Raw genomic sequence first — 45,276 nt, 5'->3', positions numbered from 1 at the left:
AAGATCAGACATGTTCACCGCTCGTTTTTGAGCCGTGAATCACGCCACCAAGCGGAAATCAATAGGTCCTGACCCTAGTGCTATTGACTTCGATCACCCCCCTCCGACGCCACGTTCCCTTTGACCCCCGCCCGCCTCCGCGCAACGCTAGCGCCCAGGAGGACCGCCCCATGATGACCGACCCCGAAGCCACCGGCCGCCGTATCCTGGCCGCGCAGCCCTTCAACGCGCTGCTGGGGACCGAGCTGCTGTCGATGGGCGACGGACGGGTGGAGTTCCGCCTTCCCCTGACCGACCAGCTGACCCAGCACCACGGGTTTGCCCATGGCGGCCTGCTGGCCTATCTCGCCGACATGGCGCTGTCCTATGCCGGCGGGCAGGACTTGGGCGATTGCGTCACGGTCGAGTTCAAGATCAACTACCTGCGCCCCGGCAAGGGAAAGGCGCTGATCGCGCGCGGCGAGACGCTGAGCGCCGGCCGCAGCCAGTCCGTCGCGCGGGCCGAGATCTTTGCCGTCTCGGGCGATGTCACAAAGCTGGTGGCGGCGGCGCAGGGGACGCTTGCCAGGGTCTGACCCGTGGCGGCGCGGCCGCAGTATACCGTTGCATTCATCCAACTTATTGAAAACATATCGCATTTCCGTGCGGCTGCCGTTAACGTAACAAGCGGCACGATGAGGAGCCGCGCATGACCCAGATCAAGGACCATTCTGAACGCTATCGGCTGTCGAACGAGCTGCACGCGCGGCCGTTCCCGTCGCTCAGCGCGCCCTGCCGCGCGGTCTTCCTGGCCGTCAAGCAGGCCGAGGCGGCGGTGGCCCGCGACCGGGCGGCGGATCTTGCGCATCTCATCGACCTGCTCGACCGCTTCGGCGCGCCGCATCCGCAGCCCGGGGCGACCCATTGGCACGGGGGCCTCGGCAAGCACCACATGAAATGGGAAAGCCACACGGAATTCGTGACCTATACGGTGTTCCTCGACGGGCTCGGGGAACGCCCCTTCGACGCCGCGGATTTCGAGGTCTTCCCGGCCGACTGGCGCGCGGCCATGCCGGGCGAGCGGGTCACCTCGGCCCTGATCCGGGTCGAGCCGCGCCCGGCCGAGCCCGAGGTGCTGGACCGGCTGGATGCCTGGTTCGTGCCCGAAAGCCTCGCCTCGTCGCGGGTGCTGGACGATGCCGCCGTGGTGGCGGGCGACTTCCGCATCGACAGCCACGGCCACATGCGCTTTGCCGTCTTCCCGACCGAAGGGACCGGCCAGCGCCGGGTGGGGCGCGTCGTGCAGCGGCTCTGCGAGATCGAGACCTACAAGACGATGTCGATGCTGGGCTTTGCCCGCGCCAAGTCGCTGGGCAAGCGCCTGGCCGAGATCGACCATGCCCTGAACTCGCTGGTCGGCAGCATGAGCGACGCCGAGAAGCCCGCCGAGGAGACGCTGCGCGAGCTCTTGCAGGTCTCGGCCGAGCTCGAGGATATCTCGGCCCAGGCGTCGTTTCGGTTTGGCGCAACGGAGGCTTACGAGGCCATCGTGCTGCAGCGCGTCCAGGTGATGCGCGAGGAACGCCTCGCGGGGCGGCAGACCTTCCACGAGTTCATGATGCGCCGCTATGACCCGGCCATGCGGACCGTGAAATCGACCCAGGGCCGCCTGGCCGGCATGTCCGACCGTGCCATGCGGGCCAGCGACCTGTTGCGCACGCGGGTGGACGTGGAACGCAGCGCGCAGAACCAGGCATTGCTGGAAAGCATGGACAAGCGCGCCGACCTGCAATTGCGCCTGCAGACCACGGTCGAAGGCCTGTCTGTTGTTGCGATCAGCTATTACGCGGTGTCGCTGGGCGGTTACCTCGCGGGGCCGCTGGCCTATCCGCTGGGGCTCGACAAGGTTGAGCTGATGGCGGCGATCACCCTGCCGGTGGTGCTGGCGGTGTGGTGGATCATCCGCCGCATCCGCCATGCGTACCACTAGGACAGTTCGGCCTCGTCCTCGACCATGTTCAGCCGATCGAGCAACTTGCGGATATAGACCCCGTCCGGCCGGGCGCGGCTGGCCATCTCCATCAGGTGGATCGCCTCGGCCCGGGTGATCCGCGCCCCGGTCTCGTGCTTCAGCGCCACGTCGCGCAGCACGATCCCGTCGGCGGGCGCAAGCTCCGGTCCGGCGGATGTCGCCGACTGCTGCGCCACCAGGTGGTAGTAAAGCCGGTGCAGCATCTGCGGGGGGGCGCGGAATGGCGTGTCGACGCCCGCCGCCTCGAGCGTGGCGCGCAGCGGGGTCGGGTCGATATCGTCAAGCGTCTCGAGATAGGGCGCCACGGGCGGGGCCTTGCCCGGCACGGGCAGGGTCAGGCCGAAGGTATCCTTCAGCCAGGCCATGTCGCTGACATCCGCCATGGCGGCAAAGCGGGCGGGGTCCAGCCGTTCGGCCCTGCGATAGGCGCGGGCGACGGTCGAGACCAGCGCCTGCCGGGCCCGGAACAGGGCGGGATCGCCCAGGCTCAGCGGGCAGGTCCGGTTGAAATGCAGGATCAGCCGCGTGGCCGGCAGGCTGAGCTTGTCATTGGCGCGGGTGTCGGTGAGGCGCGCCGCATCCGCACCGATCCGGACGGCGAAATCCTGCACCACGCTGCCGCCGGGAAAGGCTGCGCGGTCATAGGCCACGGCTTCGACCGCCTCGCGCCCCAGCGCCTCGAGAAAGACCCCCATCCGGGCCCGGTAACGCGGCCGGCTTTTCGCCGGGACCTTGTCCAGCCCAGCTTTCACCCGCTGCTGAAAGCTGGAACAGGCAAAGCTGGCCGGGTCGCGCAGGTAGCAGATGACGCGGATGGTGCGGACCCGTTCGCGCAGGAAGGCGATAAGGGCGGCCTGTCCCGCGGGGTCGATCATGCCGATATCCTCGCCCGAGATCAGCACGGTCTCGCGGTCCGGGCGCGTCAGCTCGGCCTCGAGCGTGGCCCGGTCCGCGGTGCGGTGGGCGTCGATCTCGGCCGCGGGCGTGCCTTTGTTGGTCCAGATGTGATAGGCGCGATGATCGGTCAGAAAGGCTGTCGAGACCGGGATCGAATGGTTCGGCTCGGACAACCGCGCGGTAAAGAGCTGCCCGTCGTCATAGCCGGCAAAGCTGGCCTGGATCGCGGTCGTGCCGGTCTTGTGCATGCCGATGTGCAGGATCGCCGTCTCAACCATGGCTCGGGCCCTTTTCAAATGCCCGGCGATCCTTGCCCGAAACGGCAGGCGGCGCCAGCCCCGGAAGGGCCCGCGCCTTCGTTAGTTTGCGCGCGTTTACTCGGCCGGTTGCGCCAGGCCCGCGCGGGCGCCGCTGAGCGCCGCGTTGGCCGCAAGGCCCCCGGCGGCGATGGCGCCGAGCGCCAGGATCGCGGCTAGCGACAGGGTGGGCACGCCGGCCAGGCCCGCGCCCACGGTGCAGCCGCCAGCCAGCACGCCGCCCAGGCCCATCAGCGCCGCGCCTGCCGCGTAGCGGCCGGTCTCGCGGGGCGAGGAAAAGCTTTGCCAGGCAAAGCTGCCGAAGATGAGCGAGGCGACAAGCGCGCCGATCAGCACGCCGCCGATCAGCCCGGTGCCAAAGCCTGCCGGGATCGCGGTCGAGGCGACGGTGAAGAACAGCGCTTCGGTCGCGGGGGCGGTGAAGGACAGGCTCTCCATCGCGATGGGGTCGAAGTCGTCGTAAAGGACATAGCCCGTGCCGACCCAGGCCAGCGGGACCAGCAGGCCCAGCAGCGCGGCCAGCACCAGCGTGCCGGGCCGCGCGCCCGAACGCAGCGCGATGGCCAGCCCGGCCAGTGCGATCAGCCCGGCCCAGACCGGCGCGCCGCCGGGCAGGGCGGCAAGGCTGACGCTGTCGCCAAGCGGCAGCGTGACCGAGCCGATGGCGGTGCGCACCGGCGCCAGCACGCCCTTGAGCGTGGCATGGGCGACGACGGCAAAGACCAGGATCACGGTCAGCGCGCGCAGGTTTCCGCTCGCGCCCAGCACGGTCAGCCGCGAGACGCAGCCGCGCGTCAGCACCATGCCGGCGCCGAACATCAGCCCGCCCAGCACGATGGCGAGCCAGGGCAGGTCCCCGGTCATGAAGCGGTGATCGTCGAAGGTGATGAGGCCAGCGGCCACGGCGACCTGCGTGCCGATGACGGCCAGCGCGAGGGCCATGAACCAGACGCCGGCCGCCTGCCGGCGATCCTCTCCCACCAGCGCGCGGCGGAAACAGAAGCGCGTGCGTTCGGCCAGCAGGCCGAACAGGGCCCCGACGATCAGGGCGAACCAGACGGCCGCCTGCGGCGCGGTCAGGGTTTCGAAGCCGAACGATTCGAACATGGAAGCCTCCGAAATGCGAATATCGTTCCGGATGCGACGAATTTTTGCGCCGATCAAGGGGAAGGACACGGCGACGGGCCGGCTTTGGCGGGAAAGCGTTCCGATGGGCCGCGCGTGGGCCGGAACCTTGGTCCGTAGCGCCGCGGCGCGTGCAAACGGTGGGCTTGCGGGCAGGGCGGGCACCGGGCAAACCGGTCTTTTTTGCGGATCGGGCCGGGATCGCGCCCCGGGTCGGTCCGGACGGAGAGGCCGTGCCGAGCCGAGGCGCAGACGGTCTACCCCAGTGACCGTGCGGGTCCGGGGCAGGCCGCGGGCCTGAGAGGGGCCTCGAGGCCCGGTCAGCCTGCCACCGGTTCCCAGACTCCGACCTTGGTCGGAATCGGGAAACGATAGTAAACACTTTGTTAACAAGGCGAGTGCAGTTCAACCCACAAGGGCGCAGTCGCGGGAAACACTCGGATCCCCCCACCGAAACAATCGTCCACGAAAAACGCGCGGGACTGCTGCCCCGCGCGTTCTGTCTGTCCGTCAAGATGGGCTCAGACGCCGCCCCAGATCTCCTCGGCGGTCTTCACGACCAGTTCCAGCTTGCGGCGCTGGTCGTCCTCGGTCACGGCATTGCCTTCCTCGGTCGAGGCGAACCCGCATTGCGGCGCGATGCCCAGCTGGTTGATGTCCACGTATTTCGACGCCTCGTCGAACTTGGACTTGAGCCAGTCCATGTCCTCGAGCTCGGGCGTCTTGGTGGTGATGAAGCCGGGCAGGATGATCTGCTTGCCCTTGGGCAGCAGGCCCAGCGGCTCGAGCCCGCCGGCGCGGTCGGTGTCGTATTCCATGAAGAACACGTCCACGCCGGTCGAAAAGATCGCCTCGGCCGCCATGTCGTAGGCGCCGGTGGCGGCATGGGTCGAGCGGAAGTTGCCGCGGCACATATGCATGCCGATGGTCATGTCGGCGGGGCGGTTCTTGATCGCCTCGCGCAGCATCCAGGAATAACGCTCGATCAGCCAGTCGGGGTCGAGCCCCTCGGCCTGCTTGTCGGCGCGGTGCTTGGGGTCGCAGAGGTAGGCAAAAAAGATGTCGTCCATCTGCAGGTAGCGGCAGCCGGCCTCGTAGAACTTGTCGACCGCCTTGGCGTAGGTCTTGACCAGGTCGTCAAAGATCGCCTGCGGGTCGTCCTTGTAGGCGTCCACGTGGATGTCGGCCTTGGCGGTGCGGAAGTGGCAGCAGGACGGCCCGGGGATCGAGATCTTGGGCACAACGCTGGTGTTGTCCTTCACGAAGCGGAAGTGGTCCAGCATCGGGTGATCGTCGGGAAAATCAAGCCGCTGGCTGAAGGTCGGGAAGATCGGCCGCAGCTTGACCCCGGCGAATTGCACGCCCTCGTCGCGTTCGACCAGGTCGAGGCCGGTCAGCATGCCCATGAAATCGTAGTGCCAGAAGCTGCGCCGCGCCTCGCCGTCGGTGACGGCTTTCAGGCCGACCTCTTCCTGCATCTTGATCAGCGCGGGGATCTCGGCGTCTTCGACGGCCTTCAACTCGTCGGCCGAGATGGATTTTTCCTCGTAGTGCTTCTTGCGTGCGGCCTGGATGGCCTTGGGGCGCAGCAGGCTGCCTACGTGATCCGCGCGGAAGGGCGGGGTCAGGTCGGTCATTTTCGTCTCCCTCGAGATTGTTCGAGAGCAGACCTACCGGCCCCGGATGCGGGGATCAAGCGCATCGCGCAGCCCGTCGCCCAGGTAGTTGACCGACAGCACGGTGAGAGAGATCAGCATGCCCGGCCAGATCACCCGTTCGGGGTAGAGCGTCATGCGGTCCACGCTGTCATTCAGCAGCCGCCCCCAGGTCGGGAAGTCGGGCGGGAAGCCGAAGCCGAGGAACGACAGCGAGCTTTCCGTGATGATCGCGATGGCGATGCCCAGGGTGGCCGAGACCATGATGGGCGAGACCACGTTGGGCAGAAGGTGCCGCAGGATCAGGTTGCGCGGAGAGGTGCCGATGGACTGCGCGGCCAGGATGAACTCGCGCTCCTTCAGTGCCAGCACGTCGCCGCGCACGATCCGTGCGGTCTGCATCCATGACGTGATGCCGATCAGGGCGACGACGAGGATGAACACCCCGCCCTCGGGGCCGAAGGTGGCCGCGAGCGCCTCGCGGAACATCAGCGAGGCGACAAGGATCAGCGGCAGCAGCGGCAGGGCAAGGAAGAGGTCGGTGAGGCGCATCAGCGGGCCGTCCAGCTTCTTGACGTAGCCGGCCATGACGCCGATCAGCGTGCCCAGCAGGATCGACAGCGCCATGGCCGTCAGGCCCACGGCGATCGACACGCGGCCGCCGAACATCAGCCGGGCCAGGTTGTCGCGCGCCAGGTTGTCGGTGCCCAGGGGATGCGCCCAGGACGTCTTGGCCCCGCTGTCCCAGAGCAGCGTGTAGATGGGCCGCATGTCGCGGTTCTTGATCATGTCGACCACGGGCGGGATGTCGGTGGGGCTTGCCGACCAGATCCAGGGGCCGATGGCCACGCCCAGCACGATGAAGACGAACAGCGCAAGCCCGGCCATCGCGCCCTTGTGGCTGCGGAACTGGCGCCACACGTCCTGCCACTGGCTGCGCGGCGGCCTGGTCGGCATCGGGTCGGGCAGGGCGCCGGCGTTCAGCGGCGCAGCGGGGGCCTTGTCAGTCATAGCGGATCCTCGGGTCGAGCAGCCCGTAAAGGACGTCTGCGATGAGGTTGAAGAGCACGATGAGCACCGCGAAGATGAAGGTCAGCGTCTGCACCATGGGCAGGTCGTTCGCCTGGATCGCGGTGATCAGAAGCTGGCCGATGCCGTTCACCTTGAACACCTGTTCGGTGATGATGGCGCCGCCAAAGATCGACGGCACGCCAAGCGCGATCACCGTCACGACCGGGATCATCGAATTGCGCACCACGTGGACCATGACCACCATCGTCTCGCCCAGGCCCTTGGCGCGGGCGGTGCGCACGTAGTCCTGGTGCAGGTTGTCCAGCATCGCGGCCCGCATGAAGCGGCTGATCTGCGCGGTGATCTGGGTGGCCAGCACCATCACGGGCAGGAACATCTGGTGCAGCTGCTCCTTGAAGCTGGCCCAGTCCACCACCTTGTGCGTGGTGTCGTAAAGCGACGGGAACCAGCCCATCTGCACGGCAAAGATCATGATGACCAGCGGTCCGGTAAAGAACGGCGGGACCGAGTAGCCGACCATGGTGACGAAGGTCCCCGCCTGGTCGAAGATCGAATATTGCCTGTAGGCCGAGTAGATGCCGATCGGGATCGCGATCAGGATGCCGACCACATAGGCCACGCCCACGACCCACAGGGTCTGCGGCATGCGCTGGATCACGGTGTCCATGACCGGAGAGCGGGTCTGCCAGGACACGACGCGCGGATCGCCGGCCGAGAACGAGGTGCCGAAGATGTGGTCGATCAGCACCTGCGGTTCGATCCAGAAGAACTGCACGCACCATTTCCAGAACCGGACGGGCCAGGGCTGGTCCAGCCCCAGCGCCACGCGCATCTGCTCGCGCACCTCGGGCGGGATGGTCAGGGGCATCTGCGCCATCGGGTCGCCGGGGGCGAGCTCGAGCAGCAGGAAGATCACGAGACTGATGAACAGAAGCGTCGGGACAGCCAGGGTCAGGCGACGAATGGTGAATGTCAGCATGGGCGGCGCCTCGGCACGTCAGTCATTTTCCGGTATGGGAAAGCGGGTCGGGGCCCGGCGCGGGTGGCCGGGCCCCTCGAGGCCAGTGGATTACTCGTCCATGCGGTACCAGTCCGCCACGTTCCACAGTTCGCTGTCCCAGACGTTCAGGACGACGCCGCCAAGGGTCGTGGCGCGGGCCGACAGGCGGCCGCGCTGGACCAGCGGGATCATGCCGCCGTTCATGACGAACATGTCGTTCAGCTCGCGGCCGATGCGGGCGCGTTCGGCCATGTCGGCCGTGCTGCGCAGCTGGGCGTGGAGCGCGTCGTATTCTTCCATGCAGAAGCGGCTGACGTTCTCGCCCTGCCACTGGTTCGCCGGCGACGGCGCCTTGTCGCAAAGACCGTTCCCGAGATAGGACTGCGGGTCCGTGCCGTTGAAGGTGTTGGCGTACATCTCGACGTCGGCATAGAACTTCTGGAAGGTGTCGGGCGAGCCCGGGTCACCGCCGAAGAACACCGAGGCGTTGATGTTGCGCAGTTCCGCGTCGATGCCGATTTCCGACCACCACTGCTTGATCAGCGCCTGGAAGTCCTGGCGGACGGCGTTGGTCGAGGTCTGGAAGCTGATCCGCATCGGCACGCCGTTGGCCTCGCGCACGCCGTCGCCATCGCTGTCGACAAAGCCCGCGTCATCCAGCAGCTTGTTGGCGCCCGCGATGTCCTGGGTGTCGCAGCTCATGCTGTCCGAGTTGAACGCATCGGGTGCGGGGACCCAGTTGCAGGTCACGCGGCCGGCTTGGCCATAGCCCACTTCGACCAGCAGCGGCTGGTCGATGGCCATCTTCATGGCCTGGTAGACCGCGGGTTCCTGCAGGAACGGGTGCGGGCGCACGACCGACCGTTCGTCCGGGCCAAGCGCCGGGTCGGGGTTGGTGTGGTTCAGGTGGATGCGTTCCAGCAGCGGGCCGAAGGCCACGACCGGCACGCCCTTGCCGCCCTGTTCCATCTGGCTGATCACATCGGGGGCCAGCTGCAGGTTCCAGGCATAGTCGAACTCGCCCGTCTCCATCACCGCGCGGCCCGCCGCCGCCGCGTCGCCGCCGCCCTTGAAGGTCACTTCGCCAAAGGCAGGCTTGGCCGGGTCACGGTAATAGTCGTTCGCGACCAGGGTGATCACGTCGTTGGGGCGGAATTCGGTCACCACGAAGGGGCCGGTGCCGATCGGGCCAAAGTTCTGATCGGTGCATTCGGGCGCGCGGGCGCCCATGCAATCGGCGAACTGGGCCTTCTGGATGATCGGGCTCTCGCCGCCGACGAAGGGGCCGTAGGGGAAGGGCGTGGGCCCGTCGAAATTCACCACCACGGTCAGCGGGTCGGGCGTGTCGACCGACCCCACGCCTTCGAACTTGGTCGACTGCGCGCAGCCGCCCTCGGGGTGGGTGCAGTATTCCCAAGAGAACTTCACGTCTTCCGAGGTGAAATCGGTTCCGTCAGACCACTTGAGACCGGGCATGATCTTCCAGGTGATCGTGGTCAGATCCTCGCTGACGCCGCCGTTGGCGACGGTCGGGATCTCTTCGACCAGCCACGGCACCAGCTCGCCCTTCTCGTTGTAGCGGGCCAGCGGTTCGACGATCAACGACGCCGATTCCACGTCCTTGGTGCCGCCCGACAGGAACGGGTTCAGGATCGAGGGCGCCTGCCAGTAGAGGATCTTCACCTCTCCGTCCGCGCCCCGCTCGGCCATCGCCCCAGGGGCGAAGGCAACTGCGGCGGCAGCTCCCAGCAGCAGGGATTTCACTGTCATATCGACACTCCTTGTTGGACCGGGGTTGCGCCCGGCTTTGTGGCGACCCGCTTGGCGCGAGCTCTGTGGCTGTTCGAATGGGGTAAGGGCGGCAAGAACCGCGCGACCCCAGACAACTGCGCCTATCGAAACAGCATTTGCCGAAAAAGCAAGCCCTTCCGGCTTTACGTTGCTGCCCGTCGCCGCGCCGGTTGGCATCTGCCCGTCCAAGGGGCGGGTTCCGCAGCGGCGAGTCCCAAGGGGGTTTGACGCGCGCGCGGGCCTTGCCTACCGTCGCTCAAAGACCCGACAAACGGAGAGCCCCATGCTCGACCAGGCCCCCGAGGCAAAGCCCGTCGCCCGCATCGAAAACCTGCGGGTCGAGTTCCAGACCAAGGACGGCACCGTCGCGGGCGTGCAGGACGTGTCCTTCGAGGTCTACCCGGGCGAAACGGTCTGCATCGTCGGCGAATCCGGGTCGGGCAAGTCCGTGTCCTCGCTGTCGCTTATGCGGCTGATCGAGTTCGGCGGCGGCACGCTGGCAAACGGCAGGCTGATCTTCGACCGCAAAAAGGGTGGCGAGACCGACCTTGCCAAGACGCCGCAAAGCCTGATGCGCACGATCCGTGGCAACGAGATCGGCATGATCTTCCAGGAGCCGATGACGGCGCTGAACCCGGTCTTCACCGTGGGCCGCCAGCTGACCGAGGGGCTGCGCCTGCACAAGGGCATGACCCGGCGCCAGGCCGAGGCGCGCGCGCTCGAGCTCTTGCGCCAGGTGCGCATCCCCGAGCCCGAGCGGCGCCTGCGCCAGTATCCGCACGAGCTGTCGGGCGGCATGCGCCAGCGGGTCGTGATCGCCATGGCGCTGGCCTGCGAGCCGCGCCTGCTGATCGCGGACGAGCCGACCACCGCGCTTGACGTCACCATCCAGGCCGAGATCCTGGCCCTGGTAGACCGGCTCAAGCGCGAGACCGGCACGGCGGTGATGTTCATCACCCACGACATGGCCGTAGTGGCGCAGATGGCCGACCGCGTTGTAGTCATGTTCCGCGGCAACAAGGTCGAGGAAGGCACGGTCGAGGAGATCTTCGAGCGGCCGCAGCATCCCTATACCCAGGCGCTGCTGGCCGCTGTGCCCAAGCTGGGCGAGATGCGCGGCAAGGCCTATCCCGAGCCGATGAAGCTGTTCGGCGTGGACGACCAGAAGATCGAGCCGATCACCGGCGAGGACAAGGTCCTGCTGAAGGTCGAGCATCTGACCACGCGCTTTCCCGTCAAGGGCGGGTTCTTCCGCCGCACCATCGCCAATGTCCACGCGGTCGAGGACGTGTCGTTCTCGATCAACAAGGGCCAGACGCTCAGTCTCGTGGGCGAGTCGGGCTGCGGCAAGTCCTCGGCCGGGCGGTCGATCCTGCGGTTGGTGCAGCCGCAATCGGGCACGATCAACCTCGACGGGGTGGACGTGATGGCGCTGGGGCCGGAAAAGCTGCGCCAGGCGCGGCGCGACATGCAGATGATCTTCCAGGACCCCTTCGCGTCGCTCAACCCGCAGATGCAACTGTCGGACCAGGTCGCCGAGCCGATGAAGAACTACGGCACCCTCGGCGGCGCCGAGATCCGCAAGCGGATCGAGATGCTGTTCGACCGGGTCGAGCTGCCGCGCAGCTTCATGCGCCGCTACCCGCACGAGCTGTCGGGCGGCCAGCGCCAGCGCGTCGCCATTGCCCGGGCGCTTGCGCTGAACCCCAAGCTGATCGTGGCGGACGAGGCGGTCAGCGCGCTCGACGTCAGCGTGCAGGCGCAGGTGGTGAACCTGATGATGGAGCTGCAGGCAGACATGGGCCTCAGCTATCTCTTCATCAGCCACGACATGGCCGTCGTCGAGCGGGTCAGCCACCAGGTCGGCGTCATGTACCTGGGCCGGATCGTCGAACTTGGCCCCCGCGCCCGGGTCTTCGAGAACCCGCAGCATCCCTATACCCAGGCGCTGATGAAGGCCGTCCCCATCGCCGACCCGCATCTGCGCAAGACGGAGAAGGACCTGAACTTCAAGCCGATCCCCTCGCCGATCCATCCGCTGGGCTACGAGCCCGCGCCCTCGGTCTACCGCGAGGTCGAGACCGGGCACTTTGTGCTGGAGACCGACAGCGGGTATTGAGGCCGACCATGCGACTGAAACAGATCACGCCGTTCGTGCCCTGCACGTCGCTGGCCAGGCAGGTGGCGTTCTACCGCGACATCCTCGGCTTCGAGGTCGGGTTCCAGGCCGACACTTACGCTTTTCTGCGCCGCGACGATGTGGCCGTGCGCCTCGTCGAGGTCTTCAAGAGCGTCGACCTGGCCCATCCCGAGCGGCAAGGGTCCTTTTACATCGACGTTGACGGGATCGATGCGCTTTTCGCCCGCCTGAAACCTGCTCTCGACACCTTGCCAGAGGGCCGGGTCCGCGCGCCGTTCGACCAGGACTACGGCCAGCGTGAGTTTCACGTGGCCGACGAGGATTGCACGCTGGTTTTTTTCGGCGAAGCGGTGGGACGGTCATGACCGATGTCCTGAGCCCCTTCGCGCTGATGTGCCGCCTCGTGGCCTTCCCGACCGTCAGCCGCGACAGCAACCTGCCGCTGGTGGACTGGGTCGAAGGCTACCTCGGCAGCCACGGCATCGCCGTGTACCGCTACTGGAACGCGGCGCGCGACAAGGCGGCGATCCTGGCCCATGTCGGGCCGGAGGCGCCGGGGGGCGTCGTGCTGTCGGGCCATACGGACGTGGTGCCGGTGGACGGGCAGGACTGGTCCAGCGACCCCTTCGAGGTGACCGAGAAGGACGGGCGCTATTACGGGCGCGGCTGCGCGGACATGAAGGGCTTCGACGCGCTCGCCATCTGGGCGCTGGTCGAGGCGAAGCGGCGCGGCGTGACGCGGCCCTTGCAACTGGCGTTGAGCTTCGACGAAGAGGTCGGCTGCACCGGCGCCCCGCCGATGATCGACCACCTCAAGACGATCCTGCCGCAGGCGTCGGCCGTGATCGTGGGTGAGCCGTCGATGATGCAGGCGGTGACGGGCCACAAGGGCGGCCTGGGGATCGAGACGAGGATCACCGGCTTCGAGGTGCATTCCTCGCTCATGCACACCGGCGTCAACGCGGTGATGGAGGCCGCGCGGCTCATCGACTGGGCCAACCACGTGAACGCCGAGCTGAGGGCTGCGGAGCCGACACCGCTGGCGAGCATGTTCGAGCCGCCCTGGACCACGCTGCATGTCGGTACGATCTCGGGCGGGACGGCCGAGAACATCACCGCAAAGGACTGCCGCTTTCTCCTGGGTATCCGCGTGGTTGCGGGCGAGGACAAGGCCGACTGGCATGCGCGCTATGCCGCCAAGGTCGCCGAGGTCGAGGCGCAGATGCAGGCGGTCCGGCCCGAGGCCAGGATCGAGCTGGAAACGCTGTTCGACGTCACGGGCCTGCGGCCCGAAGAGGACAGCGAAGCCGAGGCGCTGGCCCGCCGCATCACCGGCGACAACGGCGACCACGTGGTCAGCTACGCGACCGAGGCGGGGCAGTTCCAGGAACGTGGCTATTCGGCGGTGATCTGCGGGCCGGGCAACATCGCGCAGGCGCATCAGCCCGACGAATTCATCTCGAAGGCGCAGTTCGAGGCCGGGCACGATTTCATGCGCAAGCTGCTGGACGTGCTGGCATGAGCCACTTTCCTTTCACCGAAGCGCGCCCGATCGAGCATGGGGCGACCCTGCCGCCCTGCGCGGATGTCGTGGTCATCGGCGGGGGCGTCATCGGCGTCTGCACGGCGCTGGAGCTGGCCCGCGCGGGCCAGAAGGTCGTGTTGCTGGAAAAGGGCCGGATCGCGGCCGAGCAATCCTCGCGCAACTGGGGCTGGGTGCGGGTGCAGGGGCGTGACCTCGCCGAGATCCCGATCATGCTCGAGGCACGGCGGCTCTGGTCCGACCTTGACGCGGACTGCCGCGGGCGTACGGGTCTGGCGACCGTGGGTGTCTCCTACCTGGCCGCGACCGAAGCCAAGATGGCCGGCTATGCCGCCTGGCTCGAGAGCGCGAAGGACTTCGGGCTCGACACGCGCCTGCTGTCGCGGGCCGAGACATCCGCCGCGTTCCCCGGGGCAAAGCGCGCCTGGCAGGGCGCGATGAGCACGCCGTCGGACATGAAGGCCGAGCCCTGGGTCGCCGTGCCGGAGCTTGCCCGGCTGGCCGCCAGCGAAGGCGTGGCGATCCGCGAAGGCTGCGCCGTGCGCGCGTTGGACATCGCCGCCGGGCGCATCGCCGGGGTCATCACCGAGGCCGGCCGCATCGCCTGCGACGCCGTGGTTCTGGCGGGCGGGGCCTGGTCGTCGCTGCTGCTGCGGCGGCATGGCGTGAATATCCCGCAGCTTTCCGTCCGCTCCTCGGTCATGGCGACAGGGCCGATGGCGCAGGTGCATTCCGGCGCCGCCTCGGAGCCCGGCATGGCCTGGCGGCGGCGCTCGGACGGCGGCTACACCATCGCCTGGGGCGGGCAGGCCGAGCTTTACGTTGGCCCCGATGCCTTCCGCGCCCTGCCGAAATACCTGCCGGTGATGCGCGAGGACCCTGGCGGCTTCCGCCTGAAACCGCTCGCGCCGAAAGGCTTCCCCGACGGCTGGACCACCCCCCGGCGCTGGGCCGAGGATCAACCCAGCCCCTTCGAGGCGCAACGCATCCTGAACCCGGCCCCGAACACCAAGGGGCTGGCGCAGGCGGCCAGGCAGTTCGAGGCCATCTGGCCCGAGGCCGGCCCGGTCAAACCCGTCGCCCGATGGGCCGGGATGATCGACGTCATGCCCGACATCGTACCGGTCGTGGACAGCATCGCGGCCCTTCCCGGTCTCACCGTCGCGACGGGCATGAGCGGGCACGGATTCGGCATCGGCCCCGCCTTCGGCCGCATCGCCGCGCGTCTGGTGCGGGGCGAGGACCCGGGCCATGACTTGTCGCGCTTTCGCTATGCCCGCTTTTCGGACGGCGCCCGCATGGATCCCGGCCCCGCGATCTGACGTCACCGTGTGCCCCCATTGCGCCGCCCTGCGGGATGGGTCTAGGCTCCGGCCCGACCCTCAATCGAAAGGACCCTGTCATGCCGACCAAGAACCGGTTCGCAGAGATGCACGACGAAATCACCGCCTGGCGACGTGACCTGCACGAACACCCCGAGATCATGTTCGACACGATCCGCACCGCGCAGGTGGTGGCCGACAAGCTGGCCGAGTTCGGCTGCGACGAGGTGACCCCGGGCATCGGCCGCACCGGCGTCGTGGGCGTGATCAAGGGCAAGACCGACACCGCCGGGAAGGTCATCGGGTTGCGCGCCGACATGGACGCCCTGCCGATCCTCGAGGCGACGGGGCTCGACTATGCCTCCAAGACGCCGGGCGCGATGCATGCCTGCGGCCATGACGGCCACACGGCGATGCTGCTGGGCGCGGCCAAGTACCTGGCCGAGACGCGCAATTTCGACGGTACGGTCGTCGTGATCTTCCAACCCGCCGAAGAGGGCGGCGGCGGCGGCAAGGTCATGTGCGACGAAGGGCTGATGGAGCGCTGGGGGATCCAGGAGGTCTACGGCATGCACAACTGGCCGGGCCTGCCGACCGGTCAATTCGCGATCCGGCCCGGCGCCTTCTTTGCCGCGACCGACATCTTCGAGATCACGATCGAAGGGAAGGGCGGCCACGCCGCCAAGCCACATGACACGGTCGACCCGACGCTGGTCGCCTCCAACCTCGTGATGGCCGTGCAGTCGATCGCCGCGCGCAATGCCGACCCGGTCGAGCAGATCGTCGTCTCGATCACCTCGTTCCAGACCTCGAGCCAGGCGTTCAACGTGATTCCGCAAAGCGTCACGCTCAAGGGCACCACCCGCACCATGTCGCCCGAGATGCGCGACCTGGCCGAAGAGCGCCTGGGCGCCCTGGTCAAGACCATCGCCGCCGCCTATGGCGCGACGGGCACGCTGGATTACACCCGCAACTACCCGGCCATGGTCAACCACGAGGAACAGACGCTGTTCGCCGCCGACGTGGCCCGCAAGGTTTCGGGCGATTGCGCCGATGCGCCTTTGGTCATGGGCGGCGAGGATTTCGCCTTCATGCTCGAGGAGCGGCCCGGCGCCTATATCCTCGTCGGCAACGGCGACACGGCGATGGTCCACCACCCCGAGTACAATTTCAACGACGAGGCGATACCCGCGGGCTGTTCCTGGTGGGCCGAGATCGTCGAGCAACGGATGCCCGCCGCCTGATCGCTGGCCTGCTCAGTCGACCTTGGCGCTGGCCCGCTTGCGGGTCGGGGCCTTGACCGCCTTGGCGGCGGCGGAGGCCTTGGCCGCCTTGGGGGCCGCCGCGGTCTTCGGAGCCGCAGCCTTGGCCTTGGGTGCCGCGCGCTTGCGGGCGGGCTTGGCAGGCGCTGTCTCAAGCCGGGTGCGCGCCTCGAGCCAATGCGCCTCGGCGCGGCCTTCGGGCTGGCCCTCGTCCAGCCACAGCAGGTAGGCGGTTTCGGCGATCTGCGCGTCGGTCACGGCAACTTGGGTCATTCTGTCCCCCTCCAGGTTGAGCGTTTGCGCTAACACTCTGCCGCAATTGCTGCGACTGCACAACGATCATGCTGCGCCTGCACATCGCTTGCCAGGCGGAGTGTTGCGCGGCGGTCGCAGGGGGCGGGGCTGGCGCCTGCGCGCGATCCGCGCTACATGCGGCCCCGCGCTGCCCCGGAGGACGTCATGCCCGTCGCGAACATCATCTGCATCAAGTGGGGGACGCTCTTCGGCCCGGAATACGTCAACCGGCTGTATTCGGGCGTTCGGCGCAACATCGACGCCGATGTGCGGTTCTTCTGCATGACCGAGCATCCCGACGGGATTCACCCCGATGTCGAGATCCTCGACCTGCCGGTGGAACCCTTTCACGAGGAAATGAACAAGGCGCTCGCCGTGGCCAACCGGCAAGGCGCGATGCGCAAGGTGAGCCTGTTCCGGCAGGGGCTGGTGCCCGACCTCGAGGGGCCGTTCCTGGGGTTCGACCTCGACGTTGTGATCACCGGGGACCTGACGCCGATCTGGTCCATGGCACCCGGCAAGGTCGCGATGCGGCACGACTGGATCGAGGCGCGCAAGGGCCGGCCCACGGGGCATGGCAGCGTCTTTCGTTTTGATCCGGCGCTGCATGGCTACCTCTACGACGAGATCCTTGCAAACCCCTACCGCGAAGTCGAAACAGCCCGGGGATCCGAGCAGCGCTATACCTCGCACAAGGCGATGGATCGCGGGGATTTCGAATATATTCCGGGCGATTGGGTGGTGTCCTTCAAGCACGGCTGCCTCGATCTGCCGCCCTTGAACTACCTGCGCGAACCGCGCCTGCCCGACGACGCCCGCGTGGTCTGTTTCCACGGACGGCCCAAGATGCCCGAGGCGGTCGACGGCTACCACGGCAGCCTCTTGCGCTGGTCGCGCCCCTGCGGCTGGCTGCGCGAGCACTGGATCGACCGCGCGACCCGCGACCTTGGCCCGGAATGGGCCTGAGCGACCCCGGCCCCTTGCAGCCCCCCGGCCGCACCACTAAGACTCTCTGGACGGCTCGAGCGGCGGTGCAAATCCTAAGCTTCCGTTAAGCATTCGCGACTACTTCTATCCGCAACGACCAGCAGGCAGGCGAGAGACATGAAAGACCCCTTCGAGACATACATGAACACGCTGGTCCCCATGGTGGTCGAACAGACCAGCCGGGGCGAACGCGCCTACGACATCTTCTCGCGCCTGCTCAAGGAACGGATCATCTTCCTGTCGGGCCCGGTGCATGACGGCATGTCGTCGCTGATCGTGGCGCAGCTGCTGCACCTCGAGGCCGAGAACCCGTCGAAAGAGATCTCGATGTATATCAACAGCCCGGGCGGTGTCGTGACCTCCGGCCTGTCGATCTACGACACGATGCAATACATCAAGCCCAAGGTCTCGACCCTGGTGATCGGCCAGGCGGCCTCCATGGGGTCGCTGCTGCTGACGGCGGGCGAGGCGGGGATGCGCTTTTCGCTGCCGAACAGCCGCGTGATGGTGCACCAGCCCTCGGGCGGCTACCAGGGCCAGGCGACGGACATCATGATCCACGCCCAGGAAACCCAGAAGCTCAAGACGCGTCTGAACGAGATCTACGTCAAGCACACCGGCCGCAAGCTCGAGGAAGTCGAGGCCGCGCTGGAGCGTGACAACTTCATGTCGCCCGAGGAAGCGAAGGCCTGGGGCCTGATCGACGAAATCGTCGAAAACCGCGCCAAGGACGTCGACGGCGACAAGTGATGATGCGTGATCGGGCGGCGGCAAGGACCCGCCGCCGCCCGGTCAATTTTGCGATTGTAGCACCTCGGGGCATGGCCTAGGCTGAGGTGGACAGGACAGAGGTTCGAACGGTTGGGGGCGCAATGCGGCGCCCGCGTTTGGATGGCCCGGCAAGCGACGAGCCCGAAAGGTACGACATGGCGACGAATTCCGGCGGCGACAGCAAGAATACCCTTTACTGCAGCTTTTGCGGCAAGTCTCAGCACGAGGTCCGCAAGCTGATTGCAGGTCCGACCGTGTTCATCTGCGATGAATGCGTCGAGCTTTGCATGGACATCATCCGCGAAGAGACGAAGGGCGCAGGCCTCAAGTCCACCGACGGCGTGCCCACCCCGCGCGAGATCTGCAACGTGCTGGACGATTACGTGATCGGCCAGATGGTGGCGAAACGCGTGCTCTCGGTCGCCGTGCACAACCACTACAAGCGCCTGAACCACGCCCAGAAGGGCGGCGATATCGAGCTGGCCAAGTCGAACATCCTGCTGATCGGCCCGACGGGCTGCGGCAAGACGCTGCTGGCGCAGACGCTGGCGCGCATCCTCGACGTGCCCTTCACCATGGCCGACGCCACCACCCTGACCGAAGCCGGTTATGTGGGCGAGGACGTGGAGAACATCATTCTCAAGCTGCTCCAGTCCAGCGAATACAACGTGGAACGGGCGCAGCGCGGCATCGTCTATATCGACGAGGTCGACAAGATCACCCGCAAGTCGGAAAACCCGTCGATCACCCGCGACGTGTCGGGCGAGGGGGTGCAGCAGGCGCTGCTCAAGCTGATGGAGGGCACCGTTGCCTCGGTACCGCCGCAGGGCGGGCGCAAGCATCCGCAGCAGGAATTCCTGCAGGTGGACACGACCAACATCCTGTTCATCTGCGGCGGCGCCTTTGCGGGTCTCGACAAGATCATCGCGCAGCGCGGCAAGGGCTCGGCCATGGGCTTTGGCGCCGATGTGCGGGACAATGACGAACGCGGCGTGGGCGAGATCTTCAAGGATCTCGAGCCCGAGGATCTGCTGAAGTTCGGCCTGATCCCGGAATTCGTCGGCCGTCTGCCGGTGCTGGCGACGCTTGAGGATCTCGACGAGGACGCGCTGGTCACCATCCTGACCCAGCCCAAGAACGCCCTGGTCAAGCAATACCAGCGCCTGTTCGAGCTGGAGGACACCAAGCTGACCTTCACCGACGAGGCGCTGTCGGCCATCGCCAAGCGCGCGATCGAGCGCAAGACCGGCGCCCGCGGGTTGCGGTCGATCCTCGAGGACATCCTGCTCGACACCATGTTCGAACTGCCGGGCATGGAGAGTGTCGAAGAGGTCGTCGTGAACGAGGAAGCGGTGATGTCCGACGCGGCTCCGCTGATGATCCACGCCGATCAGAAGAAGGAAGAGGCCACCGCCGGCTGATCCCCCTTCAGACTGACATGCGAACGCCCTCGCCGGAAACGGCGGGGGCGTTTTGCATGGGCGCAGGGGGGATTCGTGGGTCGTGCTCCGGGGCGGTTTGAACAATGCGCCCACCCGGCCGCCGGTGTTCGCGCGGCGGGATCAGTCCGGCTCGACCGGCACCATGTCAAAGCTGGTCAGGCGTGAAATCGCGTCGCGCGTGGTGGCCGTGTCGGGTTGCGGCCAGGCGGGGCCGTCGCCGACGAAGCCGCCCTGTCGCAGGGCCGATTGCACCGCTGCAAAGTCGGGCACGCCGACCTGGTGACGCGTGGCTTCGCGGTCCGCCGGACGCCAGCGATCCCGCAGCGCGTCGATCATCAAGGGTTCGATCCCGGCAAAGCCGCGCAGGTGGCTGGTGATGTATTCCGTCGCCTGCGCCATGCGCCGCAGGATCATCGCCACCGACTGGTCGGGCCGCGCGACCATGGCCAGCAGGTGCAGGGCGGACCCTTCGGTCGCTACCACCTGCCGCGCCGCCTTGTAGCGCGAGACCTGGGTCGCGAGGTCATGCTCTTGCGGGTGGAAGATCTCGTATCCCTCGGCGGTCAGATGCGCCTCGAGCCGGTCCTCGAGCACCAGCTTGCCCTTGCCCTCGGCCAGGCGGGACCGGCTGATATAGAGCCGCTCGGGCCCCTCGGGCGCGATCTGCTGCGCGAACCGCGTGCGGAAGAAATCCTGGCAGCGGTCGGTGCCTGCCGCGATGTCGCCAAGGCCGAAGCCCTGGCCCGGCACGTACAGCCGCTCGGGCCGCAGCGGCGCGGTGGCGATGCGCACATGGTGCGGCTTCAGCCCGCACATGCCAAAGAAATCGGCGTGAAATCCCTTGAGCGCGTCTTCCCTGGGGCTTTTCGGGATAAAGATCACCCCCCGTACCGGTTCGGGCAGGACCGTCAGCCCCCACATCCGCCCGGTACTTTCGACAATGAAATGGCCGAAATGGCGCCACAGCACGCCGCCCCAAAGCCAACTGCCCGGCAGGTCGGTCACGGGGCCTTGCGGGGCCTCCGGCTCTTCGGTCAGTAGCCGCGACTTGCGCCACAGCGCGCCTTGCCCGCAATAGCTGCCATCGGCGCGCAGCAGCCCCGCAGCCTGCACGAATGTACGATCCGCAGGCGGCACGACGGTCGGTGCGCCCAGCACCTCGATCCGGCGCGACCAGCCGCTGTCGGGGCGGGGGCGCAGGTGCTCGGCTTCTTCCTTCCAACTGACGCGGCGCGTGCCCATTCGCGGCTTGTTCCTCTTGTCTTTGCCGCAGCCTAGCGCAAGAAGACCGCAGAACTAGGGCAAAATGCGACCGCTTCGGCGGCGCGTGACAAGGATGGAAGACATGAAGCGAATCTCTTCGGGTGGCGCGTTCGAGGCCAAGATCGGCTATTGCCGCGCCGTGGTGGCGGGCGGGTTCGTCCACGTGGCGGGCACGGTGGGGCAGGGCGACGACGTGGTCAGCCAATGCCAAAGTGCGCTCGAGGTCATCGGCCGCGCGCTGGCCGAGGCGGGCGCCAGCTTTGCCGACGTGGTCCGGGTCAATTACTACCTGCCCGACGCGGCCGAGTTCGAACCCTGCTGGCCGCTGCTGGCCGAGACCTTCGGGGCCAATCCGCCGGCGGCCACGATGATCGAATGCGGGCTGATCGACCCCAAGTACCGCATCGAGATCGAGGTGACGGCGGTCGCCCCGTAAGCGGACTTCAGCTGCCGGTAACCCGCGCCTGCCAGCATGGCGGCGCGGACTGGACCTTTCCGGCGGCACAGGCCATAACGAGGCAACGAACACGAGGAGTCGTCCATGGGCATCGGCAGCACTTTGCTACAGGCTTTGACCTGGTGGAACGGTCAGACGCTGAACACCGCGCTCTACACCCGCCGTAAGGGCCAGAAGGTGGGCGAGGACGCGCAGGGCAACATCTATTACCAGACGGAAGGCGGCAAGCGGCGCTGGGTCATCTACAACGGTGAGATGGAAGCCTCGCGCATCAGCCCCGAGTGGCACGGCTGGCTGCATTACACCTGGGACGAGCCGCCGACCAAGGCCGCGCTCAAGCACAAGCCCTGGGAAAAAGAGCACCTGCCGAACATGACCGGCTCGCCGCTGGCCTATGCGCCCAGCGGCTCGATCCGCCGCGCGGCCCCGGCCGAGCGGTCCGATTACGAGGCCTGGAGCCCCGAATAATGGCCGGTGAGACGACCGAGGCCCTTGTCGGCGGCGCCGTCCTGGCCGCCGCGGCGGGGTTCGTGATCTATGCCGCGCAGGCCACCGGGTTCGGCGGCGGCGGCAGCGACACCTATGATCTGACGGCCTCTTTCCGCTCTCTGGAAGGCGTCACGCTGGGCACAGATGTGCGGCTGGCCGGCGTCAAGGTTGGCACCGTCGCGGGGATCGAGTTGAACGCCGAGACCTACCGCGCCGAGACCCGCCTGACCCTGCAGGATGGCATCCAGGTGCCCGATGATAGCGCGGCCGTCGTCGCCTCCGAAGGCTTGCTTGGCGGCAATTTCGTCGAGATCGTGCCGGGCGGATCGCCCTTCTACTTTGCCGCGGGGGACGAGATCATCGACACCCAGGGCGCGGTGAGCCTGATTTCGCTGCTGCTGAAATACGTGGGCGGCGGGTCCGACCAATGAGAGCGGCGCTGATCGCCCTGCTGCTGGCGGCCGCCCCGCTGGCCGCGCAGGAAGAGGTGAGCCGCGGCAGCGGCGCCACGCTGCGCGTTCTCGACAAGATCACCGGCAAGACCGAGGACCTGGCGCTGATTTCCGGGCAGGACGCCGTGATCGGCTCGCTTCTGGTGGGCCTGACCGAGTGTCGCTATCCCGAGGGCAACCTGGCCGGCGACGCCTATGCCTATGTTACCATCGACGATGGCAACGAAAGCCGGCGCGTGTTTTCGGGCTGGATGCTGGCGTCCTCCCCGGCGCTGAACGCGCTGGACCACGCGCGTTACGATGTCTGGGTGTTGCGCTGCACCACCTCGTGACCCGAGGCGGGCAGGGGCGGTGACAGGAAATTGGCCTGGGCCGCGATGGCCGGCTTGAGCAAACTGTGATAGGCGGCACGGCTGATCTCGATCGCGCCCAGGGACGCCAGGTGCGGCGTCAGGAACTGCGTGTCGAACAGTCGGAAGCCGCCGAGGTTCAGCCGATCCACCAGGTAGGCCAGCGCGATCTTGGACGCATCGGTCTTGCGCGAGAACATGCTTTCGCCAAAGAAGGCCGCGCCGATGGTCACGCCGTAGACGCCGCCGATCAACCCGTCGTCGTCGTGCACTTCCAGTGAATGGGCGTAGCCCAGCAGGAACAGCTCCATGTAGAGATGGCGGATCGGGTCGCTGATCCAGGTCTCGGGACGGTCGGCGCAGCCTTCGACGACGCCGGCGAAATCGGTATTCACCCGCACGTCAAAGCCGCCGGCCCGGATGCGCCGCGCCAGCGAGCGCGAGATGTGGAAGCCGCCCAGCGGAAAGATCCCCCGGCGGCGCGGATCGACCCAGAACAGCTCGGGGTCGTCGCGGTGTTCGGCCATGGGGAACAGGCCGGCCGTGTAGGCCCGCAGCAGCAGGTCCGGGGTGAGATCGGTGTGATCTTTCATGGCGCCGATCCTACATCACGCCCCGGCCCGCGTATACGGCGGGCCGGGGCGTATGAGATGCATCAGCCGAGATTCGTCTCGAGCCACTTTTCCAGCCAGTGGATGTTGTAGTCGCCCGATTGCACGGCGGGCTCCTGCAGCAGGGCGTGGAACAGCGGCACGGTGGTGTCGATGCCGTCGACGATCAGCTCTCCCAGCGCCCGGGCAAGACGGGCCAGCGCCTCGGGCCGGTCGCGGCCGTGCACGATCAGCTTGCCGATCAGGCTGTCGTAATAGGGCGGGATCTTGTAGCCGTCGTAGAGCGCCGAATCCATGCGCACCCCCAGCCCGCCGGGGGCGTGGTAATGGGTGATCGTACCGGGGCAGGGGGCAAAGTGGGGCAGCTTTTCCGCGTTGATCCGCACCTCGATCGCATGGCCGTCGATCGTCAGGTCGTCCTGGGTGAAGGACATCGGCAGGCCCGCCGCGACGCGGATCTGTTCGCGCACGAGGTCCTGGCGATAGATCGCCTCGGTCACCGGGTGTTCGACCTGCAGGCGGGTGTTCATCTCGATGAAATAGAACTCGCCATTCTCGTAGAGGAATTCGACCGTGCCGGCGCCGATGTAGTTGATCGCAGCGACCGCGTCGGCGCAGATCTTGCCGATCCGGGCGCGTTCCTCGGCGGTGATGACGGGGCCGGGGGCCTCTTCGAACACCTTCTGGTGGCGGCGCTGGAGCGAACAGTCGCGTTCGCCCAAATGGACCGCATTGCCCTTGCCGTCGCCGAATACCTGCACCTCGATGTGACGCGGGGTGCCAAGGTATTTCTCGATATAGACCTCGTCGTTGCCAAAGGCGGCCTTGCCCTCGGACCGGGCGGTGAGGAAGGCGCGCTCCATCTCCTTGGCGTTGCGGGCGACCTTCATGCCGCGCCCGCCGCCGCCGGCGGTGGCCTTGATGATGACCGGGTAGCCGATCTCTTCGCCCACCTTCAGCGCGGACTCGAGATCCGGCACGCCGCCTTCGGACCCGGGGACCACGGGGATGCCCAGCCGCGCGGCGGTTTCCTTGGCGGTGATCTTGTCGCCCATGATGCGGATGTGCTCAGCCGAGGGGCCGATGAAGGTCAACCCGTGATCCTCGACCACCTGCACGAAGCGGGCGTTCTCGGACAGGAACCCGTAGCCGGGGTGGATCGCCTGGGCGCCCGAGATTTCGCAGGCCGAGATGATGGCCGGAAAGTTCAGGTAGCTGCCGGACGAGGGCGCCGGGCCGATGCAGACGGATTCGTCGGCCATTCGGACATGCATCGCGTCGGCATCGGCGGTGGAATGCACCGCGACCGACTGGATGCCCATCTCGCGGCAGGCGCGGATGACGCGCAGGGCGATCTCGCCCCGGTTCGCGATCAGGATCTTGTCGAACATCTCTGCCTCACTCGATGATGACGAGCGGGGCGCCGTATTCCACCGCGTCGCCGTCGTCGACGAGGATGCGCGTCACGGTCCCCGACCTCGGCGCGGGGATGTGGTTCATGGTCTTCATCGCCTCGACGATGAGAATGGTGTCGCCTTCGGACACGGCCTGGCCGGTCTTGACGAAGGCGGGGGCGCCGGGTTCGGCCTGCAGGTAGACGGTGCCGACCATGGGCGAGGTCACGGCGCCGGGATGGCTGGCCGGATCGTCGCTGGCGGCGGCGGGGACGGCGGCAGCGGCCGGTGCGGGGGCGTGGGCCGGTGCCATGGCAGGGGCCGGCGCGTAGGCGGGCGCGGCGTATTGCACGACCTCGGTCTTGCGCGAGACGCGCACGCTGAGACTGTCGTCTGCGCCGTATTCGCGGGTGACCTCGAGTTCGGTCAGGTCATTGGCCTCGAGAAGTCGGGCCAGGGCCTCGATGAAGGCCACGTCGTCATCATGTTTTTTTGCCATGCTTATCCTCGCCTCGCTGCGTGCGCACGCCAAGTCACCGCCTTGGTCTTGGTGGTGCCTTATAGGCGAAGCGATGCGCGAGGAAAAGCATGCATCCGTCGCGTCATTGGCCCGGGACGGGGCGGGGGCGAACGCAGAAGGGCTCCGCACCTTCTGGGCCCACGCGCGAGGGGGGTCGACTGCGCGTGATAGTCCGGTGCGGAGCCCTGGGGAAGCCAGGGCCCTGCGGGCGGCCCTGGCGACTGCAAAGGGAGGAGCGGTCAGTGCTTGGTGAAGTCCGTCTGTTCGGTCTGCATCATGCGCAGCTCTTCCTCGGTCTTCTCGATCGTTTCGCGCAGGTCGGCCAGCTTTTGCTGCAGGCGCATTTCCTCGGCCAGGGCGTTGGACAGGGTCTGCGAGCGCAGCATCACGTCCTGGTTGGAGTTTTCGCGGGACGGCTTGTCCTGGACGAGGCGGGCGCGGGTCGCTTCGGATTCGCGGGCCTGGGTCAAGGCGTCGGCCGTATAGGTCGGCGCGGCGGCGTCGGTCTGGGCGACCGGCTGGCTGCGCACGGCGGCGTTGTCGTTCTGCTGCGCCTGGGCGGTGGTCCGGCCGGAGGCCAGCGCACTGGCGCCGCTCATGTCAATCGGTGGCATTTTTCCTACTCCACTTTGCATACCCACTTGACTCAGGTTGCGCTCAGAACCGTGAACGACTGGTTAATTCATCCCCCATTAATCCGTTGAATTCTCTGTAAAGAATTCCGCCCGAACCGGGGCAATCCTCATGCCACCAGCTCGAATTCAGGCCCCTTGGTGTTGGTGTCCATCGCGGCGCGGATTTCCTGCGCCAGCGCCTCGCGCGAGTCGCGGGCGATGGTGTCGCGGGTGGCCTGGTCGTCCGCCTTCTTGTCCAGCATGGCCTGCTGGAACCGCTCGCGACGCACCGCGTCCTGGTCCTTGCGGGCCTGGTTGTCGGCAGTGCTGGCGCCCTGGGTCAGCGCCTGCTCGGTCTCGGCGGCGCGCTCCTGTTCGACCTGCCTGGACAGCCGCGCCTCGGAGGCGACGGCGGATTCGCGCAACTTTTCAGAGGCCGAGCTGCCCTTGGGCTCTTCGACCCGTTCGGAGCGGCGGGCCCGCACCTCGGAGCCGGCAACCGGCGCCGCGGTTTCGCGGGCGGGTTCCGAGGCTGCCGCCTCGCGACGGTCGAGCTTGAGCGCCTCGAGTCGCTCGGTGGTGCGCTGCGCCAGTTGCGAACTGGCGGGCTGAGATGTGATCTGCATCTGTTCGCTCCTTTTCTCTGCACGGGACGACAGAACGGTAACACCATGCGCGGGATCACCGGGCGGCGATGTGTGTCAAATACGTTCTATTCATGGAGATTACCGACAATTTTACGGATCTTGCCGGTGTACGGAACTTTAAGAAGCTTGCCTGAACCTGAACCTCGTAACGGGCCATGAAAAAGGGCCGCGCGGCAATGCCGGCGGCCCTTTTCCAAGGATATGGAGGGCGATCAGGCCCCGGCGCGGTTCGCGATCAGGTCATCGACCACCGACGGATCGGCCAGCGTCGAGGTGTCACCCAGCGCACCGGTATCGTTCTCGGCGATCTTGCGCAGGATGCGGCGCATGATCTTGCCCGAGCGGGTCTTGGGCAGGCCCGGCGCCCACTGGATCACGTCGGGCGAGGCGATCGGCCCGATCTCGTTGCGGACCCAGGTCCGCAGCTCCTTGCGCAGCTCGTCCGTCGGCTCTTCGCCGTTCATCAGGGTGACGTAGCAATAGATGCCCTGGCCCTTGATCTCGTGCGGGTAGCCGACGACGGCGGCCTCGGCCACCTTGGAATGCGCCACGAGGGCCGATTCGACTTCGGCCGTGCCCATGCGGTGGCCCGAGACGTTGATCACGTCGTCCACGCGGCCGGTGATCCAGTAATCGCCGCCCGCGTCGCGCCGGCAGCCGTCACCGGTGAAGTAGTAGCCCTTGTAGTCCGAGAAATAGGTCTGCTCGAACCGCTCATGGTCGCCCCAGACGGTGCGCATCTGGCCGGGCCAGCTGTCCTTGATGCAAAGCACGCCCTCGACGCCGTCGCCCTCGACGACGGTCCCGGCGGTCGGGTCCAGCACGACAGGCTCGACGCCGAAGAAGGGCTTCATCGCCGCGCCCGGCTTCAGCGCATGGGCGCCGGGCAGGGGGGTCATCAGGTGGCCGCCGGTCTCGGTCTGCCACCAGGTGTCGACGATGGGGCATTTGCCCTTGCCGATGACGTCATTGTACCAGTTCCAGGCCTCGGGGTTGATCGGCTCGCCGACCGTGCCCAGCAGCTTGAGGCTGCTCAGGTCGTATGTCTCGACCCAGGAATTGCCCTGGCCCATCAGCGCGCGCAGGGCGGTGGGGGCGGTGTAGAACTGGTTGACCTTGTGCTTTTCGCAGACCGCCCAGAAGCGGCCGGCATCGGGGTAGGTCGGCACGCCTTCGAACATCAGCGTGGTGGCGCCGTTGGCGAGGGGGCCGTACACGATGTAGCTGTGGCCGGTGACCCAGCCCACGTCCGCGGTGCACCAGTAGACGTCGCCGTCATGGTAGTCGAAGGTGATCTCGTGCGTCATCGCCGCGTAGACGAGGTAGCCGCCCGAGGTGTGCACGACGCCCTTGGGCTTGCCGGTCGAGCCCGAGGTATAGAGGATGAACAGCGGGTCCTCGGCGTTCATCGGGCGCGGCGGGCAGTCGGGGGCGACGGTTTCCATCATCGCGTTCACGTCGACGTCGCGGCCGTCGATCCAGGTGGTCTGGTCGCCGGTGTGCTTGACCACGAGGCAGCGCACCTTGTCCGAGCAATGCAGCAGCGCCGCGTCGCAGTTGGACTTGAGAGCGGTCTTGCGGCCGCCGCGCGGGGCGCTGTCGGCGGTGATGACCAGCTTGGCGCCGCAATCGTTGATCCGGTTGGCCAGCGCGTCCGGCGAGAAACCGGCGAAGACGATGGAGTGGATCGCGCCGATGCGGGCGCAGGCCAGCATGGCATAGGCGGCCTCGGGGATCATCGGCAGGTAGATCACCACCCGGTCGCCGCGCATGACACCCTGCGAAAGCAGGACGTTGGCCATGCGGCAGACCTTCTCGTGCAGCTGGGTATAGGTGATGTGCTGCGCGGGGGCGTCCGGGTCATCGGGTTCGAAGATGATCGCGGTCTGGTCGCCCCGGGTTGCAAGGTGCCGGTCGACGCAATTGGCGGCGACGTTCAGCGTGCCGTCCTCGTACCACTTGATGTCGACGTTGCCGAAGTCGAAGCTGACGTTCTTGACCTTGGTGAAGGGCGCGATCCAGTCGATGCGCTGGCCCTGTTCGGCCCAGAACGCCTCGGGATCGTCGATCGAGGCCTTGTACATCGCGTCGTATTTCGCGGCGTCGACATGGGCGGTTTTCACGAATTCTTCGCTGGGGGGGTAGGTGGTGGCTCCGGTCATGAAGTCCTCCGAATTGCTGTCACTGTCCTGGGCCGGGCGGCTTCTCTCTCACCCGGAAGGGGTACGCCCCCGCCCGCCCGGTCGCAACCGGGACGAAGGGCGGAGGCGCAGGCATCAGATCGCGAGGTATTCCGCGCGCAGGCTCTCGTTTTCCAGCACCTCGGCGGCGGTGCCGTCAAAGACGATGGAGCCGGTGTCGAGGATGATCGCCCGGTCGGCCAGTTGCAAGGCGCGCACGGCGTTCTGTTCGACCAGGATCGTGGTGATGCCCTGTTCCTTGATGATGCGCAGGGTCTTTTCGATCTCGTCCACGATCACCGGGGCCAGCCCCTCGTAGGGTTCGTCCAGCAGCAGCACCTTGATGTCGCGCGCCAGCGCCCGGGCGATGGCCAGCATCTGCTGCTCGCCGCCCGACAGGGTCACGCCTTCCTGCTTGCGGCGCTCTCCGAGGCGGGGGAAAAGCTCGTAGAGCCGCTCGATCGACCAGCCGATGGGCGGGGCGATCTGGGCCAGTTGCAGGTTCTCCTCGACCGTGAGGCCGGGAATGATGCAGCGGTCCTCGGGGACGAGGCCGAGGCCGGCGACGCTGGCCTCGTAGCTTTTCATGTTGTGCAGCGGTTGGTGGTCCAGCCAGATCTCGCCCTTCTGCACCTGCGGCACGTCCATCCGCGCGATCGAGCGCAGCGTGGTGGTCTTGCCGGCGCCGTTGCGGCCCAGCAGGGCCAGGATCTCGCCCTCGTGCACGTTGAAGGAAATGCCCTGCACGATGTAGCTTTCACCGTAGTAGGAATGCATGTCCCAGACAGAGAGGAACGCGGGGGCCGTCTGGGCCTGGTTGGCGTTCTTGGAAAAGTCGGGTTTGACGTTCATCGCGAAAGCCCCCTGTTAAGCCGCCTCGCCAAGATACGCTTCGCGCACCTTGGGATGGCCCTTGATGTTGTCCGGCGTGTCCTCGACCAGGGGCGTGCCCTGGGCCAGCACCGTGATCCGCTCGGCCAGGCTGAACACCACGTGCATGTCGTGTTCGATGATGCAGATGGTGATGTCGCGCGTGTCGCGGATCTCCTTCAGCAGGTCGATCGTGTTGTTGGTGTCGGCCCGCGCCATGCCGGCGGTGGGTTCGTCCAAGAGCAGCATGCGCGGCTGCTGCACCAGGCACATCGCCATTTCCAGCCGCCGCTTGTCGCCGCGCGACAGCGACGCCGAATGGGCGTTGCGCTTGTCGATCATGTTGACGTCGATCAGCATCTGCTCGGCCTGTTCAACCAGAGATGTCTCGTTGGTGAAGCTTTCGATGGCATGCATGCGGAAGGCACCGTCCCGCTTGGCAAAGCAGGGGATCATCATGTTCTCGAACACCGTGAGATCGCCAAAGATCTCGGGGGTCTGGAACACGCGGCTGATGCCCATCTGGTTGATCTCGTGCGGGGTGCGGCCCAGCACCGACTGGCCGTCGAACATGACCGACCCCGTGTCGGGGATCAGCTTGCCGACGAGGCAGTTGAGCAGGGTGGATTTGCCCGCGCCGTTGGGGCCGATGATGGCGTGCACGCTGTTCTCATGCACGCTGAGGTTCACGTTGCTGAGCGCCTGCAGACCGCCAAAGCGCTTGCCCACGTCCTTGATCTCGAGGATTCCCATGGTCGTTCCTCCCTTATTCCGCGGGTTTCGTTGCGGTGTCGCTGGCCTTGCGGCTGCGGCCCGTGATCAGGCGGCCGATCCGCTGCCCACCCTCGACCAGCCCGCCGGGCAGGAAGATGATGATGACCATGAAGAGCGCGCCCAGCGTCAGGTGCCAGCCCTCGCCGGTGAACTTGGACAGGACCCAGATCAGCGGCGTCTCGATGAAGTCGGGCAGCCACGAGAACCAGCTGTGCAGCAGCGCCTCGTTCATCTTCGAGAAGACGTTCTCGAGGTACTTGATGGTGCCCGCGCCCAGGATCGGACCCAGCAGGGTGCCCGCGCCCCCGAGGATGGTCATGATGACGACCTCGCCCGAGGCGGTCCATTGCATCCGCTCGGCGCCGGCCAGCGGGTCCATGCAGGCCAGCAGGCCACCGGCAAGACCGGCATACATGCCCGAGATGACGAAGGCCGCCAAGGTGTAAGGCTTGGGGTTCAGGCCGGTGTAGCGCATCCGCTGCTGGTTCGACTTGACCGCGCGCAGCATCAGCCCGAAAGGCGAGCGGAAGATGCGGATGGCAAGGTAGAGCGAGATCAGCATCAGGATGGCGCAGAGGTAGTAGCCGACCGGGAAGGTGAATTCCCACGGGCCGAGATCCAGCGTGGCGCGCGCGCTCATCTCGAGGCCGAAGAGATGCGGCGAGGTCACGCCGTTCTCGCCCATCAGGATCTGCGGGTCGTTGGAATAGACCTGCAGGCCCGTCTCACCGTTGGTGAGCGGCGTCAGCACCGAGTAGGCGAGGCGGAAGGACATCTCGGCAAAGGCCAGGGTGAGGATCGAGAAGTAGATCCCCGAGCGGCGCAGCGAGATCCAGCCGATCAGCACCGAGAAGAGCCCGGCGACGATGACCGACAGGACCAGCGCCGGCACTATGTTGTAGTTCAGCAGCTTGAACATCCAGACCGCCGCGTAGGAGCCCACGCCGAGGAAGGCGGCGTGACCGAACGACAGGTAGCCGGTCAGGCCGAAGAGGATGTTGAAGCCGATGGCAAAGATCCCGAAGATCACGAAACGCTGCATCAGGTCCGGGTAGCCGCCGTTGAAGAAGGCCAGCGCGGTGTTCTGCGGAAAGATGTTCAGGATGAACGGGGCGAACAGGGCCAGCGCCGCGACAGCAAGCAGGAGCGCGGTGTCTTTCTTGTCGAGTCCCAGCATGGATTAGTCCTCCATCACGCCCTTGCGACCCATGAGGCCACGCGGACGGGTGAGCAGAATGATGATCGCGACCAGGTAGATGATGATCTGGTCCAGACCCTGGATGAGCTTTTCGGTGAAGGTCCCGTTCAGGTACAGGAAGTCCACGATGTAGCCCTTGAAGGTCGAGTTCGAGGCGAAGGATTCGAGGATCCCCAGCAGGAAGCCCGCGGCCACGGCGCCGGGCAGGGAGCCCATGCCGCCGACGACCACCACCACGAACGACAGCACGAGGAAGTCCATGCCCATGTGGTAGTTTGGCGAGTTGATCGGCGCGTACATGACGCCCGCCATCCCCGCGACCGCCGCCGCGATGCCGAACATGATGGTGAACCGCTTGTCGATGTTGATGCCCAGAAGGCCCACGGTCTCGCGGTCGGCCATGCCGGCCCGGACGACCATCCCGAAGGTGGTGAACTGCAAGAAGGCAAAGACCGCGCCGATCACGATGGCGGCGAAGGCAAAGTAGATCATCCGCCAGTAGGGATAGATGATGGTGTTGGCGTCAAAGCCCAGCAGCATGCCGATATCGGCCGATCCGCGGAACATGTCCGGCGCCGGCGTCTGGATCGGGTTGGCGCCGAAATTGGCCTTGATGATTTCCTGCAGCACGATGGCCAGGCCGAAGGTCACGAGGATCTGGTCGGCATGGGGACGCTTGTAGAAATGCTTGATCAGGCCGCGCTCCATCGCGTAGCCGACGAACAGCATGACCGGGATCGAGAACAGGATGGCCAGCGGCACCGACCATTCGATCAGCCCGCCTCCGAAACTTTCTCCAAACCAGGCCTCGACATAGGGCATGTCGACCTTGAGCGGATTGCCCAGGAAATCCTTCTGCGTCTCGTCGACCACCTGGAACGACAGCGTGAAGATCTTTTGCAGGGTGACGGCACAAAAGGCGCCGATCATGAACAGGGCCCCGTGGGCAAAGTTCACGACGCCCAGGGTGCCGAAGATCAGGGTAAGCCCAAGCGCGATCAGCGCATAGGCCGATCCCTTGTCGAGCCCGTTCAGGATTTGAAGGATGACGGCGTCCATCTCTGTCCCCACCTTTCGGTAAAAGCTATAAGGGCCGGGGACGCGCGCGCCCCCGGTTCGGGTCCGGCCACATCCCGAAGGATGCGGCCGGGTCTCGGTTTTGCGGAAACGGCTTACGCGCCGCTGTTGCACTCACCCAGGCTGGCTTCGGCGCCGCCGAACATCGGGTGATCCGGCGCGTATTCGACCTGCGCGCGCGGGGTGACTTCGACCACTTCGAGGATGTCGAACTGGTTGGCGGGGTTCTCTTTCCCCTTCATGACCAGCACGTCCTTGAAGCACTGGTGGTCGTCGGCACGGTAGAGCGTCGGGCCGTTGCCCAGCCCGTCGAATTCGAAGCCTTCGAGGGCCTCGACCACGGCGCAGGGGTTGAACGACCCGGCACGGGCCACGGCGTCTGCATAGAGCAGGGTCTGCACGTAGCAGGTATGGGCCGAGTTCGACGGCGGACGGCCGTACTTTTCACCGAAGGACTTCACGAAGGCCTTGGTGCCCTCGTCCGTCAGCTGCCAGTTCCAGTTCATCGAGCCGAACACGCCCTGCACGTTCTCGCCGGCGCCTTCTGCCATCAGCTCCGAATACAGCGGCACGACGATCTCGAACTGCTTGCCGTTGACCATCTTGTCGCGCAGGCCGAACTGAACGGCCTGGGTCAGCGAGTTGATCATGTTCCCGCCGTAATGGTTCAGGACCAGCACATCGGCGCCCGAGTTCAGCACCGGCGCGATGTAGGACGAGAAGTCGGTCGAGGCCAGCGGCGTCAGTACGTTGTTGACGGTCTCCCAGCCCATAGCCTCGGTCGCGGCCGCGATCGATTCCTGCTGCGTCCAGCCCCAGGTGTAATCGGCGGTCAGGTGGTAGGCGCGACGCTCGGACCCGTAGGCCTTGGCCAGCACCGGTGCCAGCGCGGCGCCCGACATGTAGGCGTTGAAGAAGTGGCGGAAGCCGTTGCGCTTGCGGTCCTTGCCGGTGGTGTCGTTCGAGTGGGTGAGGCCCGCCATGAACATCACGCCGGCGTCCTGGCAGAGGCCCTGAACAGCCACGGCCACGCCCGAGGAAGAGCCGCCGTTGATCATGATCGCGCCGTCTTTTTCGATCATCGACTTGGCCGATGCGCGTGCGGCGTCCGATTTGGTCTGCGTGTCGCCGGTGACGAACTGGACCTTCTTGCCCAGGATGCCGGTGCCGTCGAGCGCCTTGGACGAGAAGGTGTTCAGCATGCCGCCGTCGCCTTCGCCGTTCAGGTGCTGGACGGCCAGTTCCTGTGCGCGCAGCTCGTCAAGGCCCTCGTCGGCATAGGGGCCGGTCTGGGGCACGTTGAAGCCCAGCGTGACGGTCCCGCCGGTCGGCTCGTTGGTGAAGGCAGCGGCGGACGACGCGGTAAAGATCGTCGGCAGCGCGAGGCCTGCACCGGCAACGGCACCGGTCTTGAGGGCACCACGGCGCGTGATGTTCGATTTGGACATGAAATCCTCCCGTTTGGTGAATGCGCCGGCGGGGCTCCTCAACCCAGACGGCACGCACGTTCGTGCAAAGGTACTATGGCGGGAAGGTGGTAAATCGCGCAACAAGTGCTTTCATGACTTGTGTTTTTTTGTAAACAAATGCACAAGGTCAGGCGTCAAGCTGTAAAGAAGTTTTTTTGCGTCGCAGAAACCCCTTGATACTTACGGAAAATTTCGATGCCCCGTGACATCCTGACAGGCACCCGGATCCGCGAACGCAGGACGTTGCGTCAGATGCGGCAGTCGCAGTTAGCGCAAGCGGTCGGTATCTCTGCATCCTACCTGAATCTTATCGAGCACAACCGCCGCAGAATCGGTGGAAAGCTGCTGCTCAAGATCGCCGAGGCGCTGGGGGTTGAGCCCTCGCTCCTGACCGAGGGCGCCGAGGCCACGCATCTTGCCGAGCTGCGCGAGACGGCGGCCGAGGCGACGTCTCGCGGGGCCGAACTGGACCGGGTGGAGGAATTTGCCGGCCGGTTTCCCGGCTGGGCCGGCCTGGTTGCCGAGCAGCACCGCCGCATCCGCGCGCTCGAGCATTCCGTGGATACCCTGTCGGACCGGCTGACCCACGACCCCCACCTGGCCGCCGCCATGCACGAGGTGCTGTCGACCGTGACCGCGATCCGCTCGACCGCGTCGATCCTGGCCGAGGATCGCAACATCGCCGCCGAATGGCGCGAGCGGTTCCACCGCAACCTCAACGAGGATGCGGGCCGGCTGGCCGCGTCCAGCCAGGCGCTGGTGGCTTACCTCGACCGGGCCGAGGATGCCGCGGCCGAGGCGGCGGCCCCGCAGGAAGAGGCCGAGCGGTTCCTGTCGGCGCGCGGGTTCCACCTGAACGAGCTGGAGGAGGGCGCCGCGCTGAACGGGGCCGAGGACATCGAAAGCCCGGCCGCGCGGCATATCCTCGACACGCACGCGGCCCGCTATGCTGCCGATGCCGCGCGCATGCCGCTCGACGCGGTCCGCGCGGCGCTGGCCGAGACGGGCGGCCGCCCCGACCCGCTGGCGCTGGCCGCGCGCTTCGGCACCGATGCCGCCACCGCCATGCGCCGCCTCGCCGCGCTGCCGCGCGAGGTGGTCGGCGCGGACCTGGGCCTTGCCATATCGGACGCCTCGGGCGCGCTGATCTTCCGCCGCCCGGTCAGCGGCTTCGCCCTGCCGCGGTTCGGCGCCGCCTGTCCGCTCTGGCCGCTTTTCGCGGCCTTCGGTTGCGCCCATGTCCCGGTGCGCCAGGTGTTGCGCCAGGCCGGCCGCGACGGCGGCCTGTTCGAGGCCTGGGCCATCGCCCTCCCGGTTGCGGCGCCGCAGCCCAACAGTGCGCCGCTGCTCGAGGCGACGATGCTGCTGGTCCCCCTGCGTGGACCCGATCCCAGCCCCCGCGCGGTGGGCGTGGGTTGTCGGATTTGCCCGCAGGGCGATTGCCCCGGCCGCCGCGAGCCGTCAATCCTGGCAGAGGGGTTTTGACTTGCCCCCACAATAGCGCGATAACGATTGCGTCAGCGCATGTTGAGGGGCATGCGCCGGCGCGGAGGGACGTCTTTGGGGGGAGAGATGGCGAAACACGTGATGCTTGTCGAGGATGAGCCGAACATCATCGAGGCGATCCGATTCATCCTGACCCGCGACGGGTGGCGGGTGGACACGCATTCCGACGGCCAGACCGCGATCGACGCAATCGGCGCGGCGAACCCGGACCTCGTGATCCTCGACGTGATGCTGCCCGGCCGCTCGGGCTACGAGATCCTGCAGGAGCTGCGCGAGCGCCCGGCGACCGAGGGCCTGCCGGTGCTGATGCTGACCGCCCGCGGCCAGACCAAGGACCGCGAGACCGCCGAGCGCATCGGCGCGTCGCGCTTCATGACCAAGCCGTTCTCGAACGCCGAGATGCTCGAGGCGGTGCGCGACCTGGCCCGGGCCTGAGCGCCATGGGGGCGGCATGAGCGATCCCGACCAGCGCCCCTTGCCCCCGCCGCGTGAGCCGGCTGGCCCGGTCTTCCTGCATACGCGCCACTACCGCCAGCGCCGGCTGGTCGATGCGATCCGCCTGCTGCCCGTGCTGGCGCTGGCGCTGTTCCTGCTGCCGCTGCTCTGGCCCCGCGGAGAGGTCGCGGATTCGCGGGCCATCGTCTATCTCTTCGCCTCCTGGACTGTCCTGATCCTGCTCTCGGCGCTGCTGTCGCACCGCTTGCGCAGCTCGCGCGACAGCGAAGAGGCGGAGGGGCGGAAATGACCTCTCTCAACCTGCTGGTCGCGGTCTGCATCGCCTATGTCGTCTTCCTCTTCGGCGTGGCCTTCATCGCCGAACGCGCGGCCAAGCGCGGGCAGGGCGGCTGGCTGCGCCTGCCCATGGTCTACACGCTGTCGCTGTCGATCTACTGCACCGCCTGGACCTTCTACGGCGCGGTCGGCTATGCCGCGCGGTCGGGGCTGGAATATGTGACGATCTACCTTGGCCCGTCGATCGTCATGGTCGGCTGGTGGTGGGTGCTGCGCAAGATGGTCCGCGTGGGCCGGTCGCAGCGGATCACTTCCGTCGCCGACCTCATCTCGTCGCGCTTCGGCAAGTCGAACACGCTGGCGGTGATGGTCACGCTGCTGGCAGTCGTGGGGACGACGCCTTATATCGCGCTGCAACTTCAGTCGGTTACGCTGAGTTTCGCCACCTTCGCCGCCGCCGATGCCCGGGCGCCGCTGTCGACCGACCCCAATTCCAACGCGCTGGCCGTGGCCGCCGGGCTGGCGGTCTTTACCGTGATCTTCGGCACCCGCAACCTTGACGCCAACGAACGCCATCACGGCGTCGTCATGGCCATCGCGGTCGAGGCGGTGGTCAAGCTGTTCGCGCTGCTGGCCGTCGGCATCTTCGTCGTCTGGGGGCTGGGCGGAGGCGTCTCCGCCACCCTCGACAGGATCGACGCCTCGACCCTCGGCACCTGGCAGGTCGACGGCGGGCGCTGGGCGGCGCTGATCTTCCTGTCGGCCGCGGCCTTCCTGACCCTGCCACGCATGTTCCAGGTGCTGGTGGTCGAGAACGAGAACGAGGACCATCTGCGCACCGCCGGCTGGGCCTTTCCGCTGTACGTGATGCTCATGAGCCTCTTTGTCGTGCCCATCGCGGTCGTGGGCCTCGACCTGATGCCCGAGGGCGCGAACCCCGACCTGTTCGTGCTGACCGTGCCGCTGAGCCAGGGGCAGGAGGGGCTGGCGATGCTGTCCTTCCTCGGCGGGTTTTCCTCGGCCACCTCCATGGTGATCGTCGCCTCGCTGGCGCTGGCGACGATGGTGTCGAACCACGTGGTCATGCCGCTGTGGCTGCGGTTCTCGACCGCGGGCGCGACCCGGTCGGGCGACGTGCGCAACGTGGTGATCCTGTCGCGGCGGGTGGCGATCGCGGGCGTGCTGCTGCTGGGCTACCTTTATTATCGCATGTCGGGCGGCGGCGCGGCGCTGGCGGCCATCGGCCTGATCAGCTTTACCGGCGTGGCCCAGGTGCTGCCGGCCCTGCTGGGCGGGCTTTTCTGGCGCGGCGCGACCCGGTTCGGGGCCATGTCGGGGCTGCTCGTCGGCTTCGCGATCTGGGCCTACAGCCTGTTCCTGCCCAGCTTCGGCCCGGCGATCATGCCGCCCGGATTGCTCGAATCCGGCCCCTGGGGCCTCGGCTGGCTTCGGCCGCAGGCGCTGTTCGGCATCGCCGGGCTCGACCCGCTGGTCCACGCGGTGCTCTGGTCGATGCTGCTGAACGCGACCACCTTCTTCGTCGTCTCGCTGGTGACGTTCCCGTCGCCGCTGGAACGGTTGCAGGGTGCGCAGATGGTCAACGTCTTCGACCATTCCATGTCGCCGCGCAGTTGGCAGGGTGGGGCCGCGCAATCCGAGGACCTGTTGATCATGGCGCAGCGCATCCTTGGCTCGGCCGAGGCGCAGACCCTGTTCCGGTCCGAGGCCGAGCGGCAGGGGATCAAGGGCTACCTGCCCGAACCCAGCCCCGAGTTCCTGCAACGGCTCGAACGCCAGCTGTCGGGCTCGGTCGGTGCGGCCACGGCCCATGCGATGATCGGCCAGCTGGTCGGCGGCATGTCGGTGTCGGTGCAGGACCTGATGGCCGTGGCCGACGAGACGGCGCAGATGATGGAATATTCCTCGCGGCTCGAGGCGCAGAGCCAGGAGCTGAGCCGCACCGCCCGCCAACTGCGCGAGGCCAACGACAAGCTGACGCGGCTGTCGGTGCAGAAGGATGCCTTCCTGAGCCAGATCAGCCACGAGCTGCGCACGCCCATGACCTCGATCCGCGCGTTCTCCGAGATCCTGCGCGACATGGAGCTGACCGAGGAGGAGCAGAACCGCTATGCCTCGGTCATCCATGATGAAAGCCTGCGGCTGACCCGGCTGCTGGACGACCTGCTGGACCTTTCGGTGCTGGAGAACGGCCAGGTCAGCCTGAATATCCGGCGCGGCAACCTGTCGGTCGTTCTGGACCAGGCGGTCGCCTCCGCCTCGGCGGGCGAGGGTGGGCGGCGGCTCGAGATCCGCCGCGACAAGGCGCAGGAAGACCAGGTGCTGGCCAGCGATCTTGACCGGTTGGCGCAGGTCTTCATCAACCTCATCGCCAATGCGCGCAAGTATTGCGATGCCACGCAGCCGCGCCTGACCATCGCCGTCAGCCGGCGCGAAGGTGGCGTGGTGGTGGATTTCATCGACAACGGCTCGGGCATCCCGAAAGAGGCGCAGGACCTGATCTTTGAAAAATTCTCGCGCCTTGGCGAACAGAAGGCCGGCGGGGCCGGGCTGGGCCTTGCCATCTGCCGCGAGATCATGACGCGGCTGGGCGGCGACATCACCTACCTGCCGGGGCAGGGCGGGGCCGCCTTCCGCGTGCGCCTGCCCGCGCACCTGGCCCTGGCGGCGCAATAAACTGCGGCCGGTCCGGGCGGCATTTAGCCTATCGTAACCAAATCACGGATAGTTTGCCCCTGCAGAACCAGGGGCCGTGATCTGGCTATGAGCGACAACGACATCTCAGGGGTCCTCCGGCGCAAGGCGTCGGTGGGGCGCCAGCAGCACGAGGCACGGGCCATGCCCCCGGCCAAGGCGCTGCGGCTGTCCGTGTCGCGCGCGGCCGAGAAATTGTGGGGCCTGCCGGTGCGCATCCAGGGCATCCACCAGGAGATCGTCGGGCAAGAGGAGTTCCTGGAAAGCCTCGATGATTCCATGCTGCTGCTGCTGACCGACGGGCCGCTGGGCGCCATGGGCGCCGTCGCGATGGACCAGCAGACCGTCGCCGCGCTGGTCGAGGTGCAGACCATGGGCAAGGTGCTGCGCGCCCGCGCGGCCGAGCGGCAGCCGACGCGCACCGATGCCTCCGTCTCCGAGCCGCTGGTCAACGAGATGCTGCAGGGCCTGTCGATCAACCTGGCCGAGGATCGCAACGGCTGGTGGGCCGACGGCTTTCGTTACGGCGACATGGTCGAGGACGTGCGCACGCTGGGCCTGATCCTGACCGCGCCGGAAATGCAGGTCTTTCGCATGTCGATCGATTTCGACAGCGGCGCCAAGGAGGGGGAGCTGACCCTGGCCCTGCCGGTGCGGGAAAAGCCGGAAAAGGTCGAGCGCCCGCCCACCGGCAAGCCCAAGGCCGATTTCGGCGCCGAGTTCGAGAACGTGGAGGCGGAGCTGGACGTGGTGCTGGCCACGCTGCCCATGACCCTGGCGCAGGCGGAACGGCTGGCACCCGGCATGGTGCTGGAGCTGCCGCCCGACGCGCTGAGCAGGGTGCGGCTGTGCACCCGCGGGACCTGCCCGCGCATGGTCGGGCAGTTGGGCCAGGTGAACGGCTTCCGCGCGCTCAAGCTGAATGCCGGGCCCGGTCTCGCCCCGGCGGCCGCGTCGAAATCACCCGGCGGTGGCGCAGCGGCGGGAAGCGGCGCCGTCCCCGCGCTCGATTTCGATGGCGGCGGCTCAGGCGACTTGCCGCAACTGCCGCCGATGGACAGCCAGCCCGACATGGGCGACGGGGGCGGGGACTTTGGCGGCTTTGACACGGGGATGGAGGATCTGCCCGACCTGCCGCCGCTCGACGACCTGCCGGATCTGCCCCCGATGGAGGATCTGCCCGATCTTCCGCCGCTGGACGACCTGCCGGATTTCCCGGACCTGCCGGCGCTGAATTTCGACGATGACGACCCGCTGTCCAAGCTGATGGGCGACTAGCGGCAGGCCCGCCCCGCCGGATGGCCAGCGGTCCGCCATGAAAAAAGGCGCCCGAAGGCGCCCTTGTTCCGCTGGTTCATCTGGCGCCCGAACGTCCCCTTGTCCCGCAGGCGCGCGGCCAGGGCCGAGGGTCAGCGGCTGGCGAGCGCGTTCAGCACCGGCTCAAGCTGGCCGATGTCATAGCCGGCCGCGGCGGCCTTGGCGATGATCTCGTCCGCCGGCAGGTCGCCGGCCTGGCCGAAGGCCCATAGGTAGGTGCAGCGCGTGCCGGAGCGGCAATAGGCCAGCACCTTGCCGCCCGCCTCGTCACAGAGCCCGCGGTGCTGCATGGCCACTTCGGGGGTCAGCGTGTCGCCGGTGACCGGCAGCGCCTCGAACTCGATGCCCGCCGCCTTCGCCGCCTCGGCCATGGCCGCGATGTGCAGCTCGGGCGGGTTCTCGGCATCGGGGCGGTTGCAGATCACCCGCGCATACCCGGCCTCGGCCAGCGCCGCGAAATCTTCGGGCGCGATCTGCGGGGACACGTGGTAGGCGGGGGTGATCTGACGGATATCCATGGCCGCAGGATTACTCGGCGGGCACGGGCTTTTCAAGCCAGCTTCGGATCGACGGCACCAATGCCATCCCGCCAAGCATCGCGGCCACGAACACCAGGTTGCTGGTCCCCCCGAAGGTGAGCGAGGCGATGGCCGGGCCGGGGCAGAGACCGGCCAGGCCCCAGCCCGCGCCGAACAGGACCGAGCCGACGACCAGGTTGCGGTCCACGATCGGGTCGGGCTTGGGCGGGAAGATGCCGCCAAGCGCCGGCGTGCGGCCCTTGGTGATCTGCCAGGCGAAGAACATCGGGACGATGGCGCCGCCCATGACGAAGGCGAGGGTCGGGTCCCAGTTGCCGAAGACGTCGAGCCAGCCCTGCACCTTGGCGGTGTCGATCATGCCCGACACGAACAGCCCGGCGCCAAACAGGCTGCCTGCGAGAAGTGCGAAGAGATTGCGCATCAGATGATCCCCAGGATGTGACGGAACAGGACGACCGACAACCCGCCGGCGAGGATGTAGAACACGGTCGCGACGATGCCGCGGAAGTTCAGCCGCGAGATGCCGCAGACCCCGTGGCCCGAGGTGCAGCCATTGGCAAACCGCGTGCCGATGCCGACCAGCAGGCCGGCCGCGACCAGCACGCCGATGTTGCCGGTGATATGCGTGTCGACCTCGCCATACAGCGGGTAAAGCAACAGCGGCATCAGCGCCACGCCGGCCAGGAACCACAGCCGCTCGGCCGCGGTGTTCCGGCCCGACCCGTCGACCAGCCCGCCGATAAGGCCCGAGGCCCCCATGATCTTTCCGTTGATCAGCAGGAACACGGCCCCGCCGGTCCCGATCAGCAAGCCGCCGACCAGGCCCCAAATCCAATCCATCTGCATCTTTGCGTTTCCTTTTCTTCGTCCCTTTGGGTGTCGCACTCCGCCGCAATGCAGGGGGGCCCGGCCATGGCCGGGGCCCCGCAGCGCACCGGAGGAGGGTGCGGCCGGGGGCGTCGCGTCGCCCCCGGGTTGGTGGTGTCAGAGCTTGTTCACGGGTACCTTGAGGAAGACATCGCCCTTTTCATCCGCGGGCGGCATCTGCCCGGCGCGCATGTTCACCTGCAGCGACGGGATGATCAGCTTGGGCATGGCCAGCGTCGCATCGCGGGTGTCGCGCATCTCGACGAACTCGTCCTTGGACTTGCCGGCGCCGACGTGGACGTTGGCGGCCTTCTGCTCGGCCACGGTGGTTTCCCAGGCATAGGTGTCGCGGCCCGGCGCCTTGTAGTCGTGGCCCACGAAGATGCGGGTCTCGTCCGGCAGGGCGAGGATCTTCTGCACCGAGTCGTAGAGCGTCTCGGACGAGCCGCCGGGGAAGTCGCAGCGCGCGGTGCCGAAATCGGGCATGAACAGCGTGTCGCCGACGAAGGCCGCGTCGCCGATGACATAGGTCAGGCAGGCCGGCGTGTGGCCCGGCGTGTGCAGAACGTCGACGCGCAGCTGGCCGATGTGGACGCTGTCGCCCTCGACGAACAGCTTGTCGAATTGCGAGCCGTCGCGCTGGAACTCGGTGCCCTCGTTGAAGACCTTGCCGAAGGTGTCCTGCACGATCTTGATGCGGTCGCCGATGCCGATCTTGCCGCCGACCCGTTCCTGCAGGTAGGGCGCGGCCGACAGGTGGTCGGCGTGGACATGGGTTTCCAGCAGCCATTCGACCTTGAGATCGTTGGCTTTCACGTAATCGATGATCGCGTCGGCCGACTTGGTGTCGGTGCGGCCGGACGAGTAGTCGAAGTCGAGCACGCTGTCGATGATCGCGCAGCTCGAGCCGTTCGGGTCCTTGACCACGAAGGAAATGGTGTTGGTGGCGTCGTCGAAGAAGGCTTTGACGTTGGGGTTCATGGGGTAATCCTCCGTTTGCCTGATACATATAACAAAACACGAATGTGTTTCAAGCCCCCTGCAGGCACCCGCGCCGGAATCTGTGTCAAGTTGATGTGAATCAACGCAGAAGGCGCAGGCGCGGGGCATCTATTTCCGGACCAATCCAGGAGGAAGTGATGCCTGACACGGCAAAATTCAGGGACCGGCTGCTGTCCCGGCTCGGAGAACTTGATTCGCGGCTGCAGTCGATCGAGACTCAGCTGGACGAGCCGCACCTGCGCGACTGGGAAGAAGACGCGGTCGAACGCGAGGGTGACGAGGTGCTGGAATCGCTCGGCCAGGCCGGCCAGGACGAGATCCGCCGCATCCGCGCCGCGCTGGGGCGCATCCGCGACGGAAGCTATGGCCTTTGCGCCCGCTGCGGCGACGCCATTTCGCAAGCCCGGCTCGAGGTTCTGCCGGACACGCCGTTCTGCAAGGCCTGCGCGGCCGCCCACTAGGCGCCCATCCATAGGAGGATGCACCGATGAAAGACCTGATCATCAAGGAAATCACCGAGCTCGAGACCAAGCTGACCTCGGCCACCGGCGAAGAACTGGCGGCACTGAAGGCGCGGCTCGCCGAGCTGCAAGGCAAGCTCGCGGCGCAATCGACCGATGACGGCGAGGATTCGTCCTTTGACAACATGCCGGTCTGACCCGGCGCGCCGGTTCTTGCCCCCGGGTCTTTCGCCGGGTTACCATCGCGTCATGTGACGGCCGCAGAGCCGTGTGCGGCCCGCGAGGTGCCGCGAGTGACGAGGGGTGTACGTGTCGGGCCAGGTCCTTTGCGAGGTCACGGAGGGGATCGCGATCATCACGATCGCCAGCCCTCCGACGAACCTTCTTTCCGTGCAGATCCGCGCCGCGCTGGTCGCGGCGCTGGGCCGGGCCGCCAAGGACCCGGAGACCGAGGCCATCGTGCTCTGCGGCAAGGGCGGGGTGCTCTCGGGCGGAATCGACCCGGCCGATTACGATGCCCCGCTGGCGGCGCCTGATCTTCAGGCGCTGTGCCGCGCGATCGAGGACTGCCCCCGCCCCGTGGTGACCGCGCTGGGCGGCCTGGTCAGCGGCGCCGGGTTCGAACTGGCGCTGGCCGCGCATTACCGCGTCGCCAGCGCCTCGGCCCGGATCTGCCTGCCCGAGGTGGTGCTGGGCCTCGTGCCCTCGGGCGGGGCGACGCAGCGCCTGCCGCGACTTGGCGGCGCGGCCCGGGCACTTGACCTCATGCTGAGCGGCAAGGCGGCGGCGGTGACCGATCCGGCCGGGCGCTTCTTTGTCGACGTGGTGACCGAGGGCGACGCCCGGCTCGAGGCGATGGTGCATGCGCGCCGCGTGGTGCAGGCCGGCGGGGCTGTCCGGCGGACGCGCGACCAGACCCGGGGCCTGGCCGATGCGAAATCCTACCAGGCCGAGATCGCGGCGCGCCAGGCCACCCTGCCAGATGTGCCGGGCGAGGCCGCCAGCCAGGTCCTGCGCTGCGTGGATTCGGCGCTGGTGCTGCCCTTCGAGGCGGGGCTGAAGCTCGAGGCGGAGCTGGCCGAGGCCTGCCGCGCCTCGGACCGCAGCGAGGGGCTGCGCCACATCTACCGGGCCGAGCGGCAGCTGTCGCGCAGCCCCGAGCTGCGCGATGCCCGCGGCTGGCCGATCCGGTCGGTCGGGCTGGTGGGCGGCGGCGCGGTGGCGGCCGAACTGGCGGTGATCGCGCTCGACGCCGGGCTGGTGGCGCGGATGCATGTGGTGGACGACGCGGCCATTAAGACGACGCGCGCCGGGGTCGAGGCGATCTATGCTCGGGCCGTGTCGCGCGGGCGCTTGTCGGAACGGTTGCGCCAGTCGCGGCTGTCCCGTCTGGACGTGACGCGGGCGCTGGACGAGGCCGCAAGCTGCGACCTGGTGATCGAGACGACGGGCGCCGACCACCATTCCCGCGCGATCCTGCTGCAACGGCTCATGGCGCGGGCGCCCGAGCATACCATCGTGCTGACCACCGGCCCCTGCGGCCGGCTGCCCGAACTGGCGGCGGGCACCGGCGTTCCAACCCACGTGATGGGCCTGCGCACCGCCAGCCCGGCCCATGTCATGCGCCTGGTCGAACTGGTCACCCATGCCGCCACCGCGCCCGAGGCGGTGGCCGCCTGCGTCATGGCGCTGCGGCGGATGTCGCGGGTGCCGCTGCGCACCGGCCCCATCGACGCGCCCGTCGCGCAGACCCTGTGGCTGGCGCTGGTGCAGGCCGCGCTGGCGCTGGCCGACACCGGCGTGCACCCCTACCGGATCGAGGCGGCGCTGCGCGACGCGGGCCTGCGCACCGGACCCTTCCAGTGGATCGACGACACCGGCTTCGAGGCCGTGCAGGCGCGGCTGGCCCGCGCCGGTTGGCCCGGCAGCGCGGTGTTGCACGGGATGGCCGGGGCGGGACGCAGCGGACGGGCCGATGGGGCCGGGTTCCTGCTCTATCCCAACGGCGCACGCGGCGCCCCCGAGCCGGACCGGGGGCTGGCCGACCTCTTGCGCCGCATGCGGCCCGACCGGGGTCTCGGGGACGAGGACGTGGTGGCCGTCTGCCTTGCCGTTCTGGCCAACACCGGCGCGCGGCTGCTGCGCGAGAACGCGGTGATGCGGCCGGCCGACCTCGACGTGGCGAT

At 67.2% G+C, this 45,276-nt stretch carries 45 protein-coding genes (1 of these 45 only partly in view); 22 read left to right on the top strand and 23 right to left on the bottom strand.

The genetic code is table 11. The annotated features are described in order from the left end of the window. Nucleotides 1–170 precede the first annotated feature (170 nt). Both MF270_RS19385 and MF270_RS19380 read left to right on the top strand, forming a co-directional pair. A complete protein-coding gene (locus MF270_RS19385) occupies nucleotides 171–575 on the top strand; it encodes a PaaI family thioesterase (RefSeq protein WP_238367430.1) in 405 nt (134 codons plus the stop codon). 113 nt (nucleotides 576–688) lie between these two features. Then, nucleotides 689–1,969, top strand: coding sequence for a DUF3422 family protein (locus MF270_RS19380; protein WP_238367429.1), 1,281 nt, complete (start codon nucleotides 689–691; stop codon nucleotides 1,967–1,969). Here the strand turns inward: MF270_RS19380 and MF270_RS19375 are convergent. The 6 genes from MF270_RS19375 to MF270_RS19350 all read right to left on the bottom strand — a co-directional run bounded on the left by MF270_RS19375 (nucleotide 1,966) and on the right by MF270_RS19350 (nucleotide 9,807). Beyond that, entirely contained in the window at nucleotides 1,966–3,186 is a 1,221-nt protein-coding gene (locus MF270_RS19375) for a phosphoribosyltransferase family protein (RefSeq protein ID WP_238367428.1), read from the bottom strand. The genes MF270_RS19380 and MF270_RS19375 overlap by 4 nt on opposite strands. 96 nt (nucleotides 3,187–3,282) lie before the next feature. Next, nucleotides 3,283–4,332, bottom strand: a complete 1,050-nt coding sequence (locus MF270_RS19370) for a YeeE/YedE family protein (RefSeq protein ID WP_238367427.1) — start codon at nucleotides 4,330–4,332, stop codon at nucleotides 3,283–3,285. 539 nt (nucleotides 4,333–4,871) lie between these two features. Beyond that, nucleotides 4,872–5,987, bottom strand: a complete 1,116-nt coding sequence (locus MF270_RS19365; protein ID WP_238367426.1) for a 5-methyltetrahydropteroyltriglutamate--homocysteine S-methyltransferase — start codon at nucleotides 5,985–5,987, stop codon at nucleotides 4,872–4,874. Nucleotides 5,988–6,020: 33 nt separating this feature from the next. Next, nucleotides 6,021–7,016, bottom strand: coding sequence for an ABC transporter permease (locus MF270_RS19360; protein WP_238367425.1), 996 nt, complete (start codon nucleotides 7,014–7,016; stop codon nucleotides 6,021–6,023). Then, nucleotides 7,009–8,016: an ABC transporter permease gene (locus MF270_RS19355; protein ID WP_238367424.1), complete on the bottom strand. Its 1,008-nt coding sequence runs from the start codon at nucleotides 8,014–8,016 to the stop codon at nucleotides 7,009–7,011. The genes MF270_RS19360 and MF270_RS19355 overlap by 8 nt, the downstream gene beginning before the upstream one ends. Nucleotides 8,017–8,106: 90 nt before the next feature. Beyond that, nucleotides 8,107–9,807, bottom strand: a complete 1,701-nt coding sequence (locus tag MF270_RS19350; RefSeq protein WP_238367423.1) for a peptide ABC transporter substrate-binding protein — start codon at nucleotides 9,805–9,807, stop codon at nucleotides 8,107–8,109. Nucleotides 9,808–10,111: 304 nt separating this feature from the next. Here MF270_RS19350 and MF270_RS19345 point away from each other — a divergent pair, with 304 nt between their 5' ends. From MF270_RS19345 to MF270_RS19325, 5 genes are all read left to right on the top strand, one after another. Then, nucleotides 10,112–11,947, top strand: coding sequence for an ABC transporter ATP-binding protein (locus tag MF270_RS19345; RefSeq protein WP_238367422.1), 1,836 nt, complete (start codon nucleotides 10,112–10,114; stop codon nucleotides 11,945–11,947). Between the two features lie 8 nt (nucleotides 11,948–11,955). After that, nucleotides 11,956–12,333, top strand: coding sequence for a bleomycin resistance protein (locus MF270_RS19340; RefSeq protein ID WP_238367421.1), 378 nt, complete (start codon nucleotides 11,956–11,958; stop codon nucleotides 12,331–12,333). Further along, complete coding sequence (gene argE, locus MF270_RS19335) at nucleotides 12,330–13,490, top strand: acetylornithine deacetylase (RefSeq protein ID WP_238367420.1); 1,161 nt, start codon at nucleotides 12,330–12,332, stop codon at nucleotides 13,488–13,490. Before MF270_RS19340 ends, argE begins: the two co-directional genes overlap by 4 nt. After that, nucleotides 13,421–14,833 (top strand): NAD(P)/FAD-dependent oxidoreductase, encoded by a 1,413-nt coding sequence (locus MF270_RS19330; protein WP_238367433.1) that lies wholly within the window; start codon nucleotides 13,421–13,423, stop codon nucleotides 14,831–14,833. The genes argE and MF270_RS19330 overlap by 70 nt, the downstream gene beginning before the upstream one ends. 80 nt (nucleotides 14,834–14,913) lie before the next feature. After that, nucleotides 14,914–16,077 carry a M20 aminoacylase family protein gene (locus MF270_RS19325; RefSeq protein WP_238367419.1) on the top strand — a complete coding sequence of 388 codons (1,164 nt, stop codon included), beginning with the start codon at nucleotides 14,914–14,916 and terminating at the stop codon, nucleotides 16,075–16,077. A 12-nt stretch (nucleotides 16,078–16,089) separates the two neighbouring features. Here MF270_RS19325 and MF270_RS19320 read toward each other — a convergent pair whose 3' ends face one another. After that, a complete protein-coding gene (locus tag MF270_RS19320; protein ID WP_238367418.1) occupies nucleotides 16,090–16,368 on the bottom strand; it encodes a DUF2934 domain-containing protein in 279 nt (92 codons plus the stop codon). Nucleotides 16,369–16,554: 186 nt separating this feature from the next. Between MF270_RS19320 and MF270_RS19315 the strand changes: the two genes are divergently transcribed. The 3 genes from MF270_RS19315 to clpX all read left to right on the top strand — a co-directional run bounded on the left by MF270_RS19315 (nucleotide 16,555) and on the right by clpX (nucleotide 19,568). Next, entirely contained in the window at nucleotides 16,555–17,355 is an 801-nt protein-coding gene (locus MF270_RS19315; RefSeq protein WP_238367417.1) for a glycosyl transferase, read from the top strand. A 138-nt stretch (nucleotides 17,356–17,493) separates the two neighbouring features. Continuing rightward, nucleotides 17,494–18,126, top strand: coding sequence for an ATP-dependent Clp protease proteolytic subunit (locus tag MF270_RS19310; RefSeq protein WP_238367416.1), 633 nt, complete (start codon nucleotides 17,494–17,496; stop codon nucleotides 18,124–18,126). 176 nt (nucleotides 18,127–18,302) lie between these two features. Next, the gene (gene clpX / locus MF270_RS19305; RefSeq protein ID WP_238367415.1) at nucleotides 18,303–19,568 is read left to right on the top strand and encodes an ATP-dependent Clp protease ATP-binding subunit ClpX; all 1,266 of its coding nucleotides are present in this window, start codon (nucleotides 18,303–18,305) and stop codon (nucleotides 19,566–19,568) included. Nucleotides 19,569–19,709: 141 nt separating this feature from the next. Here clpX and MF270_RS19300 read toward each other — a convergent pair whose 3' ends face one another. Next, the gene (locus MF270_RS19300; RefSeq protein ID WP_238367414.1) at nucleotides 19,710–20,831 is read right to left on the bottom strand and encodes a glycosyltransferase family 61 protein; all 1,122 of its coding nucleotides are present in this window, start codon (nucleotides 20,829–20,831) and stop codon (nucleotides 19,710–19,712) included. A gap of 94 nt (nucleotides 20,832–20,925) precedes the next feature. Here MF270_RS19300 and MF270_RS19295 point away from each other — a divergent pair, with 94 nt between their 5' ends. The 4 genes from MF270_RS19295 to MF270_RS19280 all read left to right on the top strand — a co-directional run bounded on the left by MF270_RS19295 (nucleotide 20,926) and on the right by MF270_RS19280 (nucleotide 22,582). Next, entirely contained in the window at nucleotides 20,926–21,288 is a 363-nt protein-coding gene (locus MF270_RS19295; protein WP_238367413.1) for a RidA family protein, read from the top strand. A gap of 105 nt (nucleotides 21,289–21,393) precedes the next feature. Further along, nucleotides 21,394–21,777: an NADH:ubiquinone oxidoreductase subunit NDUFA12 gene (locus MF270_RS19290; protein WP_238367412.1), complete on the top strand. Its 384-nt coding sequence runs from the start codon at nucleotides 21,394–21,396 to the stop codon at nucleotides 21,775–21,777. After that, the gene (mlaD, locus tag MF270_RS19285) at nucleotides 21,777–22,229 is read left to right on the top strand and encodes an outer membrane lipid asymmetry maintenance protein MlaD (protein ID WP_238367411.1); all 453 of its coding nucleotides are present in this window, start codon (nucleotides 21,777–21,779) and stop codon (nucleotides 22,227–22,229) included. Before MF270_RS19290 ends, mlaD begins: the two co-directional genes overlap by 1 nt. Then, nucleotides 22,226–22,582: a DUF2155 domain-containing protein gene (locus tag MF270_RS19280; RefSeq protein WP_238367410.1), complete on the top strand. Its 357-nt coding sequence runs from the start codon at nucleotides 22,226–22,228 to the stop codon at nucleotides 22,580–22,582. The genes mlaD and MF270_RS19280 overlap by 4 nt, the downstream gene beginning before the upstream one ends. On the opposite strand, the gene aat is transcribed toward MF270_RS19280, so the two are convergent. From aat to MF270_RS19225, 11 genes are all read right to left on the bottom strand, one after another. Beyond that, nucleotides 22,546–23,193 (bottom strand): leucyl/phenylalanyl-tRNA--protein transferase, encoded by a 648-nt coding sequence (gene aat / locus MF270_RS19275; protein WP_238367409.1) that lies wholly within the window; start codon nucleotides 23,191–23,193, stop codon nucleotides 22,546–22,548. The genes MF270_RS19280 and aat overlap by 37 nt on opposite strands. A gap of 62 nt (nucleotides 23,194–23,255) precedes the next feature. Further along, on the bottom strand, nucleotides 23,256–24,602 hold the full coding sequence (gene accC, locus MF270_RS19270; protein ID WP_238367408.1) for an acetyl-CoA carboxylase biotin carboxylase subunit: 1,347 nt from the start codon (nucleotides 24,600–24,602) through the stop codon (nucleotides 23,256–23,258). A 7-nt stretch (nucleotides 24,603–24,609) separates the two neighbouring features. Then, complete coding sequence (accB, locus tag MF270_RS19265; protein WP_238367407.1) at nucleotides 24,610–25,104, bottom strand: acetyl-CoA carboxylase biotin carboxyl carrier protein; 495 nt, start codon at nucleotides 25,102–25,104, stop codon at nucleotides 24,610–24,612. A gap of 260 nt (nucleotides 25,105–25,364) precedes the next feature. Then, the gene (locus MF270_RS19260; protein WP_238367406.1) at nucleotides 25,365–25,724 is read right to left on the bottom strand and encodes a hypothetical protein; all 360 of its coding nucleotides are present in this window, start codon (nucleotides 25,722–25,724) and stop codon (nucleotides 25,365–25,367) included. Between the two features lie 143 nt (nucleotides 25,725–25,867). Continuing rightward, entirely contained in the window at nucleotides 25,868–26,365 is a 498-nt protein-coding gene (locus MF270_RS19255) for a hypothetical protein (RefSeq protein WP_238367405.1), read from the bottom strand. 233 nt (nucleotides 26,366–26,598) lie between these two features. Continuing rightward, nucleotides 26,599–28,548, bottom strand: coding sequence for an acetate--CoA ligase (gene acs, locus MF270_RS19250; protein WP_238367404.1), 1,950 nt, complete (start codon nucleotides 28,546–28,548; stop codon nucleotides 26,599–26,601). A 114-nt stretch (nucleotides 28,549–28,662) separates the two neighbouring features. Further along, nucleotides 28,663–29,418 (bottom strand): ABC transporter ATP-binding protein, encoded by a 756-nt coding sequence (locus MF270_RS19245; RefSeq protein ID WP_238367403.1) that lies wholly within the window; start codon nucleotides 29,416–29,418, stop codon nucleotides 28,663–28,665. Nucleotides 29,419–29,433: 15 nt separating this feature from the next. Beyond that, complete coding sequence (locus MF270_RS19240; protein WP_238367402.1) at nucleotides 29,434–30,189, bottom strand: ABC transporter ATP-binding protein; 756 nt, start codon at nucleotides 30,187–30,189, stop codon at nucleotides 29,434–29,436. A gap of 13 nt (nucleotides 30,190–30,202) precedes the next feature. Beyond that, on the bottom strand, nucleotides 30,203–31,387 hold the full coding sequence (locus MF270_RS19235) for a branched-chain amino acid ABC transporter permease (protein ID WP_238367401.1): 1,185 nt from the start codon (nucleotides 31,385–31,387) through the stop codon (nucleotides 30,203–30,205). A 3-nt stretch (nucleotides 31,388–31,390) separates the two neighbouring features. After that, nucleotides 31,391–32,467, bottom strand: coding sequence for a branched-chain amino acid ABC transporter permease (locus MF270_RS19230; RefSeq protein ID WP_238367400.1), 1,077 nt, complete (start codon nucleotides 32,465–32,467; stop codon nucleotides 31,391–31,393). 113 nt (nucleotides 32,468–32,580) lie between these two features. After that, on the bottom strand, nucleotides 32,581–33,933 hold the full coding sequence (locus MF270_RS19225) for a substrate-binding protein (RefSeq protein ID WP_238367399.1): 1,353 nt from the start codon (nucleotides 33,931–33,933) through the stop codon (nucleotides 32,581–32,583). A 216-nt stretch (nucleotides 33,934–34,149) separates the two neighbouring features. On the opposite strand from MF270_RS19225, the gene MF270_RS19220 reads away from it, so the two are divergent. The 5 genes from MF270_RS19220 (at nucleotide 34,150) to MF270_RS19200 (ending at nucleotide 40,182) form a co-directional block, all read left to right on the top strand. Then, the gene (locus MF270_RS19220; protein ID WP_238367398.1) at nucleotides 34,150–35,439 is read left to right on the top strand and encodes a helix-turn-helix domain-containing protein; all 1,290 of its coding nucleotides are present in this window, start codon (nucleotides 34,150–34,152) and stop codon (nucleotides 35,437–35,439) included. Nucleotides 35,440–35,526: 87 nt separating this feature from the next. Beyond that, a complete protein-coding gene (locus MF270_RS19215) occupies nucleotides 35,527–35,895 on the top strand; it encodes a response regulator transcription factor (protein ID WP_238367397.1) in 369 nt (122 codons plus the stop codon). Between the two features lie 16 nt (nucleotides 35,896–35,911). Beyond that, a complete protein-coding gene (locus MF270_RS19210; RefSeq protein WP_238367396.1) occupies nucleotides 35,912–36,205 on the top strand; it encodes a hypothetical protein in 294 nt (97 codons plus the stop codon). Continuing rightward, complete coding sequence (locus MF270_RS19205; protein WP_238367395.1) at nucleotides 36,202–38,886, top strand: ATP-binding protein; 2,685 nt, start codon at nucleotides 36,202–36,204, stop codon at nucleotides 38,884–38,886. Before MF270_RS19210 ends, MF270_RS19205 begins: the two co-directional genes overlap by 4 nt. A gap of 87 nt (nucleotides 38,887–38,973) precedes the next feature. Next, nucleotides 38,974–40,182, top strand: coding sequence for a FliM/FliN family flagellar motor C-terminal domain-containing protein (locus MF270_RS19200; RefSeq protein WP_238367394.1), 1,209 nt, complete (start codon nucleotides 38,974–38,976; stop codon nucleotides 40,180–40,182). 131 nt (nucleotides 40,183–40,313) lie between these two features. Here MF270_RS19200 and MF270_RS19195 read toward each other — a convergent pair whose 3' ends face one another. From MF270_RS19195 to MF270_RS19180, 4 genes are all read right to left on the bottom strand, one after another. Further along, nucleotides 40,314–40,739, bottom strand: coding sequence for a protein tyrosine phosphatase family protein (locus tag MF270_RS19195; protein WP_238367393.1), 426 nt, complete (start codon nucleotides 40,737–40,739; stop codon nucleotides 40,314–40,316). Nucleotides 40,740–40,749: 10 nt separating this feature from the next. Beyond that, nucleotides 40,750–41,181, bottom strand: a complete 432-nt coding sequence (locus tag MF270_RS19190) for a DUF6691 family protein (protein WP_238367392.1) — start codon at nucleotides 41,179–41,181, stop codon at nucleotides 40,750–40,752. Continuing rightward, nucleotides 41,181–41,606 (bottom strand): YeeE/YedE family protein, encoded by a 426-nt coding sequence (locus MF270_RS19185; protein WP_238367391.1) that lies wholly within the window; start codon nucleotides 41,604–41,606, stop codon nucleotides 41,181–41,183. The genes MF270_RS19190 and MF270_RS19185 overlap by 1 nt, the downstream gene beginning before the upstream one ends. A gap of 138 nt (nucleotides 41,607–41,744) precedes the next feature. Further along, nucleotides 41,745–42,608 (bottom strand): MBL fold metallo-hydrolase, encoded by an 864-nt coding sequence (locus tag MF270_RS19180; protein ID WP_238367390.1) that lies wholly within the window; start codon nucleotides 42,606–42,608, stop codon nucleotides 41,745–41,747. A 158-nt stretch (nucleotides 42,609–42,766) separates the two neighbouring features. Here MF270_RS19180 and MF270_RS19175 point away from each other — a divergent pair, with 158 nt between their 5' ends. From MF270_RS19175 to MF270_RS19165, 3 genes are all read left to right on the top strand, one after another. Continuing rightward, nucleotides 42,767–43,090, top strand: a complete 324-nt coding sequence (locus tag MF270_RS19175; protein ID WP_238367389.1) for a TraR/DksA family transcriptional regulator — start codon at nucleotides 42,767–42,769, stop codon at nucleotides 43,088–43,090. Between the two features lie 26 nt (nucleotides 43,091–43,116). After that, a complete protein-coding gene (locus tag MF270_RS19170) occupies nucleotides 43,117–43,287 on the top strand; it encodes a hypothetical protein (protein WP_238367388.1) in 171 nt (56 codons plus the stop codon). A 112-nt stretch (nucleotides 43,288–43,399) separates the two neighbouring features. Beyond that, nucleotides 43,400–45,276 carry the 5' portion of a 3-hydroxyacyl-CoA dehydrogenase NAD-binding domain-containing protein gene (locus MF270_RS19165; RefSeq protein WP_238367387.1) on the top strand. 187 nt of this gene lie beyond the right edge of the window, so 1,877 of the gene's 2,064 nt are visible here — the first part of the coding sequence; it begins with the start codon at nucleotides 43,400–43,402; its stop codon lies off the right edge, out of view.

The sequence above is a fragment of the Mesobacterium pallidum genome, from assembly GCF_019966535.1.
GTDB lineage: Bacteria > Pseudomonadota > Alphaproteobacteria > Rhodobacterales > Rhodobacteraceae > Mesobacterium > Mesobacterium pallidum.
The sequence above is the reverse complement of the archived record's forward strand: the minus strand, read 5'-3'. Positions and strand labels throughout refer to the sequence as shown.

Bases quoted from the DNA above. Each gene is read 5' to 3' on its own strand.
- MF270_RS19280 (WP_238367410.1), top strand. From the start codon at position 22,226: ATGAGAGCGGCGCTGATCGCCCTGCTGCTGGCGGCCGCCCCGCTGGCC.
- MF270_RS19185 (WP_238367391.1), bottom strand. From the start codon at position 41,606: ATGCAGATGGATTGGATTTGGGGCCTGGTCGGCGGCTTGCTGATCGGG.
- MF270_RS19210 (WP_238367396.1), top strand. From the start codon at position 35,912: ATGAGCGATCCCGACCAGCGCCCCTTGCCCCCGCCGCGTGAGCCGGCT.
- MF270_RS19245 (WP_238367403.1), bottom strand. From the start codon at position 29,418: ATGAACGTCAAACCCGACTTTTCCAAGAACGCCAACCAGGCCCAGACG.
- MF270_RS19205 (WP_238367395.1), top strand. From the start codon at position 36,202: ATGACCTCTCTCAACCTGCTGGTCGCGGTCTGCATCGCCTATGTCGTC.
- aat (WP_238367409.1), bottom strand. From the start codon at position 23,193: ATGAAAGATCACACCGATCTCACCCCGGACCTGCTGCTGCGGGCCTAC.
- MF270_RS19295 (WP_238367413.1), top strand. From the start codon at position 20,926: ATGGAAGACATGAAGCGAATCTCTTCGGGTGGCGCGTTCGAGGCCAAG.
- acs (WP_238367404.1), bottom strand. From the start codon at position 28,548: ATGACCGGAGCCACCACCTACCCCCCCAGCGAAGAATTCGTGAAAACC.
- MF270_RS19315 (WP_238367417.1), top strand. From the start codon at position 16,555: ATGCCCGTCGCGAACATCATCTGCATCAAGTGGGGGACGCTCTTCGGC.
- MF270_RS19375 (WP_238367428.1), bottom strand. From the start codon at position 3,186: ATGGTTGAGACGGCGATCCTGCACATCGGCATGCACAAGACCGGCACG.
- MF270_RS19310 (WP_238367416.1), top strand. From the start codon at position 17,494: ATGAAAGACCCCTTCGAGACATACATGAACACGCTGGTCCCCATGGTG.
- MF270_RS19350 (WP_238367423.1), bottom strand. From the start codon at position 9,807: ATGACAGTGAAATCCCTGCTGCTGGGAGCTGCCGCCGCAGTTGCCTTC.
- MF270_RS19260 (WP_238367406.1), bottom strand. From the start codon at position 25,724: ATGAGCGGCGCCAGTGCGCTGGCCTCCGGCCGGACCACCGCCCAGGCG.
- MF270_RS19220 (WP_238367398.1), top strand. From the start codon at position 34,150: ATGCCCCGTGACATCCTGACAGGCACCCGGATCCGCGAACGCAGGACG.
- MF270_RS19340 (WP_238367421.1), top strand. From the start codon at position 11,956: ATGCGACTGAAACAGATCACGCCGTTCGTGCCCTGCACGTCGCTGGCC.
- argE (WP_238367420.1), top strand. From the start codon at position 12,330: ATGACCGATGTCCTGAGCCCCTTCGCGCTGATGTGCCGCCTCGTGGCC.
- MF270_RS19180 (WP_238367390.1), bottom strand. From the start codon at position 42,608: ATGAACCCCAACGTCAAAGCCTTCTTCGACGACGCCACCAACACCATT.
- MF270_RS19370 (WP_238367427.1), bottom strand. From the start codon at position 4,332: ATGTTCGAATCGTTCGGCTTCGAAACCCTGACCGCGCCGCAGGCGGCC.
- mlaD (WP_238367411.1), top strand. From the start codon at position 21,777: ATGGCCGGTGAGACGACCGAGGCCCTTGTCGGCGGCGCCGTCCTGGCC.
- MF270_RS19355 (WP_238367424.1), bottom strand. From the start codon at position 8,016: ATGCTGACATTCACCATTCGTCGCCTGACCCTGGCTGTCCCGACGCTT.
- MF270_RS19325 (WP_238367419.1), top strand. From the start codon at position 14,914: ATGCCGACCAAGAACCGGTTCGCAGAGATGCACGACGAAATCACCGCC.
- accB (WP_238367407.1), bottom strand. From the start codon at position 25,104: ATGGCAAAAAAACATGATGACGACGTGGCCTTCATCGAGGCCCTGGCC.
- MF270_RS19300 (WP_238367414.1), bottom strand. From the start codon at position 20,831: ATGGGCACGCGCCGCGTCAGTTGGAAGGAAGAAGCCGAGCACCTGCGC.
- clpX (WP_238367415.1), top strand. From the start codon at position 18,303: ATGGCGACGAATTCCGGCGGCGACAGCAAGAATACCCTTTACTGCAGC.
- MF270_RS19230 (WP_238367400.1), bottom strand. From the start codon at position 32,467: ATGGACGCCGTCATCCTTCAAATCCTGAACGGGCTCGACAAGGGATCG.
- MF270_RS19200 (WP_238367394.1), top strand. From the start codon at position 38,974: ATGAGCGACAACGACATCTCAGGGGTCCTCCGGCGCAAGGCGTCGGTG.
- MF270_RS19170 (WP_238367388.1), top strand. From the start codon at position 43,117: ATGAAAGACCTGATCATCAAGGAAATCACCGAGCTCGAGACCAAGCTG.
- MF270_RS19235 (WP_238367401.1), bottom strand. From the start codon at position 31,387: ATGCTGGGACTCGACAAGAAAGACACCGCGCTCCTGCTTGCTGTCGCG.
- MF270_RS19195 (WP_238367393.1), bottom strand. From the start codon at position 40,739: ATGGATATCCGTCAGATCACCCCCGCCTACCACGTGTCCCCGCAGATC.
- accC (WP_238367408.1), bottom strand. From the start codon at position 24,602: ATGTTCGACAAGATCCTGATCGCGAACCGGGGCGAGATCGCCCTGCGC.
- MF270_RS19345 (WP_238367422.1), top strand. From the start codon at position 10,112: ATGCTCGACCAGGCCCCCGAGGCAAAGCCCGTCGCCCGCATCGAAAAC.
- MF270_RS19190 (WP_238367392.1), bottom strand. From the start codon at position 41,181: ATGCGCAATCTCTTCGCACTTCTCGCAGGCAGCCTGTTTGGCGCCGGG.
- MF270_RS19290 (WP_238367412.1), top strand. From the start codon at position 21,394: ATGGGCATCGGCAGCACTTTGCTACAGGCTTTGACCTGGTGGAACGGT.
- MF270_RS19215 (WP_238367397.1), top strand. From the start codon at position 35,527: ATGGCGAAACACGTGATGCTTGTCGAGGATGAGCCGAACATCATCGAG.
- MF270_RS19385 (WP_238367430.1), top strand. From the start codon at position 171: ATGATGACCGACCCCGAAGCCACCGGCCGCCGTATCCTGGCCGCGCAG.
- MF270_RS19365 (WP_238367426.1), bottom strand. From the start codon at position 5,987: ATGACCGACCTGACCCCGCCCTTCCGCGCGGATCACGTAGGCAGCCTG.
- MF270_RS19320 (WP_238367418.1), bottom strand. From the start codon at position 16,368: ATGACCCAAGTTGCCGTGACCGACGCGCAGATCGCCGAAACCGCCTAC.
- MF270_RS19360 (WP_238367425.1), bottom strand. From the start codon at position 7,016: ATGACTGACAAGGCCCCCGCTGCGCCGCTGAACGCCGGCGCCCTGCCC.
- MF270_RS19380 (WP_238367429.1), top strand. From the start codon at position 689: ATGACCCAGATCAAGGACCATTCTGAACGCTATCGGCTGTCGAACGAG.
- MF270_RS19255 (WP_238367405.1), bottom strand. From the start codon at position 26,365: ATGCAGATCACATCTCAGCCCGCCAGTTCGCAACTGGCGCAGCGCACC.
- MF270_RS19175 (WP_238367389.1), top strand. From the start codon at position 42,767: ATGCCTGACACGGCAAAATTCAGGGACCGGCTGCTGTCCCGGCTCGGA.
- MF270_RS19240 (WP_238367402.1), bottom strand. From the start codon at position 30,189: ATGGGAATCCTCGAGATCAAGGACGTGGGCAAGCGCTTTGGCGGTCTG.
- MF270_RS19225 (WP_238367399.1), bottom strand. From the start codon at position 33,933: ATGTCCAAATCGAACATCACGCGCCGTGGTGCCCTCAAGACCGGTGCC.